Source organism: Pseudoduganella sp. SL102 (assembly GCF_027856995.1).
In the GTDB taxonomy this organism is placed as follows: domain Bacteria; phylum Pseudomonadota; class Gammaproteobacteria; order Burkholderiales; family Burkholderiaceae_D; genus Rugamonas; species Rugamonas albidiflava.
The window spans coordinates 3,844,398-3,901,236 of sequence record NZ_CP115554.1; the positions used below are offsets into that span (position 1 = coordinate 3,844,398).

Below are 56,839 nucleotides of genomic sequence, written 5' to 3' on the forward strand. Positions count from 1 at the left end.
CTCGCATTCGCGCTGGCGACACCGCTGGCGGAACAGGGCGACGCCGGGGCGCAAGTCCAGCTGGGCATGATGTACGAGAGCGGCAATGGTGTCGCGGAAGACCGGGATGCCGCCTTGCGCTGGTTCCGGAAGGCGGCGGCAAGCGGCTTCCCCGTCGCCAAATTGCGTATCGGCTTGTTGCTCATGTACGGCGACCGTACGCCGGAAGAGCACCGCGAGGCGCGCCGGCTGCTGGAAGAAGCGCTGGCGGCGGATGTGCACTTCGCCGGCTACCTGCTCGGCAACATGTATCGCGATGGCCGGGGCGGCGAGGCCGATTTCGCCCGCGCCGCGTTGTACTACGAGCGGGCCGCCGCCGCCGGGGTGGTCAAGGCGGCCGAGGCGGCGGGCATGCTGTATCTGTTCAAGCTCGGCGATCCCGCCAGGGCGGCCGAATGGTATGGCAAGGCAGCGGAGCAGGGCTACGCCACCGCCATCAACAACCTCGGCGACCTGTACGAACGCGGCGCAGGCGTGGCGCAGGATCTCGACAGGGCGGTCGCCCTGTATCGCCGGGCGGCGGGCATGGAACACGATTACGGCTTCTTCAGCCTCTCCAGCCTGTACGCGGCGGGCAAGGGCGTCCCGCGCGACCCGGTGCTGGCCTTCACCTATCACGCGCTCGCCGTCCGCTTCGGCTTGGACAGCGACAGGGAGGCCGAGCTCGAACGGCAGCTGACGCCCGCGCAGGCGGCGGCGGCACGGGACGTGGCCGCGAAGTGGGACAAGTCGCGGCCGTTGCCGGGCATGTAAACCGCCTAGCAGCAACGCAGGCGCGGGCGAACCGTTGAACCGCGAACCGTTGAACCGCGAATCGTTGCACCCAACCGCTTCATCGCGATTCGCGCACGGTTCGCCGCATGCCGGTCGACTGTCGGGCGCCTGCCGCTTACCCTGGGTCTTTCGCATCCGGACTTCCCCGTGGTTCACTTTACCTTCCCGATTTTCACCGCGGCGCCGCACGACGGCGGCCGCCCCTCCCCATGATGCGCCACGATCCCATGCCTGCCCGGCTGCCCGGCCTGGACACGCTGCGCGCCCTGGCCATCGCGCTGGTGCTGATGTCCCACTATCACGGCTTCGTCAGCCATGCGCCGACCTTCGGCTTCCTGGGCAGGATCGGCTGGGCCGGGGTCGACCTGTTCTTCGTGTTGAGCGGCTACCTGATCGGCAACCAGTTGCTGGCGCCCGCCAGCCGCGGCGATCCCATGTCGCTGAAGCGCTTTTTCGCACGCCGCCTGCTGCGCACGCTGCCGAACTACTACGCCGTGCTGGCGGTCTACCTGCTGCTGCCGGACAGTCCGATCGCCGGCACCGGCATGGCACCGCTGTGGCAGTTCCTGACCTTTACCCAGAACTTCGGGCTGGCGTACGGGGAAACCTTCACCCATTCATGGTCGCTGTGCATCGAGGAGCAGTTCTACCTGGTGCTGCCGCTGGCGGTACTGGCGCTGGCCGGCACCCGGCGCTCGCCGTGGCTGCTGTGGGGGGCGCTGTGCGCCGCCATGGCAGCCGGCATGGCGTCCCGCGGCACGGCCTTCCTGGACGGCCAGGACGCCTTTGCCGCGCCCGTCTATTACTCGAGCTTTTGCCGGTTCGACGAACTGCTGCCGGGTGTCGCCATCGCCATGCTGAAGAATTTCCATCCGGCGGCGTTCGCGCGGCTGGTGCGGCACGGGAATGCCCTGCTGGCCGCCGGACTGGCGGGGGCTGGCGCGGTGCTGTACGGGGTGCTGAACGAGGCGCCGAGTGCCTTCGCCGCGTCGACCTTCGGGTTTTCGCTGGTGGCCGCCAGCTTCGCGCTGCTGGCCTGCGCGGCACTCGCTCCCGGATCGCTGCTGAACCGTGTCCGCATTCCCGGCACGGCCAGCCTGGCGCTGTGGTCGTATGCGGTGTACCTCGTCCACAAGCCCGTGTTCATGGCGCTGCGCCCTGAACTGCTGGCCCGGGGCATCGATCCGGGCGCGCCGTCGGCCATCGCCGTGGTCATGGCCGCGGGCATCCTGGGCGGCTGGCTGCTGTACCGCGCCGTCGAGCTGCCGTTCATGCGCTTGCGGAACCGCTGGTATCCGGCGGCGGGGGAAGCGGTGCGCCGGCCCGCGGCACAGGCCCCCGGCGGCACGCTCGGCGGCATGGCCTGACGGCGCGTGGCCCGTCACTCCGGCACGTGCACCCGCGCCTTCACGTGCTTCAGGTTCGCCACGATGGTGAAGGTCATGATGACCAGCAGCGACCAGGCGCTCCACTTGCCGACATGGACCGCGGACCAGGCACCGAGCTGGTTCGGGTAGCGCCACACGCCCAGCAGCGTGCCCAGGTTCTCGGCCAGCCAGATGAAGAAGCCGGTCAGCACGAAGCCCAGCAGCAGCGGCATCCTGCGGTCGCGGTCCAGTGGCCGGAAGATCACGGTGGTGCGGGCGTACAGGCCGAGCGCACACGCTGCCAGGTACCAGCGGTAGTCGCCGATGTAGTGGTGGGTATAGAAATTCAGGTAGATCAGGACCGCGATCGCGGCGGCCATCGGGTAGGGCGGATGGTGGCGGATGCGCAGGTCGAGCAGCCGCCAGGCCTGGATGATGTAGCTGCCGATGGCCGCATACATGAAGCCGGAGAACAGCGGCACGCCCAGCACCTTGGTGTAGGCGAAGTCCGGATAGCTCCATGCGCCGATGCTGGTCTTGAATGCCTCGAGGGCGAAACCGACCGCGTGGAACAGGCCGATGGCCTTCACTTCATCCCAGCTCTCCAGGCGGGTGGCCAGCATCCATGCCTGGATCGCCAGGGCGACGGCGAGCAGCACGTCGTAGCGGGGAATGCCGGCCAGGCCGGCGCGCGGCACGCAGAACATCGCCAGGAAGAACAGGCCCGCGAACAGGCATGCGCGGGCTTCCTTGACGCCGAAATACAGCAGTTCGACGAGCGGGCGATGGATCGGCCGCAGCTGGCGGGGGCGGGCGTCGGTCAGGTGGGCGTCGAGCGGGGCCAGCATGGAGTGGGGCGGGATCAAATGGGCGGCATCGAATGTGGGCGGCATCAAGTGTGGGCGGGATCAAGTGGGGCCCGGTACTGGGCGAGGCCGGCATCGATGCCCGCTGCCGCTCAATGGGGTTTCTTCTGCTGCTGGACCAGGATGAACGGGCTGACCACGCAGGCCCACAGCGAGGCATCCGTCTCCAGCCATTCCTGCGCCTGCCGGTCCGATACCTTGGCGATCTGGCCGGCGGCCATCCACTGGCCCACGCTGGCCTTGTCGTCGTGGGCGATGCGGACGGCGACCTCGACCAGGTCCATCTCATCCGCGATCCACACCACGTTGCCGGAGGCGAAGTGGCGCATCAGTTCGCTCCACGGCAGGCGGCCGGTTTCGCGGTTGACCTTCTGGCGGAGTTCGGTATCTTTCTGGGGATCGAGTTGCATCGTGCTTTTCTCTACGGGTCTTGGCTTACTGGAAGCGGGGTTCGACGACGGGCGCCGGGCTGCCCTGCCATGTTAACCGATAGGCCTGCCCTTTGCGAACGTTGCCCACCAGGGCCGGGCGGAAGCAGGCCAGGTTGGTACCGCCGGCGCGCCGCACGCTGGGGTAGATGATGCCCGTGGAACCGGCCGCCAGCAGCCGTTCGGCCAGCAGTTGCGAGGTCTCGTAGCTGTCCGGCGCCAGGCAGGGGGCGAATTCCGCCAGCCCGCGGATATCGTGGAACGCCGCGGTGAAGTCGGCCAGCATGGCCTGGTAGCTGACGCTGTCGTCGAAGCGGCCGATTTCCGCATACTCGACGGTCTTGTGGAAGATCACTTCGGCCAGCGCCGTCTCGGTCTCGAAGGCGCAATACCAGGCGCCCCGGTCGCCATCGTTGAAACGGCTGCCTTCCGGGCGGGGATACGTGTACGCGGCATTGACGATGCGGAAATTGGGCACGTGCGACAGCAGTTCATCGATGCCGATGCCGGGCGCGCCGCCATGCTCGGCCAGCAGCCGCGCGTTGGTGGCGTTATCGAGCTCGAACAGGTCGGCCAGTTCGGCATCGCTGTCGGCCAGCGGCGCCAGGACCGAGTCCTCGATATCGGCGAAACGGGAAGGAATCAGCCGGCAGGTGTCGAACTGGCGCAGCTGCCGCAAGGGCGGCACGGGCAGCACCGGCACGGCTGTCGGCGGGTTCGGCGGGGTGGACGGGATGGGCGGCGGCAATTACAGGCCTCCCCGGCGGGCATCGACCAGCTTGCGCACGGTCTGCATGGCCGGCATGCCGCCTGCCAGCATGTAGGCCAGCGGGCTGCTGCCCTTGAAGATGATGTTGCGGTTGGGGAGACTGACCCATTCGTCGGCGAGCTTGTCGCCATAGAGGATATGCAGGGATTTGTAGATGCCGAGAAGATAGGAGATGCGGGTGATGCGGTCGACTTCGAGCAGGCGATCGGGGCTGCGCTTCCATTCGTAGAAGGCGCTCTTCGAGGGGCCGCCCAGCAGTTCGCGGGCGTCGTCCTCGCGCAGCTTCCAGGCTTCGCACAGTTTGAAGAAACCCTTCAGGGCCGACTGGGACAGGCGCTCGCGGGCTTCGCGCGAGTTCAGGTCGACCGGTGGCGCCGGTTCGTAACGCGACTTGGGGTAGACGTAGGGGAAAGCGGCTGGCTGGGCAGGGGAAGATTGCATAATACCTCCTTATCTGGAGGATTTATACTCCATTTCCGGACTGGTTGCAAGCGCCGCACCGGTGCCCGCGCCGGCAGGCGCCACGCCGGGCTTTCGAAGGCCCGCCTTCGGTACTACCATGCAGTTTTGACCAGAAAGGGTGCCATGAAACGTCCAGCCGCCACCATCCTGCTCGCCGCATCGGCCCTGTCCGGCTGTGCAAGCGGTCCCGCCGCCGACAATGCCGCGCTGGCGGCGCAAGTCACCGCCGCCGAGCGGGCCTTCGCCGATTCGATGGCGCGGCGCGATTTCGCCGCCTTCCAGCGCTTCCTGGCCGACGACGCCGTATTCTACGGTCCGGCCGCGGCGCAGCGGGGCAAGGCCGAAGTGGCCGGGTTCTGGAAACAGTATTTCAATGGGCAGAAAGCGCCGTTCTCATGGGCCCCGGACCGCGTGGATGTGCTGGAGTCGGGCCTGCTCGCCTACTCGAGCGGCCCGGTGCACGACGCCGAAGGCCGGTTGATCGCGCGCTTCAATTCCGTGTGGCGCCAGGAGGCGCCCGGGCAGTGGAAGGTGGTGTTCGACAAGGGCGAGCCGGTCTGCAACCCGGCGGCGTCGGCCCGGCAGTAGGTGCGGCGGCAAGCTTGGCTTTTACGTCAAAGTCGCTTGATTAAGCCCACCCGAAGTGCAAATTCCGGGGTCAGGGAGGAATGCTGGCATGCATGCCAGCATCGTTCCGCAGGCGCGAAGCATGCCTCGCGAAACCCCTGCTTCACCCCGCGGTCTGACCCCGGCCCTTTGCTGTTGGGGTGAATGTATGGGCCGAAGCCTGGCTCTTACGCCGGTTCGGCGTGCTCCACCAGCAACTGCACGCGGGTGGTGCCGTTGTACTCGTTGGCATCGAGCCGGAATGCCACGCGGGCCCGTTCTCCCAGCGCATCCGTGCGGCCGAACCAGATCGCGTCATAGCGCGCGCCATTGCGCTCCAGCAATAGTTTCAGGTGCTTGTCCTTCAGGATGCGCTGGCTGACGACGCGGAATTCATCGCAGAACACGGGCGGCGCGAAACCCTGGCCCCACACGATGCCATCCATCAGTTCGATGAACTGCGTGGTGAAATAGGCATCTTCCAGCGGGCCGTCCGTTTCGATGACCCGCTCCAGCTGCTGTTCCGTCAGCCAGGCCTGGCCGACCGCCTCGAAGGCCTGCGAGAATGCCTCGAAGGCATCGGCGCGGATCGACAGGCCGGCCGCCATCGCATGGCCGCCGAACTTGTCGATCAGGCTGGGCGCCCGCTTCGACACCAGGTCGAGCGCGTCGCGCAGGTGGAAGCCGGCGATCGAGCGGCCGGAACCCTTGATCCAGCCATCGCCGGCCGGCGCGAACGTGATCGTCGGCCGGTAGAACTTTTCCTTCAGGCGCGAGGCAACGATGCCGATCACGCCCTGGTGCCAGGCATCGTCGAACACGCAGATCGTGGAACTGCGCGACGGCTGGAAATCGTCCAGGTGCAGCAGCGCCGCATCCTGCATCTCGGCCTCGATCTCGCGGCGCTTCAGGTTGATCTCGTTGAGCTGCTGGGCCAGCGCCCAGGCGCGTCCTTCATCGTCCGTGACCAGGCATTCGATCCCCAGCGACATGTCTTCCAGGCGGCCCGCCGCGTTCAGCCGCGGCCCCAGCGCGAAGCCCAGGTCGAATGGCGTGGCGCAGCGCGCCTGCCGCCCGGCCACGCGGAACAGCGCTGCCACGCCGGCATGCATGCGCCCGGCGCGCATCCGCTTCAGGCCCTGCGCCACGAGGATGCGGTTGTTGGTGTCCAGTTTCACCACGTCCGCCACGGTGCCCAGCGCCACCAGGTCGAGCAGCGAATCGAGCTTCGGCTGGGTTTGCGCATCGAATACGCCGCGGCGGCGCAGTTCCGCGCGCAGGGCCAGCAGCACGTAGAACACCACGCCCACGCCGGCCAGGTTCTTCGACGGGAAGCCGCAGGCCGGCTGGTTCGGGTTGACGATCACGCGCGCGTCGGGCAACCGGTCGCCAGGCAGGTGGTGGTCGGTGACGACCACCTCGATGCCGCGCCGCTTCGCTTCTTCCACGCCTTCGATGCTGGCGATGCCGTTGTCGACGGTGAGGATGATGTCCGGCGCTTTCTCGCGCGCCGTCAGCGCCACGATCTCGGGCGTGAGGCCGTAGCCGTACTCGAAGCGGTTCGGCACGATGAAGTCGACATTCGCGCCCATCGCGCGCAGGCCGCGCAGCGCGACGGCGCAGGCGGTGGCGCCGTCGCAATCGTAGTCGGCCACGATGACCATGCGCTTGCTGGCGGCGATCGCATCGGCCAGGAACACGGCGGCGGCATCGATGTGCAGCAGCCCGGACGGCAGGATCAGTGCCGACAGGTCGGACGACAGGTCTTTCGGATCGGTCAGCCCGCGCGAAGCGAACAGGCGCGCCAGCACGGGGTGGATGCCTCCCTGGCGCAGCATTTCCGATTCGCGGAACGGGCAGGGGCGGTGCGTGATACGGGTCATGGAGTCAACTTTATGGTGCGGCTCGTTAATTGTTCAACAAAGCAAATGGCTCAACAAAGCAAATGGCTCAACAAAGCAAATGGCTCAACAAAGCAAATGGCTCAACAAAGCAAATGGCTCAACAAAGCAAATGGCTCGGTAAAGCAAATGGCTCAGGCATGCAAATGGCTCAGGCAAGCAGGTTTTTAAAGTTCTCGGTACGCCAGAACTTGTTCAGCGCCAGTTTCGTGGTGGCCGTGTCGGTCCAGCCCAGCCGGTTCGCCAGGATCAGGCGCACGCCGCTCGTCTGGCCGGAACGCAGCGCGCCCAGCAGCGGTGCGAACCACTGGTCTTCCAGCTGTTTCATCGATTCCAGCCAGGCCGGCCAGTCCTCGGCCAGCCCGGCGCCGGCCAGGTGGCCCAGCACGGCCAGGCGATCGTTGCCCTTCGTGGCCAGCCATTGGACACACGTGGCATCGCGCAGTTCCGGCGTGGCCAGCGCATTGAGCCAGGCGGGGGCCGCGGCGGTCGCCAGTGGCGTGCCGACCCCGGGCTGCGCAGCGGGGGCGCCGGCCCACAGCCAGAACGAGTTGACGGGCTGCGCGCGGGCCGCGTTCACCGGATGGGCGTGCCACAGCATCTGCACCTCGTTGAGCAGCCGGCGGAAATCGCGCGCGGCGGCGCCGGACGGCAGCCACGGGTGCAGGTTGTCGCCGGTGGCGGCATCCGGCGAAGCCGTGGCGAGGCCGGCCCAGTCGTCGGCGCGCAGGAACCAGGTCCGCGCGTCGCCGTACACCAGCGTCTTGCCCAGTTCCTCGAACAGCGGCAGCGCGGCGTCGAACAGCGCGCGAGATTCCTCGGCGCCGATGCGCAGGCCGCGCAGGTCCGGCATCATCAGGTGCGTGCCGATCACCAGGTGCACCGGGTGGAACAGGAACCAGTGGCCGGCATCCGGGGCCAGGCCGAGGCCCCGCATCACGGCCGGCGCGAACGGTGCGGCCGGCTGCGCGGCGGGATCGCCGGCCAGCCCGAGCGCATGCGCCAGCCAAGCTTCATGCGGCAGCAGCCGCGTGTCGGCATCGAACGCGTGCGCCGTGTGCGTAGAGTTGCGGGACAGGAGCGTCGCCAGGGCCGGGGCCTGCAGCGCGCGGACGAGATCCGGCGCCATTTCGGCCGGCGGCAGGCCGAAAGGTAGAACGAGGGTCGTGGAAGCCATGCGCCATTATAAAAGATCGGCGGCCGCGGCGCCCCGGCCGCCAGCGCCTGCCTGGCTGCGCTGCTCAGCTGTATCTCCGGCAATGCTGTTTATATGGCAAACTGCGCACTTTGCACAGGAGTCATCTTCTCCATGCGTTCTTCGCCGGGTTCCACTCCATGAGTTTCACGCACAAGATGCCGTTCGAATGGCAGGTCGGGCTGCGCTACACGCGCGCCGGGCGCCGCAGCGGCCGCAATACCTTCATTTCCTTCATTTCCGCGATCTCGATGGCGGGGATCGGCCTGGGCGTGGCGGCGCTGATCATCGTCCTGTCGGTCTACAACGGCTTCCAGAAGGAAGTCACGGCGCGCATGCTGTCGGTGCTGGGGCATATCGAGATCTACCAGATGGGCGGCCCGATGACGGACTGGCACGCCACGGCGCGCAGCGCGTTCGCCAACCCGGAAGTGACGGGCGCGGCGCCGTTCGTGGAACTGCAGGCACTGCTGGCCCACGGCGGCGACGTGCTGCGCCCGGCCATCGTGCGCGGCATCCTGCCGGAAGAAGAGGGCAAGGTATCGGACATTCCCCGCCAGGTGAAGCAGGGCTCCCTGGCCGGCCTGAAGGCGGGCGAACAGGCCATCGTGCTCGGCATTGAGCTGGCCCGGGCGCTGGACGTGAAGGTGGGCGGCAAGGTGGCGATGGCGCTGTCCGAAGGCGGCCTGTCGGGCGGCACGCCGGCCATGCGCACGTTTACCGTGGCCGGCATTTTCGAGGCGGGCCACAATGAATTCGACTCCTCGCTGGCCTACGTGCACCTGGCCGATGGCCAGCAGCTGCTGAACCTGGCCGGCCCCTACGGCCTGCGCCTGAAGATCGAGGACATGGACCAGGCGCCCGAGGTGGCCTTCCAGCTGAAGCAGTCGATGCCGGGCGACCTGCTGGTGCGCGACTGGTCGAAGCTGAACGCCAACTGGTTCGCCGCCGTGCAGACCCAGAAGCGCATGATGTTCATCATCCTCACGCTGATCATCGCCGTGGCCGCGTTCAACCTGGTGGCGACGCTGGTGATGACGGTCACCGACAAGCAGGCCGACATCGCCATCCTGCGCACCCTGGGCGCCTCGCCCCGTTCGATCATGAAGGTGTTCATGGTGCAGGGCGCGCTGGTGGGCGTGGTGGGCACGGCGCTGGGCGTGGCCGGCGGCGTGCTCATCGCCATGAACGTGGGCACGATCGTGCCCGCCATCGAGACCCTGCTGGGCCTGAAATTCCTGTCGAAGGATATCTATTTCATCAGCGCCGTGCCGTCCGACCTGCGCTGGGGCGACGTGGCCGCGATCGGCGGCACGGCCGTCGGCCTGGCCTTCGTCGCCACGCTGTATCCCAGCTGGTGGGCGGCCCGCGTGAAACCCGCCGAGGCGCTGCGCTATGAGTGATATGAAGCTCTGCAGTGATGTACAGCCCTGGAACGACAGGAAGCCCTGCAATGATGTGCCGCTCCGGAATGACGTCACGCATGTGCTTGATGTGATGCACTTGCCGCGCGGTTGCCGCCATCTGTGGCACACTTCGGCTCCCTCGTTAAGTGGTGAGCGATGAGCTTCCTGAAAAATCTTCCCTATGAATGGCAGGTCGGCCTGCGCTACACCCGCGCGGGCAAGCGGGGCGGGCGCAACCGCTTCATCTCGTTCATCTCGCTGATCTCGACGGCCGGCATCGCCCTCGGCGTCGGCGCGCTGATCATCATCCTGTCCGTGATGAACGGCTTCCAGAAGGATGTGACGAACCGCATGCTGTCGGTGCTGGCCCACGTGGAAGTGTTCGACAAGGATGGCGGCATGCCGGACTGGCGCCAGCAGGCCGCCAACGCGCAGCGCCATCCCGAAGTCAAGGGCGCGGCACCGTTCTCGGAAACCCAGGCGGGCCTGATGCATGGCGGCGAGGCGCTGCGCCCGGCCATGGTGCGCGGCGTGCTGCCGGAGCAGGAAGCGGCCGTTTCCGACGTGGAAAAACACATCAGGATGGGCAGCTTCGCGGCACTGCGCCCCGGCCAGTTCAATATCGTGCTGGGCATCGACCTGGCCCGCTCGCTGAACGCCGGCATCGGCGAGAAGGTGACGATGGTGCTACCGCAGGGCACCGTCACGCCGGCCGGCCTGGTGCCGCGCATGCGCTCGTTCACGGTGGTCGGCATCTTCGCCGCCCAGCACCAGGAATTCGATGCCGGCATGGCCTTCATCCACCTCGAAGATGCCCAGCGCATGCTGCGCATGGCGGCGCCGGCCGGCCTGCGCCTGCGCCTGGCAGACATGCACCGCGCGCCGCAGGTGGCCGATGAACTGAAGAAGATCATGCCGGCGAACCTGGAAGTGCGCGACTGGTCGAAGCTCAACGCCAACTGGTTCGCCGCCGTGCAGACGGAAAAGCGCATGATGTTCATCATCCTCACGCTGATCGTCGCGGTGGCCGCGTTCAACCTCGTATCCACGCTGGTGATGACGGTGACCGACAAGCAGCCGGACATCGCCATCCTGCGCACGCTGGGCGCCTCGCCCCGCTCGATCATGCAGATCTTCGTCATCCAGGGCGCGCTGGTGGGCCTGCTGGGCACCGCCATCGGCGTGGGCGGCGGCGTGCTGGTTGCGCAGAATATCGACGTGATCGTACCCTTTATCGAAAACCTCCTGGGAGTGCAGTTCTTGTCGAAGGATATCTATTACATCACCACGGTGCCATCCGACATGCGCTGGCCGGACGTGACGAAGATCGGCGTGATCTCCGTCGTGCTGGCCTTCCTGGCCACCGTCTACCCGAGCCGCTGGGCATCGCGCGTGAAACCGGCGGAGGCCTTGCGCTATGAATAACGTGAATCATCCGGCGGGCGAGCCGGTCCTGTCCTGCCGCAACCTGGGCAAGACCTTCACCCAGGGCAGCTATGCCGTGCAGGTACTGAAAGGCATCGACTTCGCGGTGCACCGCGGCGAACGGGTGGCCATCATCGGCGCCTCCGGCTCCGGCAAGTCGACCCTGCTGCACCTGCTGGGCGGCCTGGACACGCCGAGCACCGGCAACGTGGTCTTGCAGGGCAAGGACTTCGCCACGCTGTCGGAAGCGGCGCGGGGCGACCTGCGCAACCAGGCGCTGGGTTTCGTCTACCAGTTCCACCACCTGCTGCCGGAATTCTCGGCACTGGACAACGTGGCGATGCCGCTGATGATCCGCCGCATGAAACGCGCCCAGGCCGAGGAAGCGGCGCAGGCCATGCTGGCGCGCGTGAACCTGGCCAAGCGCGTCACCCACGTGCCGGGTGAATTGTCCGGCGGCGAGCGGCAGCGCGTGGCGCTGGCCCGCGCCCTGGTCACGCAGCCGGCCTGCGTGCTGGCCGACGAACCGACCGGCAACCTGGACCACACGACGGCCGAGGCGATCTTCGACCTGATGCTGGAGCTCTCGCGCACGCTGGGCACGGCGTTCGTCATCGTCACGCACGATCCCGAACTGGCGCGCCGCTGCGACCGCGTGCTGCGGCTGACGGACGAAGGCCTGCGCCCGGAGTAAGCCATGTGGATCGACACGCACTGCCACCTGGATGCGCGCGAGTTCGGCGGCGATTCGCTCGGCGTGGCGGCGCGCGCGCTCGACAAGGGTGTCGGCATGATCGTCATCCCGGCGATCGACCGCGCCAACTGGGAAGCCGTGCGGGCCCTGGGTGCCGCCGCCGGCAATGCGTCGTATGCGATCGGCATCCACCCGATCTGCGTGCCGGCCGCCACGGAGGACGACCTGGCCGCCATGCGCGACACGGTGCGCGACGCGCTCGGCGATCCGAACTTCGTCGCCATCGGCGAAGTGGGCCTGGACTTCTTCCTGCCGCAACTGTGCACGCCGGAGATGCGCGACAAGCAGGTCCTGTTCTTCCGCGAACAGCTGAAGATCGCCCGCGAATTCGGCTTGCCCGTGCTGACCCACGTGCGCAAGTCGCAGGACCAGGTGCTCAAGCACGTGCGGCAGATCCCGCCTGCCGGCGGCATTGCCCACGCGTTCAACGGCAGCTTCCAGCAGGCGCAGGGCTACATCGACATCGGCTTCAAGCTGGGCTTCGGCGGCAACCTGACGTTTACACGCGCCCTGCAGATCCGCCGGCTGGCCGAGCAGTTGCCGCTGTCGGCGATCGTGATGGAAACGGATGCGCCGGACATCGCGCCGCACTGGGTTCATCCGGGCGTGAACACGCCCGACCAGGTCCCCGGGATTGCCGAAGTGCTGGCGCAACTGCGCGGCATCGGCCTCGACGAACTGCGGGACGCCACGACCGCGAATGCCCATGCCGTGATGCCGCGGCTGGGCGCCCTCACGGGCATGCGTGGCCCATGAGCCACTCGGTATGAGCCACGCACCATGAAGCGATCAAGGATGGCCGTTGCGGCGCAGGCGGCGCTGCTGTGCTGTGCCATCGCCATGCCGGCCGCGGCGCAACCGCGCTGGCAGCCCTTCACGTGGCATGTCGACAGTTTCGCCGGCGGGCCGCCGGAGCGGCTGGCCCTGTTCCTGCCCGTGACCATCGACGGCGCGCCATGCCTGGTGCAGCTCGACACGGGCGCCAACGGCGAATGGATGTGGGCAGGGCAGGCGGCGCCGGGCCAGCAACTGCCGCGGAAGACCGTCACGATCGAACTGGCCGGCATCCGCAAAGAGATCCAGGCCGATGCACAGAACCTCCGGTACGTGAATCCGCAGGTGTGCGCGATCCGTGCGGTGGCCACTGTCGGCAATGCCTTCTTCGAACATGGCACCCTCACGCTCGACCTGGGCAAGGCGCGTTTCGCGTACACGAATGAACCGCTGCTGGCCGGCGACCCCGCCGCGCATCCGCTCTTCTATGCGCGCTGGGGGCAGACGGGCGGCCATACGCTGGTCGAACTGGGATTGCAGGGCGCCCGGCCATCGTATGCGCTGCTCGATACCGGGGCCGCCCGCTTCGGCCTGGCCGCCACGGATGCCGGCGAATGGGCCGAACTGACGGGCGGTGCGCCGCTGGCTGCCGGCGGCAATGTGCGCCAGTTCGGGCTGGAAAGCTGGGGCAATCAGGTGCAGTGCTTTGAAACGTCGGCCGCGCACCGGCTCACGGTGGCCGGTGTCGCGCTGGAAGAGACCCGGGTTTCCTATTGCGTGGACCAGGGCTTCCGTTCGCCCGTCAAGCTGGCCGGCGTGCTGGGCCTCCGGCCGCTGGGCGACCGGGTGGTCACGCTCGATTACCTGTCGCGGCGGTGGAAGCTCGAGGATGGGCGGGCGACGCCCGCTGGCCGGAAACAGCCTTGAGAGATTCGTACCGTCACGGCATCGTCGACCTGGCGGTGGGGAGCGGCTAGCGGGCGAAGCTGGCGGGTGCCAGGCTGCTCGTGTTCTCGAGCACCGTGACGTTCGCGGTGCCGATCCGGTTCTGTTGCAGCACAACGCTCTGGCTGTCGCTCAGCCCGATGCCGATCGTGCCCGCGCGCGCGCCCTCCACGGTTACCGTATTTTCGCTGATCACTGCGTGGTGGCCCGCGCGGAGGTACATCGCGTGCCCGGTCGACCCGGGCGCCAGGTCGCGCAGCACGATGGTATTGCGCTCGATGCGTGCCGACGGGCCATAGCTGAGCAGCGCGACGGGCGGGCGGCCGCCAGGCGCGCCGTCGCAGATCATGTCGATCCGGTTATCGCGGACCGCGTTGTCCTTGCCGGAGAGCTCGATCGCGCCGTACACGCCGCTGAATTCCATGCGTTCCACCGCGAAGCCGGTGAGGGTCAGGACGTCTCCCGCGTCCGGTTGCGTGCCCGGATAGGCTTTCGCCGGGTCGGTGGTCCTGTGAGAAAGCGTGATGCCCGTGCCAGCGCCTTCGATGCGGCCGTCATGGACGCGGATGTACTGGCCCGTGCCCCACACGCCGCGGTAGCGCCGTGTACCGGCCATGCGCAGCGTATGGCCACGCATGTCCAGGTCGACATTGCTTGCGTGGATCTCGATCATCGTGCCGGTGCAATCCGGCGTAGCCGCCGCGCAGTCGACCTCGTAATCCTGGTCCAGGCAATATCTGCCGGGGTGGTAGATGCCCATCGACGGCGCGCTGGACATCGTGCGGTCCCAGCGCAGCAACTGGCAGCCGGTGGCATCCTTCTCCATCGGCATGCGGGCGTGCGCGGCGGGTATGGCCGGCTCAGGGCGCGGGATGAACTGCTCCTTGATGGCATGCGTGAGCAATAGCCAGACGAGGCGCCCGCCACCGATCTCCTCCGCGCCCACGTGCGGTGGCAGGGCGAACGCCACGACCGCAGCCGCGCCGACCACGTGCCTTGACACCACATGCTTTGACAACATTCGCTGATTCCTTGTCGATGCGCGAGGGCGCTATTGTAACGGCGCTGTCAGCGCGGGCGAGGCACGACCTTCGCCACGAACGTGGGCAGGTTCCATGGGGTGCCGAATCCCGCCGTCCCGCACCTGCCCGACGTGGCCCGGCGGGTCAGCGCGAAGCGGCGGCCATCCCATACCCATTCCGTGCTTTCCCAGCACCCGCTCATGATGTGGGTCGCATGGATCATGCCGGGCGCATGATCGCTGCCGTCGGTCGTCACCAGCACCGGCTTGAAAGGGGCGGCGCGGCCGGCGACCCAGTAGGCGGTCCCGGTTCCCGCCGCGCCGGCCCAGCATCGGCCATAGACCAGCAGCCGGCCGGCACTGAGGGGCACGGCCGACAGCTCGTCCGGCCCGAGGGCTTCGCAGCTGCCTTCTTCCAGCGTGCCGCGCAGCTCGCGCATCAGCGCTGCGCGCGTTGCCGGCGGCAGGTCGACCGCGTCCCTGCCGGTCTCTGCCCGCCGCACTTCGGGCGGCGGCAGCGCCGGCAATACACTGTCCTCCGCACGGGAGCCCTTGCGCAGCAATGCCCCGGGGGTGCCCAGGCGCCCCTGCAACGCATCCATCCTGAGCAGCACGGCGGCCGCGCCGTGGCTGGACAGCGTCCATACGTACCCGCCGTCACGCCATTGCACCACGCCCCTGCCGGCAACGGCCTTCACCAGCGCCCGTGCCTGCGCGGCGCTCAGCGTGCCCTGCATATCCTCGCCACCGAGTGTTACGTGGCCCAGCGCGTGCCCGTCGACGCGCATCGCCACGGTGCCCGCCTTCGGCACCCAGTACTCTCCATCGAAGGAGGACAGCATCAGCGTTGCCGTCACGGGCCGGCCGGGGCCCGCCGCGCGTTCCAGCAGCACGGAAGCAGCCGGCGTCCCCGGCTCCTCGGACTGGTAGTAGCCGACGGCGCGGCAAGTATGGGTGTTGTCGCAAGCGATTTCCCAGTCATGATGGGCAAAATGGAGACCCTCCGGGATATCCGCCAGGGCGGGCAGCGCACAGGCGCCCAGCAGCGCGGCGGTGATGGCGATTTTCATGCCGCAACGATAGCAAAACTTGACCGCCGCGTCTTGCCAGTGACGCCACATCGCTGGCCCCCTACTGCGCCGGCAGGTGCCGCCACTCCAGCCCCACGGCCGACCGCTTCGCGAAACCCTTCCAGGCTGCGGTGTCCGGGCCAGCCGTGCCGCCGGCTGGCAAGGGCGGCAGCTCCAGGTAAGGTTGCAGCGGCAACCCCTTCAGCGTGACGCCGAGGAACGCGGTCACGAAATGCTGGTTGATGTTGTTGATGCGCCGGCTGTCCCATGCCGGCTCGGCATAGGCCATGAACTCTTCCAGCCCGGCGGCCGCGGCGGCCGGCGGCGGCGGATTCGGTGCCGTGTTGTGCCGTGCGCCACGGTAGGTGAGCAGGTACCGGTCGGCATGCACGAGGCCCTGGAACAGGCGCAGCACGCCGTCCTGGTAACCTGAAATATCGTCCTGGTCGCCACCGATGAACAACGTCGGGGTGCGTACCCCCGCCAGCCCCGCGTCGTCCCAGATCTTGCCGGCGCCGCCCCACGGTGCGAAGGCGACCACCGCCTTGATGCGCGGGTCGCGCCGTGCTTCATAATCAGGGTTGCCGCGCTGGTGCACGGCCAGCGGCCCGCCGGGCACGAAGGCCACCGCGTCCGCGCTGAGCCCCGCGCCAACGACGTTGAGCACGCCGTAGCCACCCATCGAATAGCCGACCAGCGCCGTGCTGTCCGTGTCGACCAGGCCCGCCAGGAAATGACCGCTGCCGGCTTCCGCCCACTTCGCCACCGATCGCAGCACGAACAGGTCGTCCAGCGGGCGGTTCAGCAGCGTGCTGGGGAAGCCCGCCTTGTCCGCGCGCGTGGATTCGGCGTGGTCGATGGCCACCACCACATAGCCTTTCGACGCCAGGTTCTCCGTCAGGTAGCTCATTTGCACGCGCGAGCCGGGGTAGCCGTGCGACACGATCACCAGCGGATGGCGGGCAGGGGGCGCGGCAGGCAGCGGTGCCGCGTCACGCGCGGCACGGCCGGCGAACTCGAACGGCGTATTGGGGCGTGCCGGGTTGCCGGGCCCCGATCCCAGCACGTCGGTGTATATCACGTGTTCCCGCTGGCCCGGCGCCAGGCGGGCCGGGTACCAGACTTCCAGCGTGAGCTTGCGGCTGTAGCGCGGGTCCGGCCGGCCCGCGCTGGCGTTCAGGATGTCCAGCTGGTCCTTGTTCTCGATGACCACCGTGCGCACGCCCACCGGCAGGCTGCCGCGCGCCGCCAGCTCCGGTGCGTCCGGCCGCGCATCGCCGTAGTACTCCACGGCCGGCGCCGATGCCGGTTTCTTTGCCAGCGCGCCAGGCGGTGCCACGCATGCCGCCGCCATCATCATCACCACCACAGCCACCTTGCCGACCATCTTCATTCTTCTCCATGTAGTTGGTACCGATACCATGGATGAGTGTCACGCGGCGGCGTGCCGGCGTCAATGAATTTTATAAGCCTTCGATATGTTGTTTACGGATATGCGGGAGGGCCCCCGGCCTGCGTGGCCCTGTGCCTGCGGCCGGGCGCTGATGTCTGCGGCCTTGATGCAACTCAAGGCGGCGGGAGCGTGGACGCGCCTATCGTAACGCCTCGGCTGCGCACCACAAAAGCCGCAGCGATCCGGCGCCACGCGTGCCCGTCTAGCCAACCAACCCCGGAGGCGGCATGCGCAGCGCGATTCTCGGCTTTGTCGGCGGTGCGGCATTCCTGCAAACCCAGGCCGCCTTGCCCCCCCACGCCCTGCACATCCTCCTGGCGCTGCTGATGCTTGCCGGCTTGTCCGCCTGGCTGGCGCGCGGCCGGCTACGACTAGCGGCCGGCGTCGCCTGCGGTGCGGCGCTCGGGTTTTATTGGGCGGCGGTACTGGCCAGCCACGCACTGGCGCCGCAACTGGCGAAGGCCGACGAGGGCCGCGACATAGTCGTGACGGGCACCATCGACAACCTGCCGAACCGCACCGGCCAGTTCACGCGGTTCTTCCTCGCCGTCGAACGCGCCGAAGGCGTCAAGGTACCGCCGCGCATCGCGCTGTCCTGGTATGCCGGCTTCCGGGGCGAAGTGCGGGACGTGCCCGAATTGCGGCCGGGCGAACGCTGGCGCCTGACCGTGCGGCTGCAGCGGCCGCTCGGCAACGCCAACCCGCATGGCTTCGACTATGAACTCTGGCTGCTCGAACAGGGCATCCGCGCCACCGGTTACGTGCGCCCGGCGGGCCGGCACGAGCGGCTGAGCGACTTTGTCCCGACGGTCCGCAACGCGATCGAACGGCTGCGCCACGGCCTGCGCGAGAAGATCGGGCACGCGCTGGAAGGCCGGGAATATGCACCCGTGATCGTGGCCCTGGTAGTCGGCGACCAGCGCGGCATCGACCAGGACGACTGGCAGCTGTTTACCCGGACCGGCGTCGGCCACCTGGTGTCGATCTCGGGCTTGCACATCACGATGATCGCCGGCCTCGTCGCCTGGACCATGGCGGCGCTGTGGCGCCGTTCGTTCTTCATGCGCCGCGCGCAACTGCCGCTGCTGCTGCCGGCGCAGAAAGTGGGCGCGCTGGCCGGCATGCTGGCGGCGCTGCTGTACGTACTGTTGGCCGGCTTCGGCGTGCCCGCGCAACGCACGCTGTACATGCTGTGCGTGGTCGCGCTGGCCGTGTGGACGGACCGCATCGCCTGCGTGTCGCACGTGCTGGCGCTGGCGGCCGGGCTGGTGGTGCTGCGCGATCCATGGGCCGTGATGTGGCCGGGCTTCTGGCTGTCGTTCGGCGCCGTGGGCGTCATCCTGTATGCCTCGGTCGGCCGCACGGCGGTGTGGAAAAACCCCGGCAATCCGGACGCGCTCGATCCGGACGCCCGCCGCGCCACGCCGCTCACTCGAGCCAGCGAATCGTCCATGCGCTGGGCGGCGCGGTGCGGACGCAATATGCCGTCACCCTCGGGCTGGTGCCGCTGACGATGCTGCTGTTCGCCCAGGTCTCCGTAATCAGTCCCGTCGCGAACGCGATCGCGATCCCGGTCGTCAGCCTGCTGGTCACGCCGCTGGCGCTGGCCGGCGGCCTGCTGCCCGAACCGCTGGCGACACCGCTGCTGGTGCTGGCGCACGAATTGATGCGCTGGCTGGCCGTGGCGCTGCAATGGCTGGGCGCCGCGCCGCTCGCCGTGTGGCATGCGCCGGTGCCGCCCTGGTGGCTGTTCGCCTTTGCGCTGGCCGGGACACTGTGGCTGCTGGCGCCGCGCGGCTGGCCCACGCGCTGGCTCGGCGCCTTCACCTGGCTGCCGCTGCTGGCCGCGCAGCCGGATGCGCCGGCGCCCGGCACGGCGCGCATCGTCGCGTTCGACGTGGGGCAGGGCATGGCCGTGCTGGTCGAGACGGCCGGGCACCGCCTGCTGTACGACGCGGGGCCGACGTACGGTACGGACGCGAATGCCGGCAGCCGGGTGCTCGTGCCCTACCTGCGGGCGCGCGGCATCGCCCGGCTCGACGGGCTCGTCGTCAGCCATGGCGATGCCGACCATGCCGGCGGCGCGCTGGCCGTGCTGCGGGACATCCGCGCTGGCTGGACGCTGTCGTCGCTGCCGCTGGAGCATCCCGTCGTGCTGGCAGCCCCGAAGCACCGGCATTGCGTCGCCGGCCAGCGCTGGGAATGGGAGGGCGTGCGCTTCGAGATGCTGCATCCGACCGCCGCCAGCTATGCCGATGCATCGCTCAAGAACAATGGCCGCAGCTGCACGCTGCGGATCACCGCCGGCGGCAAGGCCGTGCTGCTGGCCGGCGACATCGAAGCGCGCCAGGAGGCGGAACTGGTGGCGCGCGCGGCGCCCGCGTTACGTGCGGACGTGCTGCTGGTGCCGCACCACGGCAGCGGCACGTCGTCCACCGAAGTGTTCCTGGATGCGGTGCGGCCGGCGCTGGCCGTGTTCCAGGTCGGCCACCGGAACCGCTACCGCCATCCAAAGCGGGAAGTCGTGGAGCGCTATGAACGGCGCGCGGTGGAGACCCTGCGCACCGACGTCGCGGGCGCCATCCACATCGACCTCGCCACGCCGCTACGGGTTGACAGCTACCGGGTGTCGCGCCCGCGCTACTGGCACGATTGACGCAACGCTTCCCGATCACCGCCCTGCGCGAAGCGGCCGCCGCCGATCAGGCGCGCGGCCCATCCACTCACGCGGGCTGCACGGAACGGTGGCGCCCAGCCCGCAACCGGTCCCGCCGATCAGGCGGATGATCGCCATCACATTAGTCATGTCCTTGAGCGTTTAGTGGATTGACGCTCCGCTCGGAAGGTTCCTACCATCGGTCCAGGTTCACGGTTGCAAGGCCATCGATGCGAGAGGGGCCGAAATGCGAGAACAGCCGGAACGTCGGATCGGTAAACACTTCATTTCGATTGGGGACGACGAATGCGACATCCGCAGCGCAGCAGCAAGAACCGAATCCGGCGACACCGGTCCATTTCCGCGGCACTCGCGGCCAGTTGCGTCACCTGCATCGCCGGGGCGCAGGAAGTGCCCGCCACGGCGCCGGCGGACACGACCGTCGTCATCACCGGTACCCGACTGGTGAACCGCGGCTTTCTCGCGCCCACGCCCGTCACCGTGCTCGATGCGCAGGAACTGAAGGTGACGGGCACGCAGAACCTGGAAACGCTGCTGACGGATACGCCGCAATTCACCGCCAACCAGTTGAGCAGCCCCACCGCGAACACCATGCAGGCCGGCCAGCCGTCCGGCACGGCGACGCTGAACCTGCGCAACCTGGGGCCGACCCGAAACCTGGTGCTGGTGAACGGGCGCCGCTTCGCGATCACAGGTCCCGACTTCACCACCGACATCAACGCGATTCCCGCGGCGCTGGTGCGGCGCATCGAAACCGTAACGGGCGGTTCCTCCGCCGTGTACGGGTCGGACGCGATTTCCGGTGTCGTCAACTTCATCCTGCGCGACAATTTCCAGGGCGTGGAAATCAATGCCCAGCATACCCGGGACCAGCCGACCGGCACGCCGACCAACAGCGTCGACCTGACCGTGGGCGGCAATTTCGCCGGCAACCGCGGCAACGCGGTCCTGTCGCTGAACTACATGGACCGCGAGGGCATGACCCGCGGTGAGCTGGGCGGCTACTCGCTGCCGTCGATGGGCGACGGCTGCGTCACCGCCGCGTCCTGGTCGGCGACCCGTCCCGGTACCCCGCTGGCAGTGCCGGGCGGCCAGACCTGCCTGTCCGCCGGCGGCCGGCCTGGCCTCGTCTACAGCGGCTCGTCCACCGTGCCGACAGGGCGCATCGGCAATCTGCCGGTGGCCGGCTCGGCGGCGTCGAATCCGGCGCTGGACGCCGCGCTGCGCGCCGCCGGCCTGCAGGGCATGGGCACGCTGGGCGCCATCTTCGACGCCAGCGGGAAAGCGGTGCGGCCCTATGTCGCGCCCGATGACGGCTATGACCTGGGGCCGCTGTCGTATGTGGTCACCCCGCAGAAGCGCTGGATGGGCAACGCCTTCGCGCATTACGATTTCAACCAGCGCGCGACCGGCTACCTGGAACTGCATTACAGCAGCAACATCGCCAAGGTGCAGATCGGCCCGACCAGCGCGAGCGGCAACTTCCTCGTCAACACCGGCAATCCGTACCTGAGCACGCAGATGCAGGAAGTGATGCGCCAGCTCGACCTGCGCGAGTCGGGCACGCTGCGCGCCACCAACGGGTCGCAGACGCTGACGACGGTGGCGGGCGACGGCCTGGCGCTGGTCAACCTGAACCGGCGCCTTTCCGACCTCGGCACCCGGCTGGCCGAGACGGACCACAGCGTATTCCGCGCCGCCATCGGCCTGCGAGGCGAGCTGCCCGCCGTGTCCGAAAACTACCTGAGCGACCTGAAATACGACATCTACTACACGCACGCGCGCACTACCGAATCGCAGTACCAGGCGGGCTCCATCTCGCTGAGCCGCTTCCAGAATGCGCTGCTGGCACAGAACGGCGCGGCGCCGGTGCTCAATCCGTTCGGCCAGAACCTCAGCGGCGCGGCACGCGAGGCGATCCTGATCTCGTCGAACTCCGATATCGTCGCCGAGCAGCAGGTGGTGGCCGGCAACGTGACGGGCAAGCTGGCCGAATTGCCATCCGGCCCGGTCGACTTCTCGGCGGGCTTCGAGCGCCGCCATTCTTACAGCAAATACACGCCGGACGCGTTCCTGTCGTCGGGCGACGTCTCGGGCTGGAATGCCGCGCGGCCCACCGAGGGCGAAGCCACCGTCAAGGAATTCTTCGGCGAGGCGCGCGTGCCGCTGCTCAAGGACCGGGCATTCGCGAAAAGCCTGAGCGTCAGCGGCGCGTTCCGCCGCTCCGACTACGACGTGGAGTCGGTCGGCAAGGTGTGGACCAGTTCCATCGGTACCGAATGGGCTCCGCTGGACAGCCTGACCTTCCGCGTGCAGAAGCAGAAATCGATCCGCGCACCGAACGTGGGTGAACTGTTCGGCGGCCAGGGCCGCAATGGCCCGACCGCCATCGATCCCTGTTCCAGCCGCGCCCCGGCCGGCCAGCAGACCGCCGCCGTGCGCGCGCTGTGCGAGGCCACAGGCGTGCCGGGCGGCCTGGTGTTCGATCCTTCGGTGCAGCCGACCCAGTTCCTCACGCAGATCCTGGGCGGCAATCCGGACCTGACGGCGGAGACGTCGCACACCACCACCATCGGCGCCGTCTTCGCGCCGACGGCCGTGCGCGGGTTGCAACTCAGCCTGGATTTCTACCGGATCACGCTGGACAACGCCATCTCGACCCTGGGCGGCGGCGGCATCCAGTCCGTCCTGGACCTGTGCTACCTGACCATCCAGAGTGCGGACAGCGTCTACTGCCGGGCGATCAACCGCGATCCGGTGACCGGCCAGATCGCCGCGCCGACCTACGTGATGACCACCGCCGCGAACATCGGCGGCATCCGCACGCGAGGCGTCGACCTGGCCGCGAACTACGGCTTCCGCACCGGCTGGGGCCTTGGCGGCGGCGGAACGCGGTGGAATGTCGACACCAACTGGACCTACGTGGATGAACTGACCTTCACGCCGATCCAGGATATCCCGGACGTGACCAACGAATGCGTGGGTACCTGGGGTGGCACCTGCGGCCAGCCGGTGGCGAAGTGGAAGGGCACGGCGCGGGTGACGATGAACAGCGGAAAGCTGATGCTGTCGGCACGGGCGCGCTACAGCGGCAGCGTCACCACCGATGCGTATCTGGTGCCGCAGCGCCGGGGTGTCGCGCCGCCAGCCTACGAATCGCTGACCAATCCGCGCATCGGCTCGTACACCTACCTCGACCTGACGGCCGGCTACGATTTCAGCAAGATGGTCAACCTGACCGCCGGCGTGCGCAACGTCACCGACCGCGACCCGCCGGTGCTGGGCTCCACCCAGCTGCCGTCGAACAACTCGGTGTCGGCCACGTACGATCCGCTGGGGCGCGTGTTCTTTGCCACGCTGAATGTGCGGCTGTAGACAGGGGCCAGTTGGTATCGCATGCATGCACCCCAACTGCAAAGGCGGGGGTCAGGAAGGAATGCTGGCCTGCATGCCAGCACCGTTCCGCAGGCGCGAAGCATGCTTCGCGAAACCCCTGCTTCACCCCGCCGGGGCACAGCAGGGGTTTCGAGGAGCATTGCTCCTAGCCTGCGTCGCGGTACCGGCATGCATGCCGGTACTCCTCCCTGACCCCAGGGCTTGCACCTGGGGTAAATGCATGATGCCAGGGGCCGCCTCCGTCGTGTCTACCTCGCCACCTTCACCCTGAACCAGTCCACGTCGATGTAATTGCGCTGGATCTGGCCCGGGGGCGCGCTCGCCTTCGCCTCGTCGCTGTCCGAGCGGAGGTACGTAAACACGGCTGGCCGGCTGCCTTTCCACCACGAAAACTTCGCCAGCTCGGTAGCGGGGCCGAATTCCCTGAACGGCCCGCCTTCCTGCAACGCATGCGAGAACTGCACCGTCTGGTCGGCCCGCACGCTGGCGCGCAGGACGACGGCGCCGGCCGCGAGCGCCGGCCCGCGCAACTCCCGGCCAGCGTTGGCGTAGGTGAGGTAATTGACGCCACCCTCGCGCACGACGCCGATCCACGGCACCCTGACGCCGAACAGCGCGAGCCCGGCGCGCTGGCCTTCCGCCATTCCCCCCAGCTCGATTCGCGTGGTGATCTCGGCGGCCGGCCCCTGCAGGATCTGCGTCAGCGTGTTCCGCGCGCCGACCAGGTGCCTGGCCCGGTTGCCTTCGATGCGCAGGAAGCCTGGGCGCTGCGCGAGGCTCCAGCGCGCCGGGTCCGGATTGTGGTTCCACGACCATTGCAGGCCGAGCGCGCCGGTGGAGAACTCGTCGGAATCCTGCAGGCGATAGTCGGGCGAGCGGGCCGCGGTCCGCGGCGCCGCATGGTCGCGCACCGGCAAGCCTGCGTCGCCCATCACCGGCCAGCCATCCTTCCACGCCACCGGCTGCAGGTGCGCGATGCGGCCGAACGCGCCGGTGCTGTTGAAGTGGATGAACCAGCCTTCGCCGGACGGCGTTTCGACATACCCGCCCTGGTGCGGCCCGGCCAGGCCATTGCCGGGATGGAGCACCGTGCGGTGTTCGTACGGCCCCTGGATCGTGCGGGCGCGCAGCACCGCCTGCGGGCCGGTGCCCACGCCGCCGATGGGCGCGAAGATGTAGTACCAGCCGTCGCGCTTGTAGACCTTCGGGCCTTCCAGCACGGGCAGGTTGACCTTGTCCTCGATGATCGTCGTGCCGGCATCGAGCAGTTTCGTGCCGTCCGGCGTCATCGCATGCAGGATGATCGGCCCGGCGCCCACCTTCGAATGCACCAGCCAGGCCTTGCCGTCGTCGTCCCAGAACGGGCAGGGATCCTCATAGCCGGCGCCGGCCAGCACCGTCACGGGTGCCGACCAGGGCCCGCCCGGATGCTCGGCGGTGCTCATGAAGATGCCTTCGTCCGGCGTGGCCCAGTAGACGTAGAAGCGTGCATTGTGATAGCGGATCGCCGGCGCCCACACGCCGCCGGCGTAGCGCATGCCGGAGCCCACCGGCTTGGAGATGCTGTCGGTGAGGGTGTACGGCGGCACCATGTCGTAGGACGGGTGGAATGGCAGCGCCGGCAGCACGTGGCCGGCGATCTTCCAGTGCACCAGGTCCTTCGATTGCAGCACCGGCAAGCCTGGGGAGAAGTGGAAGCTGGACGCCACCAGGTAATACTCCTCGCCGACGCGGATCACGTCGGGGTCGGAGTAGTCGGCGTGGATGACCGGGTTGGTGTAGCGCTGCGCGGGCGCCTCCGCCATGGCGGACAGCGCCACGCAAGCTCCTGCGAGCAGCCCGGCAAGGGCCGCCTTCCTGCCGATCCGCATGGCCATCCGGTCTCCGTATGATTTGACGTCGCCGCCCAGTAGATGCCGGGCGGGGCGCCGCTGTCAAGACGGAAACGATCAAGCTGGTGAGCGTTGCGTGGCTGGCATTGGCCAACCCGGCTGGCCTCAGCGGGCGCCGCGGTGCGCCCAGGCCGTGGAGCGCCGCTCGACGATGGCGAACAGTTCGTACATCGCCATCGCCATCGCGCCGATCACGCCCAGGCCGGCAAACGCCAGCGGCATCTTCATCGACGAACCGGCCGACACCAGCAGGTAGCCGATGCCTTCGTTGGCCGCGTTCATTTCCGACACCGTGGAGCCGACGAAGGCCAGCGTGATGGCCACCTTCAGCGATGCGAAGAAGTACGGCATGGAACGCGGCAGGCCGACCTTCAGCAGCACGTCCAGGCGGCGCGCGCCGAGTACCCGCAGCACGTCTTCCAGTTCCGGCTCCAGCGTGGCCAGTCCGGTGGCGATGTTGACCATGATCGGGAAGAACGAGATCAGGAAGGCGGTCAGGATCGCCGGGCCGGCGCCGATGCCGAACCACACCACCAGGATCGGCACGAAGGCGGCCTTCGGCAAGGCGTTGAAGGCGGTCATCAGCGGATAGGCGGCCGCGTACAGCAGCGGCGACGAGCCGATCAGCACCCCGAACGCGACGCCGACGGCGACGGCGATGGCGAAGCCCGCCATCGTCACCCAGAACGTCTGCCAGGCATGGCCGGCGATGGGGCCGGCGTACTCGACCAGCGCGACGGCGATCGCGTACGGGCTGGGGAAGATGAATTCGGAAATGTCGAACAGGGCGCAGGCGGCCTGCCACAGCAGCACGATGGCGGCGAGCAGGGCCCACGGGGCGAAGGTCTTGATGGTTTTACGGTGCATCATGTTGGTTCCATGGCGGGTGCCGGACAGGTGAAGGTTCAGGTACCGCGGACCCGGCCGATGTGCTCGCGCAACTCGTGCACGAGCGCGCTGAACGGCTCGGTATAGGTGATGTCGATATCGCGCGGCCGCGGCAGCGGGTTGTCGCGCCGGGCGACGATGCGCCCCGGCCGCTTGCTCATCACGTAGACCGTGTCGGCCAGGAAGGCGGCTTCGCGCAGGTCGTGGGTGACGAGGATGACGTTGAAGCGGCGTTCGGTCCACAGGTCGCGCAGCACGCACCACAGTTCTTCGCGTGTGAAAGCGTCCAGGGCGCCGAACGGTTCGTCGAGCAGCAGCATCTTCGGTTCGTGGATCAGGGCCCGGCAGATCGATGCGCGCTGCTGCATGCCGCCGGACAGCTGCCACGGGTACTTGTCCGCGTATCCGTCCAGGCCCACGGTCTTCAGCAGCGCCAGTGCGCGTTCCACGTGCGCCGCGCGGTCCTTGCGGAACGTGCGGCGGTATGGTTCGACGATTTCCAGTGGCAGCAGCACGTTGTCCAGCGTGGTGCGCCACGGCAGCAGCGTGGGTGCCTGGAACGCCATGCCGACGATCTTCAGCGGCCCGGTCACCTGCTGCCCGTCGATATGGACCGTGCCGCGGGTGGGCGCCTTCAGGCCCGTGGCCAGCTTCATGAAGGTCGACTTGCCGCAGCCGGACGGGCCGACGATGGCGATGAATTCGCCGGGCCGCGTCTGCAGCGTGATGTCTTCCACCGCATATTCACCCGAGTCGTCGTAGGCGAGGAAGACGTCGCGGAAGTCGACGAAATGGTTGGCGACGGCCTGTTCCGCCGCCAGGATGTCGGTCATCGCCGTCATTTCGGGAACACGTTCAGTTCCGCCGCGGACGGCAGGAAGGTGGAGATCCAGACCGTCTTCGGGTCGACCCGCGTCTTCGTGGCGTACACGTCGGAGACCTGCGACGCCATCAGCGACAGCCGCGGCGCCGAGACCTGGCCGAAGCCTTCGGCCTTGGCGCTCGGCGTGGCGATCGCGGTGGCGATGGCCAGCTTGAGACGGCGCAGCTCGAGTTTTTCGTCGATCAGGCCATCGCGTTCCTTGACGCTCTTGATCGCCGCTTCCGGATTGGCCATCACGTCGCGCGCGGCCCTGGCGAAGGCGCGCAGGAAGCCCTTGACCGCCTCGGGCTTCTGCTTCACCAGCGCGTCGGAGGCGATGATGGCATTGCCGTACAGCCGCACGCCATACTTCGGGTAAGGCAGCACGACGACATCCTCGTCCTTGATGCCGCGCGCGTTCAGGTTCAGCAGCGAGGTGAAGGTAAAGCCGGTGATCGCATCCACGTCGCCGCGCACCAGCATCGTCTCGCGCAGGGCGGGCTCCATGCTGGTCCAGGCGGCAGCCGCGGGATCGAGGCCGTTGCTGCGCGCCAGGATCGGCCAGGCGCGGCGGCCTGCGTCGAACACGGGGGCACCCAGCTTCCTGCCCTTCAGGTCGGCCGGGGAGCGGATGCCGGATTTCTTCAGCGCCAGCACGGCCGCCGGCGTGTCGTTATAGACCATCATCACGCCGACCGGCTTGCCCGGCGCGGTAGGGTTGTTGGCGGTGAATTCCATCAGCGCGGCGAGATCCGCGAACCCCATGTCGTAGGTGCCCGATGCCACCCGGTTGACGGCGTTGCCGGAGCCGTTGCCGGCGTCGATCGTCACGTCCAGCTTTTCCTGGGCAAAGTAGCCCTTGCTTTTGGCGACCAGGAACAGCGCGGACGGTCCTTCGAAACGCCAGTCCAGCTGGAACTTGATCTTCGTATCCTGCGCCAGCGCCGGCAGGGCCAGCACGGCCAGCGCCACGCTGGCGGCGAGCTGGCGGAAACGCGATGAGCGGAGAGTGAAATGCATGGAACGTCCTTTCTGGGGTGAAGGCGGCGGAGCCGCCATGAAAATGGTCATGCCTTGCCCAGCGCGCTGCGCAGGTCGAAGCGGGCCGGCGACCGCGCCAGCAGCCGGCAGGCGCACTGGCCGAGGTGCCGCGCCATCTGTGCCTGGGCGCGGGCGCTGTCGTGGTGTTGCAGGGCGTCGACCACGGCGGCATGCTCGTCGAAGGAGCAGGGCTGCTGGCCGGCGTTGTCGAGATTCGAGATGAGCAGCGTGGTGCGCGAGACCAGCCGGCGCAGCGCATCGACCAGCAAGGCGTTGCCGGCCAGTTTCGCCAGCTCGATGTGGAACTCGGCCGACAGCCGGATCCACAGCGGCCGGTCGCCGCGCATCCAGGCATCGCGTTCGCGCGCGATCAGGTCGCGCAGCGCACGGCCGTCCGCTTCGGTGAGCCGGCCGGCCAGCTTGTCCATCACCTTCGCTTCCAGCACCTGGCGCAGCTCGAACATGTCGTCCGCCTCGCGCGCGCCGGGGCTGGCGATGCGGGCGCCGCGATTGCGTTCCAGGTCGACCAGGCCGTCCGCCGCCAGCCTGGCCAGCACGCGCCGCACGTGGTGCCGCGCCAGGCCATAGATGTCGCCCAGGCCCTGCTCGGTGAGCTTGGTGCCGGCGTGCAGGCGGTGCGACATGATCGCATCGTACACGTCGAGGTACATGCGTTCTTCCGGCGCGATGGCGCTGGCCGGCGCGTCGAGCAGGGATGTGGGGGGCAATGCTGGTGCAAGGGACATGGGGTTGGCAGGTGATTGGCTCAACCATGCTTAGCAAGGCGCGTGCCACCGGTCTGGAAATGTCGACAATCCGCGTGGCGGCTTGTGCCGGAAAGCGCGCTGCCGCGCGGTTCCGGGCCATTCGCGGCGGTCCCGCGAGCGCGCGGAACGGCCGGGAAGCAGGGCGGATTGTCGACAATCCGGATGCCATCGTTGCCCCAAAAAAGGCGCCGCGTGCACCGAAGCAATGCATCACCATGGCTGAGCGGCGCCGCCGCAGGGTGCCCGGCCCCGGCGCCGCTGCCCTCCTGCGCGGCCGTTCCGGGCGCCAGTGACGGCGCGCCGGTGCCACAATCGGGCCTTGCCAACCGATCGGGTCCACGATGGATGTGCTTTTCACCGCCGCCTTTCACCGCTCGCCGATCGGGCAGTACTTGCTGGCGCCCACCGACAAGCTGGAGATCATCGCCGTCAACGACGCCTTCCTGGGCTACGTCGGGCGCCGCCGCGAGGACCTGCTGGGACTTCCCCTGTTCGAGGCGTTCGCCGAAGACCCCGGCGACGCGGGCGATACCGGTGTCGGCCCGCTCGGGCGCTCCATCGCCAGGGCGATCGAAACCCGCTCGCCGCAGACCATGTCGGCGCAGCGCTATCCGATCGGCATGACCAGGGATGGCAAGACATGGTTCGAGGACCGCTACTGGAGCGCCACCAACACGCCGATCTTCGACGAGGCGGGCCAGCTCATCTGCATATCGCACACGACCATCGACGTCACGGCCGAAGTGCTGGCGCAACGCGCGCTGCGCAGTGCGCGCGAGGAGGCGATGCGCAGCGCGAGGAGCGCGGAAGCCAACCGCGCCTACCTCGCCTCGGTGCTGCGCTCGGCGCCCGTGGGCATCATCATGCTGGACGAGCGGGGCAAGCTGCTGCATGCCAATCCGGCACACGAAGCGCTGTTCGGCGCCGCGCTCCCGTGCATCGACGGCACGCTGGATTTCGCGGCGTGGAATGGCTGGGCCGCCAGTCCCGGTGGCGAAGGCGCCAGGCTGCGGCCGGAGGAATGGCCGCTGTACCGCGCGCTGGCGGGGCAGACGGTCGACAAGTGCCTGCTCGAGGTGGAGTCGTTCGGCCACGGAAGGCCGCACCGCATGGTGCTGCTGTCGGCCGCGCCGATCGTCGACGCGGCCGGCAAGCCGGCTGGCGCCACCGCCATCGCGATGGATATCGGCGACCGGGTCGAGGCGGAAAAGGCGCTGATCGTGGCGGACCGCCGCAAGGACGGGTTCCTGGCCATGCTGGCCCATGAGCTGCGCAATCCGCTGGCACCGATCAGCGCCGCGGCGGCGCTGCTGTCGCTGGGGCGGCGCGACGAGAAGCAGGTGGAGCACACGCTGGCGGTGATCCACCGGCAGGTGGCGCACATGAGCGCCCTGGTCGACGAACTGCTGGACGTGGCGCGCGTGACGCGCGGCCTGATCACGCTCGACACGAAGCCGCTGGACATGAAGCGGGTGGTGTCCCAGGCCACCGAACAGGCCCGGCCCGCGCTGGAAGCGCGGCGCCACACGCTGCACGTGCGCCAGCCGCAGTCCGCGGCCTTCGTGACGGGCGATGAAAAGCGGCTCGTGCAGGTGATCGCCAACCTGCTCAGCAATGCCGCCAAGTTCACGCCCGAAGGCGGCATCATCGAGGTCGAACTGGCCATCGACGAGCGCCATGTGCGCACCGCCGTCACGGACAACGGCATCGGCCTGGCGGCGGACATGATCGAACCCGTGTTCGGCATGTTCGTGCAGGGCGAGCGCAGTCCGGACCGCAAGCAAGGCGGGCTGTGTATCGGCCTGGCCCTGGTGGGCAGCCTGGTGGAACTTCATGGCGGAACCGTGCATGCGCGCAGTGCCGGGGCGGGGCGGGGCACGTGCTTCACCGTATGCCTGCCACTGGCGGAGGCGCCGCAGCTGGCCGCACCGGCGCACGCCTGGGTGCCGCCGCCCGGCGCCACGGCGCTGCGCGTGCTGGCGGTGGACGACAACGAGGATGCGCTGGCCATGGTGGAGATGCTGCTGTCGTCGCTCGGGCACCGGGTGATCAGCCTGGCCAGCTCGCGCGATGCGGTGCGCCGCGCCGCCGAACTGCAGCCCGACGTGTGCCTGCTCGACATCGGCCTGCCGGATATCGACGGCCTCACGCTGGCGCGGCAGCTGCGGGCCGATCCGCGCACCCGCGGCGCGTGGCTGATCGGCATGTCCGGCTACGGGCAGGCTTCCGACCGGGCGGCCGCCATCGAGGCGGGATTCGATCTGTACTTCGTCAAGCCGGTCGATGTCGGCCGGCTGGTGGCAGCGCTGGCGGAAGTCACGCCACGCCACGCCGAACCCTAGTCGCGTGGGCGGGAGCGGGCCGTCCAGTCCATGCGAATGTCTATCCTGGCTTACGCCGGCGCCGGAGATTGCGCTATGCTCGCCGGATGATCGACGAAGAAATCACCCTGAAAAAACTGGAAATCTTCCTGGCCTTCATGCGCCTGTCCAGCCTTGCGCGTGTCTCGGAAGAGGTCGGGCAAAGCATCGTCAGCGTGCACCGCGCCCTGCATTCGCTGGAACAGGGCCTGCGCTGCCAGCTGTTCCAGCGCGAAGGCCGCAAGCTGACGGCGCTGCCGGCCGCGTTCGCGTTCGCCAGCCACGCGCAGCGGGCGGTGGCGGAGACCGAGGAAGGCATCCGCAAGGTGCGCGAACTGGCCGGGTTCAACAGCAACCGGCTGCGCATCGGCTCGCTGTACTCGCTGACCTTGCGCTGCATCCCGCACCTGCTGATGGGCCTGAAGCTGCGCCGGCCCGACCTGCACATCGACCTGACGCTCGGCTCCAACAAGGACCTGTTGCAGGGCCTGGCCGATGGGCGGCTCGACGCGGTCGTCATCGGCCTGCAGGCACCGTCCGACAACGCCGCCCTGGTCGCGGTGCCGCTGTTCGAGGACGAAGTGCGGCTCGCCGCACCGCTGCAGTCGCCCTATGCCGGCATGGCGCAAGTCGACCTGAAGGCCCTGCGCAGCGAGCAGTTCATCACGCTGGGCGATGGCTTCGTGACGTCGGACAGTTTCAACCACGCCTTCCGCCAGGCCGGCTTCGTGCCGGAGACGGCGATGCGGGTCGGCGATATCTTCTCGCTGATCAACCTGGTCGGCAGCGGCATGGGCTACAGCCTGCTGCCGGCCCGGGTGGCCGAGTACAGCGGGCGCATCGAACTGATTCCGCTGGCCGAGCCGTATGCCTCCCACCAGGTGATCACCTTGCTGCTGTCGAAGTCGCGCGAGCGGGATCCGAACCTGCTGGCGCTGGCGGCGGAATCGCGGATGTTCGGCAAGGGCGGTGCGGCTCGGGCCTGAGGTCGATGCCGTCAAGTTCAGCATTCCCCGCACATTGAAAGTGCATGCATTCACCCCAAACGCGAACGGCTGGGGTCAGACCCGCCGGGTCTGACCCCGGAATTTGCACTTGGGGGGGATTTATCCAGTCGGCATCAGGTCCGAGCCCAAACACGAGGGCCCTACAGGCTCGCCCGCCCAACGTGCTTGCCCACTGTACTTCACTCACCTGCCATCGATCTCCGCCACATACCAGCGCGTGATCGGCAGGTTCTCGCCCGGCCGCAGCTTGGCCCCGTCGGCCGGAGAGATGTAGTATTGCGTGCCGCCACCGGCGCCGAACTGCTTGTTGGCCACGGCGATGCCGCGGGCGGCGCATACGTGATCGGTGACGTGGAAGGTCCGCACCAGCTCGCGCAGCGTGCGCGGCTTGCCGTCGGCGTCCTTGCCGGGATCGGTGGTGACCTGCACCAGCGCGTAATACCTGTCCCACTGGCCGGCCGCATCGCGCAGTGTCTGCTCGGCGACGGCGAAGCGGGGCGGCGCGCCCGGCGTCAGCGAATACAGCACCGTGCCCGGCGCGAGCACCACGTTGGCATAGGTATCCTTGCCGGGATAGGGATTGTCCGGCCAGGCGGCCGACCGGCCTTGCGTGGCGCTGGCCTCGGCCGCGGGATCGCGCTCGCAGCAGGGGCCGCAGGCGCCTGGCGCTGCCACGGCGACTGTGCCGTGCTGGCCTGCCGGCGGCATGGCGCAGCCGGCCAGCAGCGCGCCCAGCACGAGCAGCGGGTATGCCGCGCGGGGCAGCGGCTTCATGGATGCGTTCATCGTGGAGACCTCCGGGGGCGTTGGGCCAGCCACCGGTGTTCCTGCCACGATATCGGCAACCCGGGCGGCGGGGGCTCCATGATATCCGCGCCGTTTCCGGAAAAGTTTCGTAAATTTGTCGCCAGGTGCGGGTCAACGGCGTGCGGGCGACATGGCCCGGCTTACCGCTCGGACCACAGCTTGCCGGCGGTGGCCCAGTGCTCGCGCTTGACCTCGTGGATCAGGATGTCGACCGATTCGGGCGATGCACCCAGGGTCTTCACGGTGGCTTCCGTGACGGCTCGCACGAACGCGCGTTTTTCCTCCGGCGTGCGGCCTTCGAACAGCTGGACATTAATGGTGGGCATCGTGTATCTCCTTCGTGGCGGGGTCAGGTGCGGTAGCGGGGACGTTCGGCATCCAGGCGGCGCAGCAGCGACGGCCATTCGAGCGCGCCTTCGGGAGCGCCGTCGCCCACCAGCTGCGCGTGGGCGGTCCGGCAGATCGCCTCGGGCGGCTGGCGCAGCGGCACGCCGGCCGCCTGGGAACGCCATTGCGCCTCGCACGCGCGGTCCAGGGTTTCCATCAAAACGAACGCCTCGGCGATGGTGCGGCCCACGGTCAGGCTGCCGTGGTGGCGCAGCAGCATGGCCTGGTGGGCACCCAGGTCGCGCACCAGGCGCGCCTGCTCGTCCGGCATCATCGCGATGCCTTCGTAGTCGTGATAGGCCAGCGCGCCGTGGAAGCGCAATGCGTAGGGCGACAGCGGCAGCAGGCCGTCGTCCTGCATGCCCACGGCCAGGCCGGCCATGTTATGGAGGTGCAGCACGCAGGCCGCGTCCGGGCGCGCCGCGTGCACCGCCGCGTGCAGGCGGAAGCCCGAGCGGCTGACCGTGTACTGGGGCGGACCGAGCGGGTTGCCGTCGCTGTCGACCTTGACCAGGTTCGACGCCGTGACTTCCTCGAAGCGCATGCCGAACGGATTGATCAGGTAACAGCCCGGTTCGCCCGGTACGGCGGCCGAGATATGCGTATAGATGCCGTCGTCCCAGCCATGCAGCGCGCACAGCTGGTAGCAGGCCGCCAGGTCGACGCGGGTTTGCCATTCGGCGGGGGAGGCGATGCCGGGGCGCACGAGTGCCGCCTGGCCGGGTGTCGAGAGTCTGTCCATGGCGAAAGCGTAGCAGGGTTTGCGCGGTCCGATACCTCACTGCCTGTATAGGCTGTCCGTACGATCCGCCTCCCAGGCAACGGTCGAGGTTTGCCTTATGTTAAGATTCGTTACTATTCTTGAAGTAAGACAATCATAAGTTTTCGCCGCTACCATCGCCACGCCGAAATTCCCGGCGCCCCGGCGCCGCCCACCATGAAACCGATCCTGCATTTCGCCCACGCCAACAGTTACCCCGCCGGAACCTATCGCCAGCTGTTCGCCCAGCTCGGCAAGGAGTTCGACGTCGGCGCGCTGGACATGCATGCCCACGATCCCGCGTTTCCCGTGCGCGACGGCTGGCATGAACTGGTGGACGAGCTGATTGCCGAACTGGTGGCGCGCTACCACGGCGAGCCGGCGATCCTGGTCGGCCATTCGCTGGGCGGGATGCTGAGCCTGATGGCGGCGGCGCAGCGGCCGGACCTGGCGCGCTGCGTGGTGCTGCTCGATTCGCCCGTCGTGGCGGGCTGGCGCGCGCTGGCCTGGCGGCTCATCAAGCGCTTCAACGCGGAAGACCGCTATTCGCCGGCGCGGCTGTCCGCCCGGCGCCGGAACGTATGGCCCAGCGAGGCCGATGCGCTGCGCCACTTCGCCAGCAAGGAACTGTTCGCGGCATGGGCACCCGGTGTCCTGCAGGATTACCTGGCCGCCGGGCTGGCGCCGCATCCCGACGGCGTGCAGCTGCGCTTTTCACGCGAAGTGGAGACCGCGGTCTACCGCACCTTGCCGCACCATGTGGGCGGGCTGGTGGCCGGCGAATTCCCCGTGCCGGTGGGGTACCTGGCCGGGCGCATCTCGGTGGAAAACCGGCAGGCCGGCCTGGCCGCCACGAAGGCGCTGGTGGGCCGCCATTTCCAGGTGATGCCGGGCGGGCACCTGTTCCCGATGGAGTTTCCCGTGCTGACGGCCCAGGCGATCCGCGACATGGCGTGCGACCTGCTGGGTGCCGGATTGCCGCTGTGCGCCGATGCGCGCCATGGCTGAAATGTTGTAAAACCCTTCAGGCCGGAAGCGGGATCGCGTAAAATCGCCCCCACGCGGCGCGGCCGCACCACCCACCCACAGAATTGAAGCCTTTGCGATGACGATTAAAAGCGACAAATGGATCCGCCGGATGGCGGAATCGACCGGAATGATCGAACCCTTCGAGCCCGGCCAGGTCCGGGCCGTGGACGGCCGCAAGGTGATCTCGTTCGGCACGTCGTCGTACGGCTACGATATCCGCTGCGCCGACGAGTTCAAGATCTTCACGAACATCAACAGCACGATCGTCGACCCGAAGAACTTCGATTCGAATTCCTTCGTCGACGTGAAGAGCGATGTCTGCATCATCCCGCCGAACTCGTTCGCGCTGGCCCGCACCATCGAATACTTCCGCATCCCCCGCGATGTGCTGACCGTCTGCCTCGGCAAGTCGACCTATGCCCGCTGCGGCATCATCGTCAACGTCACGCCGTTCGAGCCGGAATGGGAAGGCTACGTGACGCTGGAGTTCTCCAACACCACGCCACTGCCCGCCAAGATCTACGCCGGCGAAGGCTGTGCCCAGGTGCTGTTCTTCCAGAGCGACGAGGAATGCGAAACATCGTACAAGGACCGCAACGGCAAGTACCAGGGCCAGCACGGCGTGACGCTGCCGAAGGCCTGATGTAGCCAGCGCGCCATCGGCATCTCCGCAAGGCCTCCCCGCTGCCGGCCGGGAGGCCTTGTCGTTTCCGGTGTATCACCAGCGGATTGACCTGCCGGCGGTGACCGCCCAGGCAGAGCGGTCACCGCCGCGCCAGCACGATGGGCTCCACCTTGCCGGACTGCCCGGCGACAACGGTATGCGTGGCGCGGTAGGGGTGGTAGCCCGGTGCGGTGATCGTCAGCGCGTAGTCGCCATCGGGCAGGCCGACAAAGGAGAACATGGCCCTGGCCGCGTCGTCCTTGCCGGCCAGGTAGCTGTCGATGCCCAGTTCCGTGCGGCCGCGGTCGGGCACGAGGGTGCGTTCGATGCCCGCGCCGGACAGCGTGATGGCCTCGATATCGATGCCCGGATGCGGCTCGCGGAAACTGCCCGCGGGATTTCCTCCCGGTGCGACGTCCGCGCCGATATAGCCAAACAGCGTGCCCACGGGCTGGAGCTCGATGTCCAGTTCCGGTACCTGGCCGGCGGCGATCGCGACCTTGCGCCGGGCCGGCTGCGCGCTGAAGCCGGGCGATACGACGGCCACGTCGTAGACACCGGGAGCGAACGGCCCCAGGCGGCGGCCCCGGTCGCCGGCCAGCAGGGGCACCACGATGCGCCCCTGCGCGGCATCGGCGGGCGTCAGCACCAGCAGCGGTTCGGCCGGGGCCAGCGCGCCGGCGCCGCGATGGCGCAGCGCCACGCGCAGGTGGCCGCCCGGCGCGGCGGGGGCGGTGCCGGGCCTGGCCAAGGCCGCGTCGAGCACCGCCGCGTAGCGCGCGAACACCTGCGGCGAGCGCAGGATGCTGGTGTGGTCCTCGTCGAAGCCGTAGATCATGCGCGCCTCGGCCTGGGCTTGCGGGCGCAGTTCGCTGGCCAGCGTGACCGCGCCGTCCGTATTGGCCGAATGCAGCAGGCTGTAGCGGCCGGCGTGGCCGAAGAACAGGTAGTAAGCCGTATCGCCCGGCAGCGCGCGCCGGTACAGCGACTGGATAAAGCGCCCGCCGGCCTGCATGTCGTTCCATGACGGGACCACGGCCGGGGAGTGCGCCACGCCCTGGTCGGCCATGGCATCGCCGCCCCACGGCGTCGACAGCGACACGAAGGTTTTCTCCACCGGCAGCTGCGAGCCGTGGTTCGACAGGAAATTGCGCGCCACCAGGCCGCCCATGCTGTGCGCGGTGAGGACGATGCGCTCGAAGTGGTACTGGCGCTGCAGATTGATCAGCTTCCAGTACAGCAGGTACGAGACCGAATCGAGCGCGGCGCCGGACGGATAGTAGAAGAACCACGGCTGGTAGCGCTTGCGGTCCAGCTTGTCGAAGAAGTAGCGCCAGTCCTGCGGCGAGCCGCCCACGCCGTGGATGAACAGCACGGGGATCCTGGCCGGGTCGTATTTCTCCAGGAAGTACACGTTGCCGCCGGCGTTGCGGAAGAATTCCGTGGGCGTCCAGTAGCCGATGCGGGCAAACTCCGGTGAAAACACCGGCGCGTCGAGGTCGGCGATGGCGCCCGCCTGCGTGCTGTGCAGCGTGGCCGGCGGCGTCTCGCTGACGGCCGTGCCGACCGGGATATCGGTGGCCTGGCCGGCCACCGTGAAATTGAGTTCGATGACGGTGCCGGTACCGTTCGCGACGACGGGCCCGGGGCGGAACTGGCCGGCCTGCTCGCCCGCGTCGAGCCGCAGGTTGCCGTTGGCATCGGCGAACGCGGCGACCACGTGTTCGCCGCGCGGCACCAGCAGCTCATAGCCGCCCGGCTCGTGCAGCACCGTGTGGTGGACGGGCACCAGGGCACCGTCCTGGCGGCTGAAGGCCGCCACCACCAGCGGCGTGCCCGGCGGGGCGGCACTGGCGACGCGGCCGACCAGCACGGTCGAGGAATAAAAGGTCCGGGCATCGCCATTGACCTTGACGAGGCCGCAGGCGCCGAGCAGGCAGCACGACAGCGCGGCGGCGATGGCCTTCAGCCGGGCAGCTGGCGCCGGCGCCATGGGTGAAGAAACAGCGGGCAGAGGAAAGAAGGGCATGCGGCGACTCGCGGTGGGGTTCGACGGCGATGATCCGCATTTTGCCACTTTTACAACTTTTGCGGAAGCCTGCCGCTTGCGGCGGCGGGCCGGCGCTCAATCCAGCGGCAGCGCGATCTCCACGCACAGGCCGCCGCCATCCCGGTTCGCGGCGCCGATCGTGCCGCCGTGCTGCTGCACCACCTGCCGGGCGATCGCCAGGCCCAGGCCATGGCCCTCGACGTCCTTTTCGGTGCCGCTGCTGCGGAAGAAGGGCTCGAAGATGGTCCGCAGGTCCTGCGGTGCCACGCCGGGCCCGCGGTCCAGCACGCGGATGCGCAGCGTGCCGCCCTCCACGGTGCCCTCGACAACGATGGTTTCCCCCGCCGGGCTGTGCTTGATCGCGTTGCGCACCACGTTCTCGATGGCGCGCGCCAGCAGGTCCGGCTGGCCGAGCAGCACCACGTCGGCCATGCCGCGCGCGGCCACCGTGCGGCCCTGGGCCGTGGCCTCGAACTGCGCATCGCCGACGATCCCGTGCAGCAGTTCGGCCACGTCGATTTCCTCGCGCGTGCCCGACAGCGCCCCCGCCTCCAGCCGCGACAAAGTGAGCAGTTCATCGACCAGCTTGTCCATGCGCACGCTCTCCCGTTCGATGCGCCCGAACGACGCCGCCATCCGCGCCGGGTTCTGGTGCGCCAGCCCGATGGCCGCCTGGAGCCGCGCCAGCGGCGAGCGCAGCTCGTGCGACACGTCGTGCAGCAGGCGGCGCTGGCCATCCATCAGGTTGCGCAGCCGCGCCGTCATGCGGTCGAAATCGCGGCCGAGGTCCGCCAGCTCGTCGCCGCGCCGGCCCGCGCCGGCGAAGCGGGGCGCCAGGTCGCCCTGCGAGGCGGCTTCGAAGGCCTGGCGCAAGGCGCGGATGGGGCGGGAAAAATACCAGGCCAGCAACGCGGCGAACAGCAGGCTGGCTACCAGGGCGGCGGCCAGCGGAATGAAGGGCGTCAGCGGCTGGAAGCGGCCGCGCGGACCATCCGGACCCGGCATCGGACCGGGCGTGCCCGGATACGGACGTGCCACTCCCTGCGGGAAGCCCGGCCGCAGGCCCGGGGCGCGCGGGCCGACTTCCGGCATCGGCATGCCCGCGCCGGCCAGCAGGGGCCGCGCATCGCCGCTGTACAGGGGCGTCAACCGGTCCTGCGCGGGCAGGAACAGCAGGTAGCGCCGGCCGTTCGGCAGCGTGATCCGGCGCACCACGCGGGTATCGCCGTTGTCGAGCACCGCCCGCGCGGCAGCCACCTGCACCGGATTGACGATGCGCCCCAGCAGTTCCTTGCCCAGGTCGTCGACAGCGAACACGCGGTGGCGGTCCATGTTCTCCAGCAGGCGGCCCAGCGCCTGCGGCCCGCCGAATTCCAGCGTGGCGGCGGCCGATTCGATCGCCATCGCGGCGGGCGGGCTGGTGTCGATGGCAGGCCGCCGTTCCTGTTGCGCGGCGCGGTTCTTCAGCCAGAGGGCGCCGCCGATGGCCACCGTGGCCGCCAGCTGCGCGAGCAGGATCGACAGGAAGAACTTCCAGAACAGCCGGCCCACGTCAATCCTTGATCAGCTGGTAACCCATCCGGTAGACGGTCTGCAGGCAGGAGCGGCCGTCGGCCAGCGTGCCCAGCTTGTGGCGCAGGCTGGACAGGTGCACGTCGATGTTGCGGTCGAAGCGGGCCATCGGCCGGCCCAGTCCCTGCTCGGACAGGATGTTCTTGCTGACCGGCTTGCCGGCATGGCGGGCCAGCACTTCGAGCAGGTTGAATTCGGTGCTGGTCAGTTCCACCGTGGTGCCGGCCCAGGCGGCGCGGCGCTGTTCCGGCCACATCGTCAGCTGGCCGACCACCAGCGGGGCCGATGCCAGCTGGTCCATCGGGGTGCCGGCCGTGCGGCGCAGGATCGCGCGGATGCGCGCCGTCAGCTCGCGCGGCGTGCATGGCTTGGTCACGTAATCGTCCGCGCCCAGTTCCAGGCCCACGATGCGGTCGGTATCGTCGCCGCGCGCGGTCAGCATCAGGATCGGCATGCGGCTGGCCGCGCGGATGCGCCGCAGCGTTTCCAGCCCGTTCATGCGCGGCATCATCACATCGAGGATGGCGATCGCGTGCTGCCCCGTCAGGGCCGCCGCCGTGCCGGCTTCGCCATCGTGGGCCGTCGTCACGTCGAATCCTTCCTGTTCCAGGTATTCCTGGAACATGCTTACCAGTTCGACATCGTCGTCGATCAACAGGACCTTGCTCATCGCTTCTTCATCAGGCTGCAAAACGGCCATGATAGCAGTCCACCCTGCGCAACCGGCGGCGCCGCGGCGGTTTTTACCCGCTTTTACAGCCGCGTTCTCCGGGGCCCTTTACGCGGTTTTACCCCTGCCTTACCGCGCTTTACATGGCGCCCTCGCAGAATGGCGGCTTCCCTGTCACCGAAGGAGCGCTGATGAACAATACAACACCAAACCTGCAACGATTCCTGCTTGCCGCCGTGCTGGCCCTGCCGCTGGCGGCGCTGGCCCGGGGCAGCGGCGACGAACGCCTGGAAGACAGCCGGCACGATGGTCCACGCAACGGCCCGCGCGCGGACGAGCACCGCGGTCCCGGCCCGGCCATGCATGGCGAAGACGGGCCGCGTGGCGACGGCCCAGGCGATGGCCCGGATGCCGGCCGGGGCTTCGACGGCGTGCCCCCCTACCTGCGCGGCATCGCCCTGAGCGAGGCTCAGCAGGACAAGATCTTCGCCATCGTCCATGGGCAGGTGCCGTACCTGCGCGACCAGGCGAAGGCTCGCGACAAGGCCGACCGGGCCCTGTCCGGCCTGCATGGCGCCGTCCGGTACGACGATGCCGCCGCCGTGAAACTGGCCCAGGCCGCGGCGCAGGCGGAAGCCAACATCACGCTGTCGCACCTGCGCACCGAACAGAAGGTGCTGGCCGTGCTGAGCGCCGAACAGCGCAAGACGCTGGCGGAGCGCCGCGACGGGCGTGGACCGCGGCCCGCCGAGCAATGACACCCGATAACGACAAGGAGCAAGCCATGGCACAACACGGCCACAGCCTCGAAGAAGACCTCCAGACCATGCTGCACACCGCGGCCGGGCGGCGCCAGTCGCTGCGCTGGCTGCTGGCGGGCGCCGCCTCGCTGCCGATGCTCGGCTGCGGCGGGTCTTCGGATTCGGCAGCCAGCACCACCGGCACCGGCACGACCGGCACCACGACCACGGGGACCACGTCCACAGGGACCACGGCGCCGGGTACCACCTCCACGGGATCGGGCAGCACGACCGCCAGCGGCAGCTGCACGGTCATTCCCGAGGAAACCGGCGGCCCGTATCCGGCCGACGGCACCAACAGCAACGGCAGCGGCGTGGTCAACGTGCTGGCGCAGAGTGGCGTGGTGCGCAGCGACATCCGCGCCAGCTTCGGCGGCATGAGCGGCACGGCGGCCGGCGTGCCGCTGACCATCAAGCTGCACATCGTGAACGCCAACAACAGCTGCGCCGCGGCCGACGGGTTCGCCGTGTACCTTTGGCATTGCGACCGCGACGGCAACTACTCGCTGTATTCCAGCGGGGTGACGAACCAGAACTACCTGCGCGGCGTGCAGGAAGCGGATGGCAACGGCGACATCACCTTCACCACCATTTTCCCCGGCTGCTACGCGGGGCGCATGCCGCACGTGCACTTCGAGGTGTATCCCACGCTGGCCAGGGCGTCCAGCGCGGCGAACCGCATCAAGACGTCCCAGTTCGCCTTCCCGGCCGATGTCTGCAACCAGGTCTATGCCACCGCCGGCTACAGCGCCAGCGTGCGCAACCTGGCGCAGATCAGCTTCGCCACCGACAATATCTTCAGCGACGGCTACACGCTGCAGCTGGCCACGGTGACGGGCAACGCCACCGATGGCTACGTGGCCACGCTGACGGTCGCCGTGGTCGCCTGATCCCCCAGCCTGCCTGGCACCCTCCCGGCGAACTTCGTTTCGCCGATTTCGCCCCGCGCCCGCCGCGGGGCGAAGCCGTTTTCGCCCACTGCGCCATCTCCTCCCCGGAAACGCCTGGCATGGCGCTTGCACTTACCCGTGGTACGTGCGGCATCGGGCCGCACTCCACGGGGAGCCCGCCATGGACCACCGACTTGCCGCCACACGGATCGCCTGGCAGGGACCGGCCGACCGCCGCCTGCTCGACTTCAAGCCGGAACTGGAGCTGCCGTCGGACGGGGAAGCGCAGGCGCCATGGCCCGACCGCATCGGCGGGGAATTCGGCGAACTGGATTTCGCCGCGCGGCTCCTGGAAGCGCGCACGGCCGATGAGCTGGCGCCGGTGCTGGCCGATCTCGTCGGGCCGGCCGCGGATGCGCGGCAGCGTGCCTTGCGCGAACCGGTCCTGCGCGTGCTGCACCGGGCCGCCCGGATGGTCTTTCCGCTGGACGCCACGCGCGCCCCGGCCGACCTGAAACGCAAGGCGTCCGGCGTGTTCGGGCTGGAGCTGGAAGGGCTGTCGCCCGAGGACAAGGAATTCGAGGTGGCCCGGCAGTTCGTGCGGCTGGCCGTGGATGCCACGCGGCAGGCGCTGGCGCGGGTGGGCCAGCCGGCCGGGCAGGCCACGCAACAGGGCCTGATGCAGGCCGCGCGCCGCAATGCGCCGGGGCTGCTGCGGCAGCGTGCCGCCGCGCCGCTGTCCGGCAACTGGCGGCGGCGGGGCCGGCGCATCCAGGTGATCGATTTGTAGGCGGGGCGGTGCGGCCGTTCCGGTATTGATGTGTTGTATCTGATGTTTGGCGGGACGGAAGGGGAATCAGGCGGGAAGCAAGCGGGAAGCAAGCGGGAAGCAAGCGGCAATTCATTGGGGAACCAAGCGGGATCAACTGGATCAACGGGAGCTCATCATGCATGACATCGATCGCACGACCCTGGAATACGGCCAGGAATTTGGCGGCGGCAGCGGCTATGAAATGGAACAGTACGAATTCGGCCAGGGCGAATGGACCGGCGAGGGCGGCGGCCTGCTGTCCGAGGCCGATGAAATGGAACTGGCCAACGAACTGCTGTCGGTCACGAACGAACAGGAACTGGACCAGTTCCTCGGCAGTTTCCTGAAGAAGGCCGCCTCGGTGGCCGGCAACATCATCAAGTCGCCTGTCGGCCAAGCCGTCGGCGGCGTGCTGAAAGGCGTGGCGAAGAAGGCGCTGCCGATGGCCGGCGGCGCGATCGGCGGCTATTTCGGCGGCCCGCTCGGCGCGAAGATCGGCAGCGGCCTGGCCTCGGCGGCCGGCAATGCGCTGGGGCTGGAAGCGGAAGGCGAGATGTCCGGCGAGGACCGTGAATTCGAAGGCGCCAAGACCTTCGTGAAGATCGCCGCCGACACGGTGAACCGTGCCGCCCAGGCACGCGGCGGCGACCCGCGCCAGATCGCCCAGCAAGCCGCCACGGCGGCGGCGAAGCAGTTCGCGCCGGGTTTGCTGACTCAGGGACAAGCGCAGGGCCAGGGCCAGGGCCAGGGGCAGGGGCGCGGCGGGCAGGGCGGCCAGGGCACGGGGTCGGGGCAAGGGCGCGCTGGCGGCAGCGGCGGGCGCGCCAATACCGGCCGCTGGATGCGCCAGGGCCGCAAGATCGTGCTGTACGGCGCCTGACGGCCATGGCCATCGGTGCCTATGCCGCCTGGATGCTGGCGCAGGAAGCGCGCTCGCTGCTGAACCGGGTCGACCGCATGCAGCCCTTCGTGCTGATCGAGCCGATGGTGCCGGCGGCGGCGCTGCCGGCCGCGGCGCAGGCGGCGATCGAACGGCACCTGACGCTGGGCCGGCGCGAACTGCGCCAGATGGTGCGGCGCTTCCTGGAATGGCTGCGCGGGCCGGCAGCAAGGCGAGTCTCGGTGGCGGACGCGCAGCGGCGCTTCACCTTCCTGCGCCTGAAATTCAATGCCGCGCTGACGCAGTTCGACCTCTTCATCGACGTGGTCACCCAGCGCAGCGAACACGGCAACGGCGTCTGGCTGGCGGGACTCGATACCGTGTCGCGCGATGCGCTGCGCCTGCCCGGCGGCTATTTCGACTCCCCGCCGCTGGTGTGCTACCTGGACCGGGGTCCCGGCGCCGCCATCCGGCGCGCCCGCACGCGGCTGCCGGGCGGCGGCGAGAACCCGGTCGCCATCATCCGCGTGCCGCGCGAGCGGATGATCGGCAGCAGCATCGCCTCGTCGCTGGTGCATGAAGTCGGGCACCAGGGCGCAGCGCTGCTCGACCTGGTCAACTCGCTGCGGCCCGTGCTGCAGGCCCTGCAGCATGGCGGCAGCGGCCCGGGGCACGTGTGGCGGCTGTGGGAACGGTGGATTTCCGAGGTGGTGGCCGATTTCTGGTCGCTGGCCCGGGTCGGCGTGGTCGCCACGCTGGGGCTGATCGGCGTGCTGTCGCTGCCGCGCGTGTTCGTGTTCCGGCTGAACGGCGACGATCCGCATCCGGTGCCCTGGCTGCGCGTGAAACTCAGTTGCGCACTGGGCCGGCTGCTGTATCCGCACCCGCAATGGACGCGCATCGAGCGGCTGTGGGATGCCTTCTATCCGCTCGACGGCCTGGCGCCGCCCGACCGGCTGCTGCTGGAACAGTTGACGGCGAGCCTGCCGGCGATGGCCGGCCTGCTGGCCCATCACCGGCCGCGCGCGCTGGGCGGCGCCTCGCTGAAGGAAGCGATGGCGGTGGCCGAGCGGCAGCCGGCGCGGCTGGCGCGGCTGTTTCGCTGGTGGCACGCGGCGCCGCAGCGCATGTACGACAGTGCGCCCTCGCTGGTGCTGGCGGTGATCGGCCAGGCGCGCGCGGATGGCCTGCTGGCGCCGGAGGATGAAAGCGTGCTGCTGGCGCGCCTGCTCACGCACTGGGCGATGCGCAGCGCGCTGGAGGATGGGGGACGGCGCGCTATCACGGTAAACGGCGCGGTGCAGTCCTCGGTGAGAACGGCGGTACGGGGCGCCATGGTGGGCTTGGCCGGACGCAGCGGCGCGGCACTGACGACAGGTGAATCACGTTTCTAGGAGAGCGACATGAGTACGAGGAAATTGGCGAAGGGTGCCCCTGCCGCGGTGGCCGCCGTGACGGTGGTGGCGATCGTGGAAGGCCGGGGCACGATCGAAGTGAAGGTAACGGACCAGGTCACCGGCCGGCCGCTGGTTGGCGCCACGATCCGGCTGTTTCGCGCCCGGGACGTGGACGGCCCCACGTTCCGCTCGTGGACGCGGGACGAGTGTGCCGACTGGCGGCCGCAGGACCACGACCAGCTGCTCGACGTGCCGACCGGGCCGCAAGGCATCGTCACGTTCGAGGGGCTGGAACCCGGCCTGTATTTCGCGCTGTACGACCACGTCACGCCGGCCGACGGCCCGGACGTGTACCGCTTCGAGGGTGGCGAGGTGGACGCCGATACGGTGCTGAAGATGGACATCCGCCTGCCGATCGGCCCCGCGGTCACGTTCGAGTTCGAGCAGTCGGCCACCTGCGCGCGCACCAGGGACCCGGTCGTCGGGAGCCGGGCCATTGCGGTGGTGCGCTTCCAGGGCAGCGACGGCAGCAGCGCCGTCACCGACCGTGTCGGGCTGGAAGCGGATGGGCCGTGGCAGCCGGAAGATGGCAACCTCTATTCCGCCGGCCAGATGATCCGCAAGCCGGGCCGGCATGATTTCATCGGCCGGCTGGTGTTCGCCCGCCGCGCCGGCCAGGTGATCGGCACGCCGAGCCTGGTACCTTCGGGCATCACGGGCGGCGCGAAGCTGGCCGTGAGCGGCGCGTTCGTGGCCGAAGAGCGGCCGGCGCAGCCCATCTCCGGCAATATCGGCGTGGCGCTGACACGGACCGAGACCGAGGCCACGCCGGACCTGGCGCTGTGGACGCTGATCCGCAACAGCACCGAGGCGCTGTCCTTCAACAATTACATGGACTTCCTCGACCAGCTGTTCTGCGTGCCGCCCGCCGATCCGGCCAACGCGCCGTTCGAGCGCACCCGCTTCGGCAAGAAGTCTTCCGTGTTCCAGTCGCTGAAGCACCGGCGCGCGCTGCCGTTCACGGACTCGGAATCGTACCGGGTGCTGAAGGCGGCCACCGAGGCTTTCGTGATGGTCAACTGCGGCGTGCTGCGCGAACCGTTCGCGTTCGATCCCGTCAACGACAACGCCTACCTGGACCGGCGCGACATCCCGGCCAGCGGCGACCTGCGCGACACGCTGGTGCAGGATTACCTGGAATCGGTGGGCGGCACGGAAATGCTGCCGTACCTCGCCGTGATCCGGCGCAAGCTGCCGGACGTGCCGGTGATTCCGTCCGGTTCCGGCCATTGCGACGAGGCGGAACTGTGCTTCGGCATCATCCAGGACAGGCTGTCGAACCCCTGCCTGATCGAGCTGATCTGGAGCTACTGGCAGGAAGAAGGCATGCTGGTGCAGACCATGAACGTGATCACGCAGCGCTTCCAGAACCTGCGCTCGCCGCTGGTCTCGGACCCGCTGGCCAATACCGAGATCGACATGCTGCGCCCACTGAACAACCTGCTGTGGGGTTACACGCAGGATGAACAGCACCGGCTCACCGTGGTGCGGCGCAATTACGAGTACGACCACCACTACGGCATCCGGCTCGACGGCAAGGCGGTGCGCAACATGCGCCCGGCCGACAGCCGCTCGAAGTTCCTGGAAGCCTTCCATCACCTGCTGCGGCTGCTCACCAGCTTCTACCGGCAGGACGACGACACCACCGTCAAGGCCGATGCGTTCCCGATCCTGAACGCGCTGAAGGAAGTGCACCTGATCCTGTCGCAGGGGGCGCACAACCAGTACGGCGACCTGCCGTCGACCGCGCGCATCGAGATGCTGATGCAGCAATGGCTGCTGGCGCGGCCGGAGTTCCGCGAATTCCTGCCGACCCGGGTGATGGTGGCCTATCCGGAACCGTGGATGGACCGGGTCGACGCGATGAAGAAGCTGCAGCTGTGGAGCGATACCAGCGTGATGCACTTCCGTAACCTGGCGATCTTCGGCGAGCAGCTGCTGCTGTCGATCCGCTTCGGCCACTGGAGCGACGTGTACGAAGCCACGCAGGCCTTCAACTGGGCGCGCTTCTGGCGGCCGCAGGCGCAGGGCTATATCCACGCCTACCGCGCCGCCACCGGCGTCGACCTGTCGATCGACGCGGCCAACCCGGCCGAGGAAGCCACGCTGCCATCGGTCCTGCTGCGCCAGCGCCTGGCGCGGCAGCAACAGCGCTCGGCGATGTGAGCGGCGGGTGGGCGCGGCCGCGGCGGATTTCACCAGCGCCCTGTACCTGGGCCTGCGGCATGGCCGGGCCGCGCTGGACGACTGGCCGGCGCTCACGCTGGGCAAGCCGGCGGCGCTGGCCGAAGTGCCGGGCGCGCGCGCGGTGGCGCGTGAGCTGGCGGCCTTGCAGGGCTGCGCGGCGGCGACCTTGCTGCCGTCGACGCTGCACCTGTTCTGGGACGTGTTCGGCATGCTGGGGCAGGAACGGCATGGCAGGCCGTACATGGTGCTGGTGGACGGCGCGGCCTATCCGGTGGCGCGCTGGGGCGCCGAACGGGCCGCCGGCATGGGCCTGCCGTTGCGGGTGTTTCGCAGCGGCGCCCTGGCCGAGCTGGCAAGCATGGTGGCACTGGCGCGGCAGCTTGGCCGCCGTCCGCTGGTGCTGGCCGATGGCTACTACCCGGACCGTGCCGGCGCGCCGCCGCTGGCAAGCTACGCGGCGCTGGCGGCAGGCGCGGAGGGCCTGCTGCTGCTGGACGATACCCAGGCGCTGGGCGTGCTGGGGCCGCGTGGCGGCGGTTCCATCGTCGCTCACGGCCTGGCGGGGGCGCCGGTGCTGGTGGGCGCATCGCTGGCGAAGGGCTTCGGCGTGCCCCTCGCGGTACTGGCCGGCAGCGCGGCGCTGGTGCGGCATTTCGAAGCCGTCAGCGACACCCGCCTGCATGCCAGCCCGCCCCCGGTGGCGACCGTGGTCGCTGCCCGGCATGCGCTGGAGCTGAACAGGGTGTGCGGCGACGCGCTGCGCGCCGCACTGCGGCAGCGGATCGGGCAGTTCCGCGGCGCGCTGGCGGAGCAGGGCATCGTCACCGAGGGCGGCGCATTCCCCGTCCAGGCGGTGCGGCTGCCGCGCTGGCTGGACCTGGCGGCGGCGCACGCGGCGCTGCGGCGCGACGGGGTGTTGGCGGTACCGCAGTGCAGGGGCGGCGCGGCGCTGCTGGCGTTCCTGCTGCGCGCGGACCACACGAAGGCGGACATCGCACGGGCGGCGCACGCCCTGCGGCATCACGTGAAGGAGCTGGCATGAACGGGCAATCGATGAACGAGCAGTTCGAGACCCTGCCGTTCGCGGCGGGTGAATCGGCGGGCGAATTGGCTGGAGAAGGGGCGGGCGGTGCAGGCCTGGCCGGCGAATGGATAGGGGGAGACGAAGGCTGGGGCGGCGAGTTCGAGGATGAGCGCGGCCGCATGTCGATGGGGGGCAGGGGCGGCGGCCGGGGCAGCATGGGGCGCGGTAGCACGGGCCGGGGCAATAGCGGACGCGGCAACACGGGGCGTGGGAATGCCCGGCCGGTCTACCGTGCCGGCGGCCGGCCGGGGCAGGGACCGGTGGCGCGGCCTTCTCGCCCGCAGGGGCGGCCGGCGCCTCCTACCGGTCCCCGCCCCGGGCCGCGACCGGGACCCAGGCCGGGGCCGAGGCCGGGCCGCTGGCCGCGCGGGCCGTACTGGGGGCCGTTTTACGGTGGCTGGCCGGGTGGCGTGATGGTCAGCGAACCGATGGGCTATCCGCTGCCGGTGCAGGATGCTGCCCCGCAGGACGAACCGGCCGGGGGCGAGCCGGCGCCCGCCTTCGAGCCGATCGACCTGCCCGCCACGGATGATGGCGGCGGCGATGCCGGCCCGCAGGACGAGATGCCCGCCACGCTGCGCAGCGTGATCCGGTCGCTGGCGACGGAAGCACCCGCCTTCCAGCACAAGGGCACCCTGGACAACGTGCGCAACCTGGGGCTGCCGAGGCGGCCCGGCTTCTACCTGATCACGTTCAGGAAGGGCAACGCGTGGAAGGCCTACAGCGGCCAGACCGGCAACCTGCATGAGCGGATCTCCCGGCACAGGCTGGGCGCGACAGTGCTGGGATTGCCGGTGACGGGGCACCACGTGTACATCGCGGAGAGCACCCGGCCCGAGGCGGTCCGGCGCAACATCGAAATGGCGATCAACCGGTCGATGCTGCGCAACCACCCGGGCGTGCTGACGAACCAGAACGCGGAACTGGAAATGGAGCTGATGGGCTGGGGCTAGCCGCGGGCGCGGCCGGCCAGCAACGGAAGCAGCAGCGGAACACGGACGATGGAGGCGGACATGGGTGCATCACAATGCAGTTGCGGCACGTGCGGCAAGTGCCGGTCACAGGGAGCGTTCGAGGTATTGCCGTTCGCGGCCGGCCTCGGCGCGGAATTCGGCAGCGGCATCGCCGGGGAATCCAATGGGGAGTTCAATGGCGAGCTTGGTGACGAACTCAGTGGCGAACTCAGTGGCGAGTTCAATGGCGAATTCAATGGTGAATTCACTGGCGAATCCGGCGGCTTCGGCGAGTACGAAGGGCCGTTCTCGGAAGCGGAGGAGATGGAGCTGGCGATGGAGCTGCTGTCGGTCGCCAGCGAGGAAGAGCTGGACCAGTTCATCGGCGGCCTGTTCAAGAAGGCATGGAAGGGCATCAAGAAGGTCGGCTCGGCGGTGGCCAAGGTGGCCAAGCCGCTGGGCGGCGTGCTGAAGGGCATTGCCAAGACGGCGCTGCCCTTCGTCGGCGGCGCGCTCGGCTCGATGATCCCGATCCCCGGAGTCGGCACGATGATCGGCAAGGCGGCCGGTTCCGCGCTGGCCAGCGCGCTCGAGATGGAGGCGGAAGGCATGGACCCGGAACAGGCCGAACTGGAAATGGCGCGCCGCTTCGTGCGCGTGGCCGGCAGCGCCGCGCAGCACGCCGTGGAGGGCGATGGCAGCCCGGCCGCGGTGCGCGCCGCGCTGCTGTCGGCGATGCGGCAGCATGTGCCATCGGCGCGGCTGTAGCGTGGCGCGATGATCATCGACTGCCATTGCCATGCCGGCCCCGGCGACGGCCTCACCGGGCCATGGGACAGCGACCTGGCCCTGGCGCGCTATACCCGGCGTGCCGCCAAGGCGGGCATCGACCGCACCGTGCTGCTGGCCGCGTTCCATTCCGACTATGCCAGCGCCAACGAAGCCGTGGCCGCCCTGGTCGCCGCGCAGCCGCAGCGCTACTACGGGCTGGCCTTCGTGCACGCGGCGCGCGACCGGGGCCGCATCGGCGCGATGGTGCGCACGGCTGTCGAGCGGCACGGCTTCGTCGGCATCAAGGTACACCGGCACGACGCGCCGATCAGCGGCGAGATCTGCGACGCCGCGCGCGCCTTCGGCATCCCCGTGCTGTACGACCCGATGGGCGACGTGCACGTGGCCGAACTGCTGGCCACCCAATACCCGGACGTGGACTTCATCCTGCCGCACCTGGGCAGCTTCGGCGACCAGTGGTCGTCGCAGCTGGCGCTGATCGACCACCTGGTGCGGCATCCGAACATCTACACGGACACCTCCGGCATCCGGCGCTTCGACCTGCTGTGCGACGCCGTGCGCCGCGCCGGGCCGCACAAGGTGCTGTTCGGGTCGGACGGGCCCTGGCTGCACCCCGGCCTGGAACTGCACAAGGTGCGGCTGCTGGGGCTGAACAAGGAGGACGAGGCCCTCGTCACCGGCCTGAACTTCCTGCGCCTGATCGGCAAGCGCGGCTGACCGAAAACCAGTGACAGGCTCCGATTACTGAAAACCAGTGACAGGCTCCGATTACTGGAGGCACCACAGGAAAAACGGTGACAGGCACCATTTTCCGGGAAATGTTGCAAATTAAATGGAGCCTGTCACCGGTTTTGAGATGCCGCTTTGGCGAACTAACCCCAAGTGCGAGGTCCGGGGTCAGACCCGCCGGGTCTGACCCCAGCAGTTGGGTCTTGGGTAAATTAAATGGAGCCTGTCACCGGTTTTAAGATGGAGCCTGTCACCGATTTTGGGCGTGCCGCTAGGCCCGGGTGTCGGGTTCGCCCTCCCGGGCGGCCTTGCGCCGGATCTGCAGGGCCCGGTCAGTGACGCCGAGGCGCTGTGCGGCGCGCTGGTTGTTGTCGCCTTCCTGCTCGAGCACGAGGCGGATGGCCATGTCGGTGGCGGCCTGGCCGATGCGCGCCAGCGACATGCCGCGGTCGACGGCGTGGCGGATGGCGTCGCAGAAGGGCGCATCGGGCCAGGCGGGGGCGCGGTGCAGGCGTTCGTCCGGCGGCACGTCGCCGATCGTGATGGGCCCGGGGCCCGTGTGGCGGTACCAGATGCGCGCGACGGTCTGGCGCAGGTCGCGCACATTGCCCTTGTAGTCGCGCGTCAGCAGGTAGTCGCGCACCGCCCGGTCGAGCGGGCAGCCGCGGCCTTGCGGGTCGAGCTGGCGCAGGAAATGGTCGACCAGCGGGAGGATGTCGGCCTGCCGTTCGCGCAGCGGCGGCGGGCGGCAGCGCCAAGCTGCGATCCGGTAGTACAGGTCGGCGCGGAATGCACCGGTGGCGACGTCTGCTTCCAGGTCGCGGTTGGTCGCGCACACGAGCCTGAACCTGCTGGGCTGCCACTGGTTGCTGCCGATCCGTTTGTATTGCTGCTCCTGGATCACGCGGAGCAGCTGTGCCTGCAGCGGCAGCGGCAGTTCGCCCACTTCGTCGAGGAACAGGATGCCGCCGTTGGCCATCGCAAAGGCGCCGTCGCGCGCGCTGACGGCGCCCGTGAATGCGCCGCGTTCGTGGCCGAACAGTTCCGAACCGGCCAGTTCGGGCGACAGGGTCGTGCAGTCGAGCACCGTCAGCTCGCCGGTCGCGCCGGACAGGCGGTGGATCAGCCGGGCGATCAGGTCTTTGCCGGTACCCGTTTCGCCCGTGATCAGCACGGGCGACTGGGTGAATGCCGCCACCTCGACCACGCCCCGCACCAGGGCGCGCCAGGGCGTGCTGTCGCCGACCAGGCAGCCCTGCACGGCGTGCGATCCCATCAGCTTTTGCAGCGCATCCCACCGGTGCAGGCGGGCCGCGACCTGCTGCGCGCACAGCTCGGCGCTCGACCACGGCAGCAGGTCGGTGGCACCCGCTTCGAGCAACGCCCACATGGCATCCGGCGACAGCGGTTCGGCCGCGCAATCGATGGCCAGCACGGCGGCGTTCAGGGCCAGCGCCTGGACGGTCTGCAGCAGGGTGCCGTCGCAGGCGCCGCAGAGCACCACGCCGAACCCGGTGGCCGACGCCGATGCGGCGATGGATGCGGCGGTAGCGGTGGACGTCGAAGAAGAGGTTGAGGCAGAGGCAGAGGCAGAGGCAGAGGCAGCAACCGAGGCATCCCGCACGGTCACGCCGGCGCCGCCGAGCGCGGCGCGCAGGGCCGACGCGGCTTGTGCACCGCCCTGGCCCAGCGCCTGCATCCAGATCGACAACGCCATGGCTACCTCATGCGTGAAGACCATAGCCGCATGCAATCATTGCGGCGCATCGACCAATATAGCAGCGCAAGGTGCCGGTTGCTTGTATTAATTAAAACCTTGACGGGGAACTATCGGTCGCTGGACGACTCTCCGGCAACCGCCAAGCCGTCGGCTTGGTGTCGGACACCCGGGGTTTGGGTGTCGGACACCGGTTTTCGATGATCAGGTAGCTGGTCGGCGAACACCGGTGTCCGACACTTTTTCGGGTGAAGCGCCCGAAAAAGTGTCCGACACCAGCGGCACGGGCACCGGTGGCTCCGGCATCTTCGGCTGAACATTGTGAGCGCAAAAGCTCACCCCAACGGCGAGGGCTGGGGTCAGACCCGCCGGGTCTGACCCCGGCATTTGCACTTGGGGTGGGCTTACATGAACGGCATGAAGGCGCGCGGGCGCGGTTCCGCTTATTCCGCTTATTCCTTCACGCAATCGACGAAGTAATCGCGCTTGCCGTTCACTTCGCGCTTGACCAGTCCGTGCACGTCGGTCTCGAAGCCCGGGAAGCGCTCGTTGAAGTCGCGTGCGAAGCGCAGGTAGTCGACGATCGTGCGGTTGAACTGTTCGCCCGGGATCAGCAGCGGGATGCCCGGCGGGTACGGCGTCAGCAGGATCGACGTGATGCGGCCTTCCAGTTCGTCGATCGCCACGCGCTCGATCTCGCGGTGCGCCATCTTGGCGAACGCGTCGGAGGGCTTCATCGCCGGCACCATGCTCGACGTGTACATCTCCGTCGTCAGGCGCGCCACGTCGTAGGCCTTGTAGAAGTCGTGGATCTGCTGGCACAGGTCGCGCAGGCCCATCTTTTCATAGCGCTGGTTGTTCGCCGAGAACTCCGGCAGGATGCGCCACAGCGGGGCGTTCTTGTCGTAGTCGTCCTTGAACTGCTGCAGCGCGGTCAGCAGCGTGTTCCAGCGGCCCTTGGTGATGCCGATCGTGAACATGATGAAGAACGAGTACAGGCCGCACTTCTCGACGATCACGCCGTGCTCGGCCAGGTACTTCGTCACGATCGACGCCGGGATGCCGGTATCGGAGAACTGGCCGTCCAGCGACAGGCCCGGGTTGACGATGGTGGCCTTGATCGGGTCGAGCATGTTGAAGCCCGGCGCCAGCTTGCCGAAGCCGTGCCATTCCTCGCTCTCGGCCTTGAAGATCCAGTCCTCGCGCGAGCCGATGCCTTCCTCGGCGAAGGTATCCGGGCCCCACACCTTGAACCACCAGTCGCTGCCCCATTCCTCGTCGACCTTCTTCATGGCGCGGCGGAAGTCCAGCGCTTCCAGGATCGATTCCTCGACCAGCGCGGTGCCGCCCGGCGCTTCCATCATGGCCGCGGCCACGTCGCACGAGGCGATGATCGAATACTGCGGCGAGGTCGAGGTGTGCATCAGGTACGCCTCGTTGAACATATCCTTGTCCAGCTTGACGGTCTCGGAATCGCGCACCAGCACCTGCGACGCCTGCGACAGGCCGGCCAGCAGCTTGTGGGTCGACTGCGTCGAGAAGATCAGCGATTCCTTGGCGCGCGGGCGGTCCTTGCCGATCGCGTGCATGTCCTTGTAGAAGTCGTGGAAGGTGGCGTGCGGCAGCCACGCTTCATCGAAGTGCAGCGTGTCGATCTTCCCGTCCAGCATTTCGCGCAGCACCTCGACGTTGTACACCACGCCGTCGTAGGTCGATTGCGTGATCGTCAGGATGCGCGGCTTCTTGTTCTTGGCGTCGCGCGCGAACGGGTTCGAATCGATCTTCTTCTGGATCGACTCCATCGAGAATTCTTCCAGCGGGATCGGCCCGATGATGCCCAGGTGGTTCCGGGTCGGCATCAGGAAGACGGGGATCGCGCCGCACATGATGATCGAGTGCAGGATCGACTTGTGGCAGTTGCGGTCGACGACGACGATGTCGCCCGGCGCCACGGTGGAGTGCCACACCATCTTGTTCGACGTCGAGGTGCCGTTGGTGACGAAGTAGCAGTGGTCCGCGTTATAGATGCGCGCCGCGTTGCGTTCGGAGGCGGCGACCGGGCCGGTGTGGTCCAGCAGCTGGCCCAGCTCTTCCACGGCGTTGCAGACGTCCGCGCGCAGCATGTTCTCGCCGAAGAACTGGTGGAACATCTGGCCGATCGGCGACTTCAGGAAGGCCACGCCGCCCGAGTGGCCGGGGCAGTGCCACGAGTACGAGCCGTCGTTCGCGTAGTGCACCAGCGCGCGGAAGAACGGCGGCGACAGGCCGTCCAGGTAGCTCTTCGCTTCGCGGATGATGTGGCGCGCCACGAATTCCGGCGTGTCCTCGAACATGTGGATGAAGCCGTGCAGTTCGCGCAGGATGTCGTTCGGGATGTGGCGAGAGGTGCGCGTTTCGCCGTACAGGTAGATCGGGATGTCGGCGTTCTTGTAGCGGATCTCTTCCACGAACGCGCGCAGCGATTTCAATGCGTGGTCGGTTTCTTCCTTCGAGCCGGCGCCGAATTCCTCGTCGTCGATCGACAGGATGAAGGCCGAGGCGCGCGACTGCTGCTGGGCGAACTGCGACAGGTCGCCATAGCTGGTCACACCCAGCACTTCCATGCCTTCCTTCTCCATCGCCGCGGCGAGGGCGCGGATGCCCAGGCCGGAAGAGTTCTCGGAACGGAAGTCCTCGTCGATGATGACGATGGGGAAACGAAATTTCATGATGTCTCCAAAAAGAAGAACCGCCCGGGATCGGTGTTGTCCAGGGCGGGCGGGGTGCCAATAAGGAAAAGTCCGCGATTCTCGCAGAATTCGCACCGCTCAGGTGGAAAAATCTTACGCAATGTGCATGGGCGGCGGCGCCACCATGAGCGGGGGAGAAAAACTCATCGGTGCCGGCGCCGGAAAAGCACGATATCGAACGCCAGGCCATTGGCGGACTGGTGCCGCGTGCGTTCGCTTTCCTGCCAGGTGGCCGGGTCGATCGCCGGGAAGAAGGTGTCGCATTCGAACTCGCCGTCGATCTCGGTGACGATCAGCTGGTCCGCCACGGCCAGCGCCGCATCGAACACCTGGGCGCCGCCGATGATGAAGGCCGGCGCATCGCCCACCAGGGCCACCGCCTCGTCGAGCGAATGCACGGTGTCGACGCCTTCGCGCCGCCAGTCCGCATCGCGCGTGATGACGATGCTGCGCCGGTTCGGCAGCGGGCGGCCGATCGAATCGAAGGTCTTGCGGCCCATGATGATCGGGTGGCCCGTGGTCAGGCGCTTGAAGTGGGCCAGGTCTTCCGGCAGGTGCCACGGCAGCGCGTTGCGCACGCCGATGCCGCGCTGGCGGTCGATGGCGACGATGATGGAAAGTTGCGTCATGGTGTGTTTTCTGAAAGTGCGCCATTATCGGCGATTTTTGCTTCAGCCGTGTGACGCAGCGGCGCAACCGGGCGGCATACCACCAAGCTGCGGCCTCGCGGTTTGCGCGAGTTGTTTACCTGGTCTGGCCCGGTCTCCGCTCAACCCTCGCTGAGCGCGCGCACCGCGCCCCGCAGCGCGCCGTGCAGCGCCGCGCGCTCGCCATCGGACAGGCCCGCGAACATCAGCGCCTCCACCTTCACCACCTCGGCGTCGCAGCGTTCCATCACCGCGTGGCCGGCGATCGTCAGGCTGATCTGGATGATGCGGCCGTGGGACGGGTCCGGACGGCGCTCGATCCAGCCCTGCGCTTCCATCGCCTTGACCATCTCGTTGGCCGATTGCGGCGACACCATGGTGCGCTCGGCCAGCTGCGCGTTCGACAGTGAGCCCTGGGCGCGGAACACCGACAGGGCCGTGTACTGGGTCACGGTAAGGCCAAGCGGCGCGAGGCTCTCGCGCAGGCGGCGGCTCAGCACGTGGTCGAGGCGGCCGACGAGGTAGGCGAGGCCGGAAGGGCGGCCGGGTGTGTCGTTTTTCAGTGGCATGTAGGGAGAACGGAAAATGTCGGACTGGCCGGTATTGTAGAACCAATCGCGGCGTTCGCTGGCCGCGCGCGAGCGAGATGTCCGCGCCGGCCAGCGTGATGATGCGGATGCCTACGCCGCCGGGCGCGTGCCGCGGGCGCGGCTGACCAGCGGTTCGGACACCAGCACGCCGAGGGCGAACCAGATCGCGCCGAAGCACAGCAAGGTATTGACCGACACGGCCTGCCGGTAGAAGACCAGTGCCACGAACAATTGGGTGGTGGGCAGGACGAACTGGAAGAATCCCATCACCGAGAGCCGCAGGCGTGCCGCGGCAAGTGAAAACAGCCAGAGCGGAAAGACCGACACCACGCCGCCCAGGGCGAGCAAGACCGGCAGACCGGGATCCGGCATGGGTTCGGGCAGCCGGAGCGAAGTGGTCGACGTCGCCAGGCTCACTGCAAGCAGGGCGGCCAGCACCGCGGTTTCGCACAGTAAACCGCTGAAGGCATCCAGCGTGGTGAGCTTCTT

Annotated in this window: 50 protein-coding genes (2 of these 50 only partly in view); 25 read left to right on the plus strand and 25 right to left on the minus strand. The window is 68.5% G+C overall.

Annotation, left to right across the window (positions count from 1 at the left end):
• Together OU994_RS16240 and OU994_RS16245 are read left to right on the plus strand one after the other, a co-directional pair.
• Positions 1-792, plus strand: the final stretch of a protein-coding gene (locus tag OU994_RS16240; RefSeq protein WP_281606695.1) for a DUF3857 domain-containing protein. 3,324 nt of this gene lie to the left of the window's left edge; 792 of the gene's 4,116 nt are visible here — the last part of the coding sequence; its start codon lies beyond the left edge, outside the window; it ends in the stop codon at positions 790-792.
• A gap of 248 nt (positions 793-1,040) precedes the next feature.
• A complete protein-coding gene (locus OU994_RS16245) occupies positions 1,041-2,180 on the plus strand; it encodes an acyltransferase (protein WP_281606696.1) in 1,140 nt (379 codons plus the stop codon).
• A 14-nt stretch (positions 2,181-2,194) separates the two neighbouring features.
• Here OU994_RS16245 and OU994_RS16250 read toward each other — a convergent pair whose 3' ends face one another.
• The 4 genes from OU994_RS16250 to OU994_RS16265 form a co-directional block, all read right to left on the minus strand.
• Complete coding sequence (locus tag OU994_RS16250) at positions 2,195-3,073, minus strand: DUF817 domain-containing protein (protein ID WP_373922460.1); 879 nt, start codon at positions 3,071-3,073, stop codon at positions 2,195-2,197.
• 65 nt (positions 3,074-3,138) lie between these two features.
• Positions 3,139-3,456, minus strand: coding sequence for a DUF2288 domain-containing protein (locus OU994_RS16255; protein WP_131145980.1), 318 nt, complete (start codon positions 3,454-3,456; stop codon positions 3,139-3,141).
• Between the two features lie 25 nt (positions 3,457-3,481).
• Entirely contained in the window at positions 3,482-4,177 is a 696-nt protein-coding gene (locus tag OU994_RS16260) for an RES family NAD+ phosphorylase (protein WP_281611654.1), read from the minus strand.
• Between the two features lie 45 nt (positions 4,178-4,222).
• Positions 4,223-4,684 (minus strand): antitoxin Xre/MbcA/ParS toxin-binding domain-containing protein, encoded by a 462-nt coding sequence (locus tag OU994_RS16265; RefSeq protein WP_281606697.1) that lies wholly within the window; start codon positions 4,682-4,684, stop codon positions 4,223-4,225.
• Positions 4,685-4,828: 144 nt separating this feature from the next.
• On the opposite strand from OU994_RS16265, the gene OU994_RS16270 reads away from it, so the two are divergent.
• A complete protein-coding gene (locus tag OU994_RS16270; protein ID WP_281606698.1) occupies positions 4,829-5,293 on the plus strand; it encodes a nuclear transport factor 2 family protein in 465 nt (154 codons plus the stop codon).
• Between the two features lie 206 nt (positions 5,294-5,499).
• On the opposite strand, the gene recJ is transcribed toward OU994_RS16270, so the two are convergent.
• Positions 5,500-7,194 (minus strand): single-stranded-DNA-specific exonuclease RecJ, encoded by a 1,695-nt coding sequence (recJ, locus tag OU994_RS16275; RefSeq protein ID WP_281606699.1) that lies wholly within the window; start codon positions 7,192-7,194, stop codon positions 5,500-5,502.
• A 169-nt stretch (positions 7,195-7,363) separates the two neighbouring features.
• Positions 7,364-8,389, minus strand: coding sequence for a hypothetical protein (locus OU994_RS16280; RefSeq protein ID WP_281606700.1), 1,026 nt, complete (start codon positions 8,387-8,389; stop codon positions 7,364-7,366).
• 158 nt (positions 8,390-8,547) lie between these two features.
• Between OU994_RS16280 and OU994_RS16285 the strand changes: the two genes are divergently transcribed.
• The 5 genes from OU994_RS16285 to OU994_RS16305 all read left to right on the plus strand — a co-directional run bounded on the left by OU994_RS16285 (position 8,548) and on the right by OU994_RS16305 (position 13,693).
• Complete coding sequence (locus tag OU994_RS16285; RefSeq protein WP_281606701.1) at positions 8,548-9,810, plus strand: lipoprotein-releasing ABC transporter permease subunit; 1,263 nt, start codon at positions 8,548-8,550, stop codon at positions 9,808-9,810.
• A 159-nt stretch (positions 9,811-9,969) separates the two neighbouring features.
• On the plus strand, positions 9,970-11,238 hold the full coding sequence (locus tag OU994_RS16290; protein WP_131145974.1) for a lipoprotein-releasing ABC transporter permease subunit: 1,269 nt from the start codon (positions 9,970-9,972) through the stop codon (positions 11,236-11,238).
• Entirely contained in the window at positions 11,231-11,932 is a 702-nt protein-coding gene (lolD, locus tag OU994_RS16295) for a lipoprotein-releasing ABC transporter ATP-binding protein LolD (protein WP_131145973.1), read from the plus strand. Before OU994_RS16290 ends, lolD begins: the two co-directional genes overlap by 8 nt.
• 3 nt (positions 11,933-11,935) lie before the next feature.
• The gene (locus tag OU994_RS16300) at positions 11,936-12,748 is read left to right on the plus strand and encodes a TatD family hydrolase (RefSeq protein WP_281606702.1); all 813 of its coding nucleotides are present in this window, start codon (positions 11,936-11,938) and stop codon (positions 12,746-12,748) included.
• Between the two features lie 24 nt (positions 12,749-12,772).
• Positions 12,773-13,693, plus strand: a complete 921-nt coding sequence (locus tag OU994_RS16305) for a hypothetical protein (protein ID WP_281606703.1) — start codon at positions 12,773-12,775, stop codon at positions 13,691-13,693.
• Between the two features lie 46 nt (positions 13,694-13,739).
• Here OU994_RS16305 and OU994_RS16310 read toward each other — a convergent pair whose 3' ends face one another.
• The 3 genes from OU994_RS16310 to OU994_RS16320 all read right to left on the minus strand — a co-directional run bounded on the left by OU994_RS16310 (position 13,740) and on the right by OU994_RS16320 (position 17,195).
• Positions 13,740-14,732 (minus strand): hypothetical protein, encoded by a 993-nt coding sequence (locus OU994_RS16310; protein ID WP_281606704.1) that lies wholly within the window; start codon positions 14,730-14,732, stop codon positions 13,740-13,742.
• A gap of 47 nt (positions 14,733-14,779) precedes the next feature.
• On the minus strand, positions 14,780-15,802 hold the full coding sequence (locus OU994_RS16315) for a DUF1176 domain-containing protein (RefSeq protein WP_281606705.1): 1,023 nt from the start codon (positions 15,800-15,802) through the stop codon (positions 14,780-14,782).
• A 61-nt stretch (positions 15,803-15,863) separates the two neighbouring features.
• Complete coding sequence (locus OU994_RS16320) at positions 15,864-17,195, minus strand: dienelactone hydrolase (RefSeq protein WP_281606706.1); 1,332 nt, start codon at positions 17,193-17,195, stop codon at positions 15,864-15,866.
• A 287-nt stretch (positions 17,196-17,482) separates the two neighbouring features.
• Between OU994_RS16320 and OU994_RS31660 the strand changes: the two genes are divergently transcribed.
• The 3 genes from OU994_RS31660 (at position 17,483) to OU994_RS16330 (ending at position 23,307) form a co-directional block, all read left to right on the plus strand.
• Positions 17,483-18,766 carry a ComEC/Rec2 family competence protein gene (locus OU994_RS31660; RefSeq protein WP_307731706.1) on the plus strand — a complete coding sequence of 428 codons (1,284 nt, stop codon included), beginning with the start codon at positions 17,483-17,485 and terminating at the stop codon, positions 18,764-18,766.
• Positions 18,724-19,911, plus strand: a complete 1,188-nt coding sequence (locus OU994_RS31665) for a DNA internalization-related competence protein ComEC/Rec2 (RefSeq protein WP_307731707.1) — start codon at positions 18,724-18,726, stop codon at positions 19,909-19,911. The genes OU994_RS31660 and OU994_RS31665 overlap by 43 nt, the downstream gene beginning before the upstream one ends.
• A gap of 306 nt (positions 19,912-20,217) precedes the next feature.
• Entirely contained in the window at positions 20,218-23,307 is a 3,090-nt protein-coding gene (locus OU994_RS16330; RefSeq protein WP_281606707.1) for a TonB-dependent receptor domain-containing protein, read from the plus strand.
• Between the two features lie 269 nt (positions 23,308-23,576).
• Here OU994_RS16330 and OU994_RS16335 read toward each other — a convergent pair whose 3' ends face one another.
• The 5 genes from OU994_RS16335 to OU994_RS16355 all read right to left on the minus strand — a co-directional run bounded on the left by OU994_RS16335 (position 23,577) and on the right by OU994_RS16355 (position 28,739).
• Positions 23,577-25,205, minus strand: a complete 1,629-nt coding sequence (locus OU994_RS16335) for a glycoside hydrolase 43 family protein (RefSeq protein WP_281606708.1) — start codon at positions 25,203-25,205, stop codon at positions 23,577-23,579.
• A gap of 120 nt (positions 25,206-25,325) precedes the next feature.
• On the minus strand, positions 25,326-26,087 hold the full coding sequence (locus OU994_RS16340; RefSeq protein ID WP_131149090.1) for an ABC transporter permease: 762 nt from the start codon (positions 26,085-26,087) through the stop codon (positions 25,326-25,328).
• A 38-nt stretch (positions 26,088-26,125) separates the two neighbouring features.
• Positions 26,126-26,941, minus strand: coding sequence for an ABC transporter ATP-binding protein (locus tag OU994_RS16345; RefSeq protein ID WP_281606709.1), 816 nt, complete (start codon positions 26,939-26,941; stop codon positions 26,126-26,128).
• Between the two features lie 5 nt (positions 26,942-26,946).
• The gene (locus tag OU994_RS16350) at positions 26,947-27,990 is read right to left on the minus strand and encodes an ABC transporter substrate-binding protein (protein WP_281606710.1); all 1,044 of its coding nucleotides are present in this window, start codon (positions 27,988-27,990) and stop codon (positions 26,947-26,949) included.
• 47 nt (positions 27,991-28,037) lie between these two features.
• Complete coding sequence (locus OU994_RS16355; protein WP_281606711.1) at positions 28,038-28,739, minus strand: GntR family transcriptional regulator; 702 nt, start codon at positions 28,737-28,739, stop codon at positions 28,038-28,040.
• Between the two features lie 380 nt (positions 28,740-29,119).
• Here OU994_RS16355 and OU994_RS16360 point away from each other — a divergent pair, with 380 nt between their 5' ends.
• A complete protein-coding gene (locus OU994_RS16360) occupies positions 29,120-31,120 on the plus strand; it encodes an ATP-binding protein (RefSeq protein ID WP_281606712.1) in 2,001 nt (666 codons plus the stop codon).
• Positions 31,121-31,206: 86 nt separating this feature from the next.
• Positions 31,207-32,124: a LysR family transcriptional regulator gene (locus tag OU994_RS16365; RefSeq protein ID WP_281606713.1), complete on the plus strand. Its 918-nt coding sequence runs from the start codon at positions 31,207-31,209 to the stop codon at positions 32,122-32,124.
• 204 nt (positions 32,125-32,328) lie between these two features.
• Here OU994_RS16365 and OU994_RS16370 read toward each other — a convergent pair whose 3' ends face one another.
• The 3 genes from OU994_RS16370 to OU994_RS16380 form a co-directional block, all read right to left on the minus strand.
• Entirely contained in the window at positions 32,329-32,931 is a 603-nt protein-coding gene (locus tag OU994_RS16370; RefSeq protein WP_281606714.1) for a hypothetical protein, read from the minus strand.
• A gap of 161 nt (positions 32,932-33,092) precedes the next feature.
• Entirely contained in the window at positions 33,093-33,278 is a 186-nt protein-coding gene (locus OU994_RS16375; protein ID WP_281606715.1) for a 4-oxalocrotonate tautomerase, read from the minus strand.
• Between the two features lie 23 nt (positions 33,279-33,301).
• Positions 33,302-34,081, minus strand: a complete 780-nt coding sequence (locus tag OU994_RS16380) for a class II aldolase/adducin family protein (RefSeq protein ID WP_281606716.1) — start codon at positions 34,079-34,081, stop codon at positions 33,302-33,304.
• A 195-nt stretch (positions 34,082-34,276) separates the two neighbouring features.
• Here OU994_RS16380 and OU994_RS16385 point away from each other — a divergent pair, with 195 nt between their 5' ends.
• Both OU994_RS16385 and dcd read left to right on the plus strand, forming a co-directional pair.
• Positions 34,277-35,107, plus strand: a complete 831-nt coding sequence (locus tag OU994_RS16385; RefSeq protein ID WP_281606717.1) for an alpha/beta hydrolase — start codon at positions 34,277-34,279, stop codon at positions 35,105-35,107.
• A 97-nt stretch (positions 35,108-35,204) separates the two neighbouring features.
• Positions 35,205-35,771, plus strand: coding sequence for a dCTP deaminase (gene dcd, locus OU994_RS16390; protein WP_131145955.1), 567 nt, complete (start codon positions 35,205-35,207; stop codon positions 35,769-35,771).
• 121 nt (positions 35,772-35,892) lie between these two features.
• On the opposite strand, the gene OU994_RS16395 is transcribed toward dcd, so the two are convergent.
• The 3 genes from OU994_RS16395 to OU994_RS16405 form a co-directional block, all read right to left on the minus strand.
• Positions 35,893-37,821 carry an alpha/beta hydrolase gene (locus OU994_RS16395; RefSeq protein WP_281606718.1) on the minus strand — a complete coding sequence of 643 codons (1,929 nt, stop codon included), beginning with the start codon at positions 37,819-37,821 and terminating at the stop codon, positions 35,893-35,895.
• Between the two features lie 96 nt (positions 37,822-37,917).
• Positions 37,918-39,393, minus strand: coding sequence for an ATP-binding protein (locus tag OU994_RS16400; protein WP_281606719.1), 1,476 nt, complete (start codon positions 39,391-39,393; stop codon positions 37,918-37,920).
• 1 nt (position 39,394) lies between these two features.
• Positions 39,395-40,084: a response regulator transcription factor gene (locus tag OU994_RS16405; protein ID WP_131145952.1), complete on the minus strand. Its 690-nt coding sequence runs from the start codon at positions 40,082-40,084 to the stop codon at positions 39,395-39,397.
• Positions 40,085-40,275: 191 nt separating this feature from the next.
• Here OU994_RS16405 and OU994_RS16410 point away from each other — a divergent pair, with 191 nt between their 5' ends.
• The 10 genes from OU994_RS16410 to OU994_RS16455 all read left to right on the plus strand — a co-directional run bounded on the left by OU994_RS16410 (position 40,276) and on the right by OU994_RS16455 (position 50,655).
• Entirely contained in the window at positions 40,276-40,842 is a 567-nt protein-coding gene (locus OU994_RS16410) for a Spy/CpxP family protein refolding chaperone (RefSeq protein ID WP_281606720.1), read from the plus strand.
• 26 nt (positions 40,843-40,868) lie between these two features.
• Positions 40,869-41,774: an intradiol ring-cleavage dioxygenase gene (locus OU994_RS16415; protein WP_281606721.1), complete on the plus strand. Its 906-nt coding sequence runs from the start codon at positions 40,869-40,871 to the stop codon at positions 41,772-41,774.
• Between the two features lie 181 nt (positions 41,775-41,955).
• On the plus strand, positions 41,956-42,564 hold the full coding sequence (locus OU994_RS16420; RefSeq protein ID WP_281606722.1) for a hypothetical protein: 609 nt from the start codon (positions 41,956-41,958) through the stop codon (positions 42,562-42,564).
• Positions 42,565-42,721: 157 nt separating this feature from the next.
• Complete coding sequence (locus OU994_RS16425; protein WP_281606723.1) at positions 42,722-43,465, plus strand: hypothetical protein; 744 nt, start codon at positions 42,722-42,724, stop codon at positions 43,463-43,465.
• 5 nt (positions 43,466-43,470) lie between these two features.
• Positions 43,471-44,859 (plus strand): hypothetical protein, encoded by a 1,389-nt coding sequence (locus OU994_RS16430; RefSeq protein WP_281606724.1) that lies wholly within the window; start codon positions 43,471-43,473, stop codon positions 44,857-44,859.
• 9 nt (positions 44,860-44,868) lie between these two features.
• Positions 44,869-47,088 carry a carboxypeptidase-like regulatory domain-containing protein gene (locus OU994_RS16435; RefSeq protein ID WP_281606725.1) on the plus strand — a complete coding sequence of 740 codons (2,220 nt, stop codon included), beginning with the start codon at positions 44,869-44,871 and terminating at the stop codon, positions 47,086-47,088.
• A 7-nt stretch (positions 47,089-47,095) separates the two neighbouring features.
• Complete coding sequence (locus tag OU994_RS16440) at positions 47,096-48,151, plus strand: aminotransferase class I/II-fold pyridoxal phosphate-dependent enzyme (RefSeq protein WP_281606726.1); 1,056 nt, start codon at positions 47,096-47,098, stop codon at positions 48,149-48,151.
• A complete protein-coding gene (locus tag OU994_RS16445; RefSeq protein WP_281606727.1) occupies positions 48,148-49,146 on the plus strand; it encodes a hypothetical protein in 999 nt (332 codons plus the stop codon). The genes OU994_RS16440 and OU994_RS16445 overlap by 4 nt, the downstream gene beginning before the upstream one ends.
• Before the next feature lie 60 nt (positions 49,147-49,206).
• Entirely contained in the window at positions 49,207-49,914 is a 708-nt protein-coding gene (locus OU994_RS16450; protein WP_281606728.1) for a hypothetical protein, read from the plus strand.
• A gap of 9 nt (positions 49,915-49,923) precedes the next feature.
• A complete protein-coding gene (locus tag OU994_RS16455; RefSeq protein WP_281606729.1) occupies positions 49,924-50,655 on the plus strand; it encodes an amidohydrolase family protein in 732 nt (243 codons plus the stop codon).
• A 283-nt stretch (positions 50,656-50,938) separates the two neighbouring features.
• On the opposite strand, the gene OU994_RS16460 is transcribed toward OU994_RS16455, so the two are convergent.
• The 5 genes from OU994_RS16460 to OU994_RS16480 form a co-directional block, all read right to left on the minus strand.
• Entirely contained in the window at positions 50,939-52,384 is a 1,446-nt protein-coding gene (locus OU994_RS16460; RefSeq protein ID WP_281606730.1) for a sigma-54 dependent transcriptional regulator, read from the minus strand.
• A gap of 452 nt (positions 52,385-52,836) precedes the next feature.
• Entirely contained in the window at positions 52,837-55,092 is a 2,256-nt protein-coding gene (locus OU994_RS16465; protein ID WP_281606731.1) for an arginine/lysine/ornithine decarboxylase, read from the minus strand.
• A gap of 164 nt (positions 55,093-55,256) precedes the next feature.
• On the minus strand, positions 55,257-55,742 hold the full coding sequence (locus OU994_RS16470) for a dihydrofolate reductase (RefSeq protein WP_281606732.1): 486 nt from the start codon (positions 55,740-55,742) through the stop codon (positions 55,257-55,259).
• A gap of 140 nt (positions 55,743-55,882) precedes the next feature.
• Positions 55,883-56,329 (minus strand): MarR family winged helix-turn-helix transcriptional regulator, encoded by a 447-nt coding sequence (locus OU994_RS16475; protein WP_281606733.1) that lies wholly within the window; start codon positions 56,327-56,329, stop codon positions 55,883-55,885.
• Positions 56,330-56,440: 111 nt separating this feature from the next.
• Positions 56,441-56,839, minus strand: partial view of an EamA family transporter gene (locus OU994_RS16480; protein WP_281606734.1) — the final stretch only. Its footprint extends 513 nt past the window's final position; only the last 399 of its 912 coding nucleotides appear in the window; its start codon lies off the right edge, out of view; its stop codon occupies positions 56,441-56,443.

Bases quoted from the DNA above. Each gene is read 5' to 3' on its own strand.
- OU994_RS16245 (WP_281606696.1), top strand. From the start codon at position 1,041: ATGCCTGCCCGGCTGCCCGGCCTGGACACGCTGCGCGCCCTGGCCATC.
- OU994_RS16250 (WP_373922460.1), bottom strand. From the start codon at position 3,073: ATGCCGCCCACATTCGATGCCGCCCATTTGATCCCGCCCCACTCCATG.
- OU994_RS16255 (WP_131145980.1), bottom strand. From the start codon at position 3,456: ATGCAACTCGATCCCCAGAAAGATACCGAACTCCGCCAGAAGGTCAAC.
- OU994_RS16265 (WP_281606697.1), bottom strand. From the start codon at position 4,684: ATGCAATCTTCCCCTGCCCAGCCAGCCGCTTTCCCCTACGTCTACCCC.
- OU994_RS16270 (WP_281606698.1), top strand. From the start codon at position 4,829: ATGAAACGTCCAGCCGCCACCATCCTGCTCGCCGCATCGGCCCTGTCC.
- recJ (WP_281606699.1), bottom strand. From the start codon at position 7,194: ATGACCCGTATCACGCACCGCCCCTGCCCGTTCCGCGAATCGGAAATG.
- OU994_RS16280 (WP_281606700.1), bottom strand. From the start codon at position 8,389: ATGGCTTCCACGACCCTCGTTCTACCTTTCGGCCTGCCGCCGGCCGAA.
- OU994_RS16285 (WP_281606701.1), top strand. From the start codon at position 8,548: ATGAGTTTCACGCACAAGATGCCGTTCGAATGGCAGGTCGGGCTGCGC.
- OU994_RS16290 (WP_131145974.1), top strand. From the start codon at position 9,970: ATGAGCTTCCTGAAAAATCTTCCCTATGAATGGCAGGTCGGCCTGCGC.
- lolD (WP_131145973.1), top strand. From the start codon at position 11,231: ATGAATAACGTGAATCATCCGGCGGGCGAGCCGGTCCTGTCCTGCCGC.
- OU994_RS16300 (WP_281606702.1), top strand. From the start codon at position 11,936: ATGTGGATCGACACGCACTGCCACCTGGATGCGCGCGAGTTCGGCGGC.
- OU994_RS16305 (WP_281606703.1), top strand. From the start codon at position 12,773: ATGAAGCGATCAAGGATGGCCGTTGCGGCGCAGGCGGCGCTGCTGTGC.
- OU994_RS16310 (WP_281606704.1), bottom strand. From the start codon at position 14,732: ATGTTGTCAAAGCATGTGGTGTCAAGGCACGTGGTCGGCGCGGCTGCG.
- OU994_RS16315 (WP_281606705.1), bottom strand. From the start codon at position 15,802: ATGAAAATCGCCATCACCGCCGCGCTGCTGGGCGCCTGTGCGCTGCCC.
- OU994_RS16320 (WP_281606706.1), bottom strand. From the start codon at position 17,195: ATGAAGATGGTCGGCAAGGTGGCTGTGGTGGTGATGATGATGGCGGCG.
- OU994_RS31660 (WP_307731706.1), top strand. From the start codon at position 17,483: ATGCGCAGCGCGATTCTCGGCTTTGTCGGCGGTGCGGCATTCCTGCAA.
- OU994_RS16330 (WP_281606707.1), top strand. From the start codon at position 20,218: ATGCGACATCCGCAGCGCAGCAGCAAGAACCGAATCCGGCGACACCGG.
- OU994_RS16335 (WP_281606708.1), bottom strand. From the start codon at position 25,205: ATGGCCATGCGGATCGGCAGGAAGGCGGCCCTTGCCGGGCTGCTCGCA.
- OU994_RS16340 (WP_131149090.1), bottom strand. From the start codon at position 26,087: ATGCACCGTAAAACCATCAAGACCTTCGCCCCGTGGGCCCTGCTCGCC.
- OU994_RS16345 (WP_281606709.1), bottom strand. From the start codon at position 26,941: ATGACCGACATCCTGGCGGCGGAACAGGCCGTCGCCAACCATTTCGTC.
- OU994_RS16350 (WP_281606710.1), bottom strand. From the start codon at position 27,990: ATGCATTTCACTCTCCGCTCATCGCGTTTCCGCCAGCTCGCCGCCAGC.
- OU994_RS16360 (WP_281606712.1), top strand. From the start codon at position 29,120: ATGGATGTGCTTTTCACCGCCGCCTTTCACCGCTCGCCGATCGGGCAG.
- OU994_RS16365 (WP_281606713.1), top strand. From the start codon at position 31,207: ATGATCGACGAAGAAATCACCCTGAAAAAACTGGAAATCTTCCTGGCC.
- OU994_RS16370 (WP_281606714.1), bottom strand. From the start codon at position 32,931: ATGAACGCATCCATGAAGCCGCTGCCCCGCGCGGCATACCCGCTGCTC.
- OU994_RS16375 (WP_281606715.1), bottom strand. From the start codon at position 33,278: ATGCCCACCATTAATGTCCAGCTGTTCGAAGGCCGCACGCCGGAGGAA.
- OU994_RS16380 (WP_281606716.1), bottom strand. From the start codon at position 34,081: ATGGACAGACTCTCGACACCCGGCCAGGCGGCACTCGTGCGCCCCGGC.
- OU994_RS16385 (WP_281606717.1), top strand. From the start codon at position 34,277: ATGAAACCGATCCTGCATTTCGCCCACGCCAACAGTTACCCCGCCGGA.
- dcd (WP_131145955.1), top strand. From the start codon at position 35,205: ATGACGATTAAAAGCGACAAATGGATCCGCCGGATGGCGGAATCGACC.
- OU994_RS16395 (WP_281606718.1), bottom strand. From the start codon at position 37,821: ATGCCCTTCTTTCCTCTGCCCGCTGTTTCTTCACCCATGGCGCCGGCG.
- OU994_RS16405 (WP_131145952.1), bottom strand. From the start codon at position 40,084: ATGAGCAAGGTCCTGTTGATCGACGACGATGTCGAACTGGTAAGCATG.
- OU994_RS16410 (WP_281606720.1), top strand. From the start codon at position 40,276: ATGAACAATACAACACCAAACCTGCAACGATTCCTGCTTGCCGCCGTG.
- OU994_RS16415 (WP_281606721.1), top strand. From the start codon at position 40,869: ATGGCACAACACGGCCACAGCCTCGAAGAAGACCTCCAGACCATGCTG.
- OU994_RS16420 (WP_281606722.1), top strand. From the start codon at position 41,956: ATGGACCACCGACTTGCCGCCACACGGATCGCCTGGCAGGGACCGGCC.
- OU994_RS16425 (WP_281606723.1), top strand. From the start codon at position 42,722: ATGCATGACATCGATCGCACGACCCTGGAATACGGCCAGGAATTTGGC.
- OU994_RS16430 (WP_281606724.1), top strand. From the start codon at position 43,471: ATGGCCATCGGTGCCTATGCCGCCTGGATGCTGGCGCAGGAAGCGCGC.
- OU994_RS16435 (WP_281606725.1), top strand. From the start codon at position 44,869: ATGAGTACGAGGAAATTGGCGAAGGGTGCCCCTGCCGCGGTGGCCGCC.
- OU994_RS16445 (WP_281606727.1), top strand. From the start codon at position 48,148: ATGAACGGGCAATCGATGAACGAGCAGTTCGAGACCCTGCCGTTCGCG.
- OU994_RS16450 (WP_281606728.1), top strand. From the start codon at position 49,207: ATGGGTGCATCACAATGCAGTTGCGGCACGTGCGGCAAGTGCCGGTCA.
- OU994_RS16455 (WP_281606729.1), top strand. From the start codon at position 49,924: ATGATCATCGACTGCCATTGCCATGCCGGCCCCGGCGACGGCCTCACC.
- OU994_RS16460 (WP_281606730.1), bottom strand. From the start codon at position 52,384: ATGGCGTTGTCGATCTGGATGCAGGCGCTGGGCCAGGGCGGTGCACAA.
- OU994_RS16465 (WP_281606731.1), bottom strand. From the start codon at position 55,092: ATGAAATTTCGTTTCCCCATCGTCATCATCGACGAGGACTTCCGTTCC.
- OU994_RS16470 (WP_281606732.1), bottom strand. From the start codon at position 55,742: ATGACGCAACTTTCCATCATCGTCGCCATCGACCGCCAGCGCGGCATC.
- OU994_RS16475 (WP_281606733.1), bottom strand. From the start codon at position 56,329: ATGCCACTGAAAAACGACACACCCGGCCGCCCTTCCGGCCTCGCCTAC.